We start from the raw sequence: 56131 nt of genomic DNA, 5'->3' as shown, positions 1-56131 counted from the left end.
CCGGGACCGAAGGAGGCGATGGCCTCGTAGCCCTCGTTGCGCGGCGCCCGCGTCGCGAGCTTCGGCAACGCGACCGGTTCGCCGCGTCCGGCAGGCAGGCCGGCCTCGTCGAGGCGGTAGCGGGTCAGCCAGTTGACGCGCTCGGAGGAGAGCCAGGCGACGCGGCCCTGGATCTCGAGGCCCTCGGTGTCGAAGCCCCTGCGGCCACGGAGCGGGCGACCGTCGCGCCCGGGCGTGTCCGCGACCACGACGTCGTCCAGACCGGTCGGCCGTGATCCGTCGTAGCGCAGCGTTCCGGTGAACCAGGACCCGCGATCGCTCACCGCGGTCAGTCGCCGGCCATCCGCCGAAAGCCTCAACCCGGAGAGGCCGCCGAACCGCCGCTCCGGGGATCTGAGATCGAGGCCTCCGAGGAAGACCAGCTGGCCATAGGCGGCGCCGACCGGAGTGCGGCTGTCGAAATGAAGGATCGGAGACGCCGTGACCTCGATCGCCTTCGGGCTCTCGACCGGCGACTGGGCGGGCTCGGCGGCGGCGGCTCCGATGAAGGTGAGCAGGGCGACCGCCGCCCAGGCGGTTTTCACGCGCGGCCGCCGCGGTGTCCGCTGGTCTCCTCGAACAGTTCGGCCAGCTTCTCGGTCATCGCGCCGCCAAGCTCCTCGGCGTCCACGATCGTGACCGCGCGACGGTAGTAGCGGGTCACGTCATGGCCGATGCCGATCGCGATCAGCTCCACGGTCGAGCGGGTCTCGATCTCGTGGATGACCTTGCGCAGGTGGCGCTCGAGATAGTTGCCCGGATTGACCGAGAGCGTGGAGTCGTCGACCGGCGCGCCGTCGGAGATCACCATCAGGATGCGGCGCTGCTCGGGACGGCGGAGCAGCCGCTCATGCGCCCAGACGAGCGCCTCGCCGTCGATGTTCTCCTTCAGAAGACCCTCGCGCATCATCAGGCCGAGATTCTTGCGCGTGCGCCGCCACGGCGCGTCGGCCGCCTTGTAGATGATGTGCCGCAGGTCGTTCAGCCGGCCGGGGCCCATCGGCTTGCCGGCGGCGAGCCACTGCTCGCGCGACTGGCCGCCCTTCCAGGCGCGGGTCGTGAAGCCGAGGATCTCGACCTTCACGCCGCAGCGCTCCAGCGTGCGGGCGAGGATGTCCGCGCAGGTCGCCGCGACCGTGATCGGCCGGCCCCGCATCGAGCCGGAGTTGTCGAGCAGCAGCGTGACCACGGTGTCGCGGAACTCGGTGTCCCGCTCGTGCATGAACGACAGCGCGCTCATCGGGTCGATCACGACCCTCGACAGCCGTGCGGGATCCAGCATGCCCTCTTCGAGGTCGAAGTCCCAGGCGCGGCTCTGCTGCGCCAGCAGCCGGCGCTGCAGCCGGTTGGCGAGCCGGCCGACCACGCCCTGGAGCGCGGAAAGCTGCTTGTCCAGATAGGTGCGCAGGCGGGCGAGCTCCTCGGGATCGCAGAGATCCTCGGCGAGCGCCTCCTCGTCGAACTTGGTGGTGAAGGCGACGTAGTCCGGCTTGTCGCGCTCGTTGCGACGGTCGTCCTTCGGCCGCCACGGCTCGGTCGCCTCCTCGGCCTCGCCGAGCTCGTCGTCGTCCGGCGCGTCGGTCGGCGGCGCGTCCGCGGCCTCGATCTGCTCGGCGTCGTCGTCGGCTTCAGCCGATGATTCGGCCTCGGCCTCGTCCGCGCCCTGGCTGTGATCCTGCGGCGCGTCGGCGGTCTCGCCCTGCTGCGGGGGCGGCTGCTCGCCGTCGGCTTCGCCTTCCTCCTCGTTCTGCTGGCGGTCGGACGCCAGCTCCTCGCCCATGTCGAGCGAGCTCAGCAGATCGCGGATCGTGCGGGCGTAGGCGTTCTGGTCCTCCAGCACGTGATCCAGCCGCGACAGGTCCGCCCCGGCCTTCTCCTCGATCCATGGCCGCCACAGCTCGACCAGCTTGCGGGCGGACTCCGGGGGCTTCCTGCCGGTGAGGCGCTCGCGCACCAGCAGCGCCACCGCGTCCTCGAGGGGAGCGTCGGCGCGGTCGGTGATGTCCGCATAGGCGCCGCGGTGGTAACGGTCCTCCAGCATCGCCGCGAGGTTCACCGCGGAGCCGGCCATCCGCCGGGCGCCGATCGCCTCGACGCGGGCCTGCTCCACCGCGTCGAACACGGCGCGCGCCTCCGAGCCCTGCGGGGCCAGCCGGGCGTGCGTGCCCTGGTCATGGCAGGCGAGCCGCAGCGCCATGGAGTCCGCATGGCCGCGCAGCACCGCGACGTCCTGGGGGCTCATCCGGCGCGGCGGCTCCGGCAGGCGCGCCTTCTCGCCCGAGAGCGCCGGGCGCTCGGGCGCGAAGGTGACTTCGACCTCCGCATCCCCCGCGATGGCGCGGAGGCAGCCCGCGACCGCCCGCTTCAGCGGCTCGGACGGCGGGGCGAGCTTTTCGCCGGGCTTGCGGTTGGAGATCACGGTCGGGCGGTCAGCTCATCACGACGTTGACGGCGCTCTCCGGCAGCTCCTTGCCGAAGCACCGCTGGTAGAACTCGGCGACCAGGGACCGCTCGAGCTCGTCGCACTTGTTGAGGAAGGTGAGCCGGAACGCGAAGCCCAGATCGCCGAAGATGTCGGCGTTCTCGGCCCAGGTGATGACGGTGCGGGGGCTCATCACGGTGGACAGGTCGCCGTTGATGAAGGCCTGGCGCGTGAGATCCGCGAGCCTGACCATCTTCGACACCGTGTCGCGGCCGTTCGGCGCGCCGCGATACTGCGGGGCCTTGGCCAGCACGATGTCGACCTCCTTGTCGTGCGCCAGGTAGTTCAGCGTGGTCACGATCGACCAGCGGTCCATCTGGCCCTGATTGATCTGCTGGGTGCCGTGATAGAGGCCGGACGTGTCGCCGAGCCCGACCGTGTTTGCGGTCGCGAACAGCCGGAACGCCGGGTGCGGCCGCAGCACGCGCCGCTGGTCCAGCAGCGTCAGCTTGCCGGACTGCTCGAGGACGCGCTGGATGACGAACATCACGTCGGGCCGGCCGGCGTCATACTCGTCGAACACCAGCGCGACGTTGTTCTGCAGCGCCCACGGCAGGATGCCGTCGCGGAACTCCGTGACCTGCTTGCCGTCCTTCAGGACGATCGCGTCCTTGCCGATCAGGTCGATGCGGCTGACATGGCTGTCGAGGTTGACGCGGACGCACGGCCAGTTCAGCCGCGCCGCGACCTGCTCGATATGGGTCGACTTGCCGGTGCCGTGGTAGCCGGTGACCATGACGCGCCGGTTGCGGGCGAAGCCCGCCAGGATCGCCAGCGTGGTGTCATGGTCGAACAGGTAGTCGGGGTCGAGGTCCGGCACCGCGCCGCGCGCCTCGGCGAAGGCCGGGATCTCCAGATCGCTGTCGATGCCGAAAACCTGGCGCGCCGACACCTTCATGTCGGGCAGGAGCGAGTCGGCGGACGGAGCGTCGATGAGAACGGTCATGGGGCCTCCTGGCCGGGCGAGAGCCCGCGCGGCAGGCCCGGCGGCGCGCGGGACGCGCGCTCAAAGTTCGGATCAGCAGAAGCCGGCGGATCGGAGATGATTATAGGCTTGGATGATCTCGCGCAATTTGTCCTCGGTGCTGCGGTCGCCGCCATTCGCGTCCGGATGCAGCCGCTTCACCAGTTCCTTGTAGCGCGCCTTGATCTCCTCGGGAGTGGCGCTTGCGCCGAGATTCAGTGACTCGAGCGACTTCCGCTCCAACCTCTTGAGCTCCCGCTCCGGCTCGGTCCGGCCGGAGGCCTGTTCGCCGAAGACGTTGAAGCCGTCCTCGAACACGAAGTCGCTGGCCCAGCCGCGCTGGCGCTGGCGGCCCTTCTGCTTGCGGGCGTCCGCGCTGGCGGGGCCGTTGCGTCCCATCTGCCAGGTGGGACGGTGGCCGACATGCGCGTCCTTCTCATAGGCCCGCAAATCCTCGTCCGACATGCCGGCGAAGAAGTTGTAGGAAGAGTTGTAGGCGCGCACATGTTCCAGGCAGAAGCGCCAGTAGTCGTTCTCGCGGTCACGGCCCTTCGGCGCCCGGTAGGTTCCGGGCTCGCGGCAGCCGGGATGCTGGCAACGCGCGACCTTCGGCTCCGGGCGCTCCTCGGGGCGGGAGCGGGAGACGCGGATCCGATCGAACCAGGGGCTGTCGAGCTTCATCACGTGGTCCATTATGGTCGCGCCGGCTGACCCGAACAAGGATGCGGCGGCGCAACGCCGTTCTTCGCGCGGGCGCCTTGACGAGCCCGGCCCTTGAGCGATTCAGCGGCGAAGACGGAGACTTAGCATGAGCGTGCGCGACCGCATCGAGAGCACCTTGAGAGAAGCGCTGAGCCCGCAGCGGCTGGAGGTCGTCGACGAGAGCCACCTGCACGCCGGACACGCCGGATCGCGGCCGGGCGGCGAGACACATTTTCGCGTGCGGGTCGTCTCGGACGCGTTTTCGGGCGTGAGCCGGATCAACCGGCACCGGCGGGTCAACGCGCTGCTGGCGGGCGAACTCGCCGGGCAGGTTCACGCGCTGGCGATCGACGCGCGCTCGCCGGACGAGCCCGGCCGCCCCTAAGGCGGCGTCTGCGCGGCCACGGGCGGAGCCGTCACGCGTTCGGGCCGCACGCCCACTCCGACGATGCGGGCGGGGATCCGCGTCAGCGCCGGAAAACGCCGCATGAGCCGCAGGGCGAGCGGCGGCCGGAGCCGCTCTCCGCCGGCGAGCGCCCGCGTGATGATCCGGTTCTGGACCTGGACCTGCAGCGCCTGCGTCACCCGCGTCGGCCATTCCCGCCGGGCCTGCACCCGGCGGACGTCCTCTGGCCGGAGCCGGCCCTCCCGCAACGGCGCGGCGAGCAGATTGGCGGTCGCCACGGCGTCCTGGATCGCGAGGTTGATGCCGACGCCGCCGATCGGCGACATCGCGTGGGCGGCGTCTCCGATGCACAGCACGCCGGGCCGGTCCCAACGCTTCAGCCGGTCGACGGCGACGGTCAGCAGGCTGACCTGATCCCACGACACGAGCTCCGCGGCGCGTTCGGCCGCGAACGGCGCGAGCCGGGCGACGGCCTGGCGGAACGCCTCCAGGCCGCGCTCCCGCACCGCGTCCGCGCCGCCTTTCGGGATCAGATAGGCGCACTGCCAGTAGTCGCCGCGATTGATCGTCACGAACACCGCGCCGGCGCTGAACCGGCCCGCGGTGGCGTCGCCGTCGGCGGGCTTCCGCGACAGCCGGAACCACATGACGTCCATCGGCGCGCCGAGCGCTCCGCTCTCGAGGCCGGCGCTCTGGCGGATCGCCGACCGTCGGCCGTCGCAGCCGACCACCAGATCGGCCGTGATCGTGAGCGGGCCCTCCTCGGTGCGGGCCTCGACGCCCATCACGCGGCCCTCGCGCCGGATGACGCCCGTGGCCTCCGCGCGCCGGATGAGGCGAAACCCCGGGTACCGCCCGGCCTCGCCGGCGATGAAGTCGAGAAAATCCCATTGCGGCATCAGGGCGATGAACCGGCAGCGGGTGGAGAGCCGGCGGAAGTCCGCGATGCCGAAGGCCTCGTCCTCCACGAAGCCCGTCAGCGTCTCGACCTCCTGGTGCGGCAGTTCGAGCAGCCGCCGCAGCAGCCCGAGATCGGCCATGACGTCGAGCGTCGAGGGATGGATCGTGTCGCCCCGGAAATCGCGCAGGAAGTCGGCGTGCTTCTCCAGCACCACGACATCGACGCCCGCGCGCGCCAGCAGCAGGCCGAGCATCAGTCCGGCGGGGCCGCCGCCCACGACGCAGCACCGCGCGGCAAGCTCACGTGGGGCGCCGGGTCCGGAGTTCGCCGACATGGCTGTTCATCCGCATCACCGCCCGAGCGGCGTCAGCGGGAGGTTAGCCCCGGGCGGCGCAGCGCGATAGCGGGCCGGCCTCCGCTCAGCGGCCGGCCGAAGGGCCCCGGGTGAAAGCGTCGTCGATCCGCCGGGCGAGGGCGGCGTAGTCCTCGTCGAAATGGTGCCCGCCGGGCAGCTCCAGGCGGGCCGAGGCCGGGAACACGTCGGTCGCGCAGGCGACGTCGTTGTCCTTCTCCTCGAGCTCCTCCTTGCCGTAGACGCACAACACGCGGTCCATCGGCAGGCCGGCGGCGGGCTTGAGCACGTCATGCTGGCCGGAGCCGACTCCGAGCCAGCCCGCGACGCTGACCTCGAAGTCGGCGGTCTTGGAGAGGCCGAGCAGGGCGATCAGGCCGACCTGATCGCGCACCTGGCGGGAGATGCGCTGCCAGGCGAAGGGGATGACGTCGGCGCCGAAGGAATAGCCCGCGAGCAGGATGCGCTTCGCCTTCCACTCCGGGCCGTAGCGGCCCACGATCGCCTCGAGGTCGTCGCCGAGTTCACGGGGCGTCTTCTCGTTCCAGAAGTAGCGCAGCGTGTCGACGCCGACGACGCCGTAGCCCTCCTGCTGGAAATAGCCGGCCACGCTCTTGTCGAGATCGCGCCAGCCGCCGTCGCCGGCGTAGATGACCGCAAGGCCCTTGGGGTCCGGGCGGTTCGGCGGATAGAGCACAAGCGGCAGCGCGTTCACGGCGTCGGGCTCGCCGCCGCCGATGTCGAAGGCGGCGTCGCGCGCCTCGGCGGCCATGTCTGCGCCCGCCTCCTGTTCGACGACCTCTGCGTTCGGCAGGTCTTTCACGAAGTTCTTGAGGTCGTCGGCTGCGGGAGCGGGCGTCAGGATGCGCCATTCGCCCTGCAGGCCGTCCGGCGGATCGCGGCCGATGACGAGATCCGGCCCGTCACGGGTGGTCGATTTCGGGCCGTCGCAGAGCGGCTTCGGCAGCGGCGCGCGGTCGCTGAAGCCGACCGAGACCGCGCCTGAGAACATGTTGGCGGGGGCCTGCGCCAGCATCGCATAGGCGATGTCCGCGCCCACGCCGACGCCGAGCAGGACCGGCAGCCGGTAGGTCTTCATGCCGAAGGTCTTGCCGGCGAGGCGGGCGTAATCCTCGATGTCGCCGGACAGGAAGATGCAGTCCTCAGAGGTCCTGGCGGCCCCGGCGAGATAGCGCGGCAGGTCGATCGCGATGACCGCGCCGCCTTCCCGGGCGATCGCCTCGGCCTCGGCGGCCCGCGCCGGCGTCCAGCCGTCCATGCCGGAGATCAGCGCGACGATCGTCGAGGGTTCGGCGGCCGGCGCGATGACCGCGACGTCCTTCAGCGTCTCGTTCCCGACGGACGCGCGGCGGAGCTCATCGGCCGCCACCGGGCCCGCAAGCCCGGCGAGTATGGCGAGGGCAGCGAGCGCCGACTGAGCCTTCACGCGGCGGAATCCTCGGTCAGCGTGGGCTCGGCGGAAGCCGCGGAGGGCGCGGCGCGCTTCGGCGAGCCGCCGATCAGCGCCGTGATGTCGAGCAGGATCTGGGGCAGCACCCAGCCGCCCGGGCACGCGAGGTAGCGCGGCTCCCAGACCGGGTCGAACTTCGACTTGTAGGTCCGCAAACCCTCGAAATTGTAGAAGTTGTCGCCGTAGCGGAACAGGAAGGCTCCGACCCTGTTCCAGGTCGGCCCGAGCGGGTGGTCGGCGAGGCCGGACAGCGGGGCCATGCCGAGATTGAACCAGCGATAGCCGTCCGCCTTCGCCCGGATCATCAGGCGGACGAACAGCGCGTCCATGACCCCCTTGGGCGCGTCGGGCGCGTAGCGCATCAGGTCGACGGTCGCCTCCTCGCGGTTCGCGCCATACCACATGTTGGCGAAGCCCACGATCCGGCCGTTGTGGCGCACGACGGCGATGTCGAAGTGGCGCAGATAGTCCTCCGACCAGAAGCCGAGGGAGAAGCCCTTCTCGCTGTTCTTCTTGGAGGACATCCAGGCGTCGGAGACGCGTTTCAGCTCCGGGTAGAGCGCGACGGCGTCGCGCGCCGGGACCACCGCGACCTCGAGCCCCTCCTTGCTGGCCTTGCGGTCGACATAGCGCCACTCGTAGCCGGCCTTGCCCTCCAGGGTGAACTTCGAGAGGTCGACCCGGGCCTCCTCGCCGAGCTTCAGCAGCGACAGGCCGAGGTCCAGATAGGTCGGCAGCCGCGCGACGCTCGCCTGGTAGAACACCGGCCAGCCGCCATGCTGGTCGGCGAGCTCGCGGAACGACCAGAGCAGCTCCGACGTGCGCTCGGCCGGGCCGACCGGATCGCCCATCGCGACCCAGCTGCGACCCTGGACCTGGTACATGATGAAGGCGTCGCCGGCTTCGGAGAACAGGAACCGCTTGTCGCCCAGGAAGGCGAGGTTCGAGTCCGCGCGCGGCGAGGTCGCCACGATCGCGGCGATCCGCTCCTCGGGTTCCGGCGCCGTGTCGCGCGGTCGGCCATGCCGATGCAGCAGCGCGTGCAGGCCGATCGCGAGCGCCGCGACGCAGGCCGCGAGGCTCGCTCGCAGGAAGCGCGGGGCGTCGCCCCGATAGGCGAACTCCCACCACATCTGGTTGGTGTAGTCGACGTCCTGATAGGCGAAGAAGCCCAGCCAGATGGAGCCCGCCAGCACGATCGCGACGGCTGCGAGCCAGGCCGGGGCGAGGTCCTGGTCCCACAGCGAGGCGCGCCGGTAGAAGGCGCGGCGGTTCACCGTCAGAAGCGACAGGACGACGCCGAGCACGATCGCTTCCTCGACGTCGAACCCCTTGGTCAGCGAGAAGATCAGTCCCGCCGTCAGCAGGACCTGGGCGACCCGGTAGGCGCTGTCGAGCCGCCGCAGCAGCCCGCGGGCGACCACCAGCAGGACCACGCCGACGACGCTCGCCAGCAGGTGGGACGCCTCCACAAAGGGCAGCGGCACGACCCGCCGCAGAACATGCAGCCGGTCCGTCTCGGCCGGCAGCGCGCCCGAGACGAGCAGGACGATGCCGCCGAGGAAGACCGCGGCGCCGAGAACGATCGGCGCGACCGGGCGCATGACGGCGGCCAGCATGACGCCGGCGCGATGCATGCGGCCACGGCGGCGCGCGAGTTCCGAGCCGCCCAGCAGCGCGAGCGCGAGCGTGAACGGGATCAGGTAGTAGACGACCCGCCACAGCAGCAGGCTCGCCAGCACCGCGTCGGTCGAAAGGTTGGGCAGGGCGAGCAGGACGGTCGCCTCGATCACGCCGGCGCCGCCGGGCGCGTGGCTCAGCATGCCGAGCGTCATCGCGACCACGAACAGCGCCGCGAAGGTCGGGAAGGCGATGGCCGCGTCGGGCGGAAGCAGGATCCAGAGCGCGAAGGCCGCGCCCATGAGGTCGACCACGCCGATGAGGATCTGCGCGCCCGTGGACTTCACGTTCGGCAGAGCGAGCCGGTAGCCGTCGATCGTCACGGCCCGCTCGCGCCGGCCGATCCAGATCAGATAGGCCCCGAGCGCGACCAGGATGGCGACGCCCAGCGAGGTGTTCACCGTCACCGAAAGACCGTCGAGCCGGGAGACGTCCGCGGCCTCGGTGACGAGGCCGAGCGCGAGCGTGAAGAAGATGCCGATCCAGAGCGTCAGCGCCGAAATCGCCGTGATGGCGGCGACTTCGGCCGCCCCCAGTCCGGCGCCGGCGTAGATCCGGTAGCGCACCGCCCCGGCGACCACGATCTGGAATCCGATCGTGTAGGAGAGCGCGTAGCCGGTGAACGAGGCGAGCGCCGCGACCGGGTACCCGACGTCCCGACGCTTGATGTGCAGGATGCCGAACCAGTCGTAGCCCGTGAGGGCCACGTAACTCGCGGCGGTGGCGGCGAGCGAGATTCCCAGCACCCGCCACGGCGTTGCGGCCGCGGCGGCCTTCACGTCGGCGATGTTCACTTCCTGCACCAGCCGGTGCAGGACGAACAGCACCATCCCGAACAGCAGCAAGGACCCGCAGGCCCCGATGGTCCGCCATGGCGCGCGCGCCGCCAGGGCCCGCAGCTTGGGGAACTGCGCCGTCGGGATCGGGTCGATTTCAGGCGCGGCCGGGGGCACGGGTTCGCTATCCGTCCGGCCGTCCGGCAGGTCGGTCACGCGCGGTTCAAGCCGCGGCTCGGTATCGGCGGCCGTGTCGGTCGATCGGGGCATGTCTGCCGTGAGGAGATGTCATCCAGCCTCCGGACACGCAACCCGGGACCAGCGGCGGACGCAGACAAACGCGTCATAGCGGCGGACATAGGGCGGTTCTTAACGCTATTGCCCTAGCAGGAGGCGAAACGCCGCAAAAATTCAGCGGCGACGCAAGATCTCTTTAGCGGGAGAGCTGCCGATGGCCCTGGAGCCACGCACGCCGCCCAGGGCTTCGGCCGACGCGGATCCGCGCCTGACGTCCGCGGCGCCGGCGTTGGTCGTCAGCGTCGAGGGAGGCCTCCTGCGCGGCGATCTCGCGGCGGAAGCCGCGCTCGCCTTTCTGCGCGAGAACCCGTGGCGGATATTCTTGCTGCTGCTCTGGCTGCTGCGCGGTCCTACGGCGCTTCGGCGACGGCTGGCGGACCGCAACGCCATCGACGCCGGCGCGCTTCCGGTGAACGACGCGCTGGTCGAGCTGGCGGAAACCGAGCATGCGCGTGGCCGCGAGGTCCATCTGGTCACCGAGGCGGATCCCCGGGTCGCCGCTCAGCTCGCGGACCGGCTCGGCTTCGTGGACGGCGTGGTCGCGGGCGACGGCGGGGAGGCGCGGGCCCCGGTGCTTCAGAAGCGTTTCCCCGGCGGGTTCGCCTATGCGGGCGGCCGCGCCGAGGATCTGCCGGTCTGGCGCGCGGCCCGGGAGGTCGTGGCGGTCGAGCCGGCCGGCGCGACGCTGCGCGCGGTCGAAACGCTTGAGAAGCCGCTCTCGGTCATCCCGCGCCGGCCGGTCGGCCTGCGCACGATCGCCAAAGCCGCGCGCGTCCATCAGTGGGCCAAGAACGCCTTGGTGGCGGTTCCGCTGGTGCTCGGCGGCAGAGCGTTCGATCCGCATGCGTGGGCCACGGTGCTGATCGGCTTCGTGCTGCTCGGGCTGCTCGCTTCGTCGACCTATGTCCTCAACGATCTGTGGGACATCGACGACGATCGTCGGCACTGGTCGAAGAAGGACAGGGCGTTCGCCAGCGGCCGCCTTCCGATCTGGGCCGGGCTGGCGGCGGCGCCGATCGGGATCCTGATCGCCCTCGTGGGGGCCGCGATGCTCGGCGGCGCGGTGCTGGCCTCATTCCTGGCCTATCTCGTCGTCACTCTGGCGTATTCCTTCCGCCTCAAGCGGATCGCGGTGCTTGACGTGTTCACGCTCGCGGCGCTTTTCACGCTCCGCCTGGTGATCGGCATCGCGCTCGCCGCCGTTCCGGGATCGCCATGGCTGCTGGTGTTCTCCATGTTCATCTTCTCGTCCCTGTCCTTCGCCAAGCGCCACACCGAGATGGTGCGGGTGGCGCTTTCGGGGGCCGAGAAGGCGAGCGGGCGCGGCTACCTCGCTGCGGACGCGCCGTTCCTGATCGGCATGGGGGTGTCGACCGGCATGTCGGCCGTGCTGGTCATGGTGCTCTATCTGATCGAGGAGGCCTTCCGGGCGGGCTTCTACACGACGCCCGCCGCGCTCTGGGCGTTCCCCTGCGTGCTGTTCCTCTGGCTCGGGCGGGTCTGGGTGCTGTCCGGCCGGGACCAGCTGAACGACGACCCGGTGGCCTTCGCGGTGCGCGACAGACCGAGCCTCGCGCTCGGCGCGGTGATGGCGCTGGCCTTCCTGGCGGCGGTGCTCCCGCGGTCTCTCGTGTTCTGGTGAGGCGTTCGATGTACGAGCTCGCGCAGGCGCTGATGCCGCCCGCGATGCGGTCACGCATCTCTCCCCAAGAGCTCCGCCGCATCGGACGGTTCCTGCTTGCCGGCGGCTTCGCGGCGCTGGTGAACTGGGCCGCGCGCTTCCCGCTCAACGAGGTGATGCCGTTCGGCGCCGCCGTGATCGTGGCCTATGCGATCGGCATGGCGGTGGGCTTCTTCCTGTACCGCTTCTTCGTGTTCGAGGCGCAGCAGGGCGACGCCCGCTCGCAGCTCTGGAAGTTCGTCCTCGTCAATCTCGTCGGCGCCGTCGAGGTCTGGGCGCTCGCGGTCGGGTCCGTGCGCTGGCTCGCGCCGGCGATCGGCTGGACCCTCTGGGTCGAGCCGATCTCGCACGCGGCGGCCATCGGAATCGGCGCCGCGACGAGCTATGTCGGCCACCGGCTGCTGACGTTTCGGCAGAACTGACACGGCGCGGCCCGACGTCGCGGCATCTTGCGATCCCTGAGCCGCGGCTCACATCGGACCGGCGGCTCCCCGCCGCCCTCTCGGCGCCGCTCTCCGTCGGCGCAGCGTAAGCCTCCCGGGACGTTCCGTTTGACCTACAGACCTGAGATCGACGGACTGCGCGCGGTCGCTGTTCTGGCCGTGCTGCTGTTCCACGCGACCGGGCTGCTCCCGGGCGGCTTTGCGGGCGTGGACGTCTTCTTCGTGATCTCCGGCTACGTCATCACCTCGATGCTTGCGGCGGAGCTCGACGCCGGCCGCTTCAGCCTTGTCCGCTTCTACGAGCGCCGGGTCAGGCGACTGTTCCCCGCGCTCGCCGTCACGATCCTCGTGACGGCGGCGGCCTCGGCCATGATCCTGCTGCCGCTCGACCTGAAGGCGATGGGCAAGAGCGCGGTCGCGGCCGCCCTGATGGTCTCGAACGTGCTGTTCTGGGACGAGGCCGGCTATTTCGACGCGGCCGCGCAGACCAAACCGCTTCTGCACACCTGGTCGCTCGCCATCGAGGAGCAGTTCTACCTCGTCTATCCGCTGCTGCTCGCCGCGCTCTGGAAGCTCGGGCGGCGGCTGCTGCTGTGGACCCTGGCGCTGCTCTTCGGCCTGTCGCTCGCAGCCGCCGCATGGACGGCGCCGGATCAGCCGCTGACCGCCTTCTACCTCGCGCCGTTCAGGCTGTGGGAGCTCATGCTCGGCGGCCTGATCGCGCTGCGGCCGGTCAGGCGGCTCGAAGGCGACGTCTTCGCCGGCCTCGGCGTGGCGATGATCGCGACGTCCTTCTTCATCTTCAACGCCGAGAGCGATTTCCCCGGCTGGCCCGCCCTGCTGCCGACGGTCGGAACGGCGCTCGTCCTCAACGGCGCGCGCGCCGGCACGGTGGTCGCCAGCGCCCTCGCCGTGCGCCCGGCCGTGTTCGTGGGCAAGATCTCGTACTCGCTCTACCTCGTGCACTGGCCGCTCATCGTGCTGCTCGAGTACCGGCACGACGCCCGCCTTGGCCTCATGGGCGGCCTCGCCGTGATCGGCGTCTCGCTGGTGCTCGCGTGGCTGTCCTGGCGCTTTGTGGAGCAGCCGTTCCGTCAGCACGCTCCCGGCCGGCCGCTGCGGGTCTTCAGCCGCGCCGCCGCGGCGACGGCCCTGTGCTGCGCCGCCGGCGCGAGCTTCAGCGCCACCGGCGGGTTGCCCCAGCGGCTGCCGGAGGACGTGCGCGCGATCTACGCCCGCATGGGCGACGACTGGCCGGAGAGCCCGGCGTGCTTCATCGACACCAAGGGCCGCACCGGCCCCAGCCTCGACGACATCCGCGCCGGTCGGGTCTGCTCGCGTGGGCGCGCGCCCGCGGGGCGTCCGGACTTCATCGTCTGGGGAGACAGCCACGCCGCCTCCATGTCGCCGCCGATCTTCGCGGCGGGGGACCGGCTCGGGCCGCGGGGCGTGATCGTGGGGGCCGGCGCCTGTCCGCCGCTGCTCGATTTCGAGACGATCACCGCGCGCGAGGAGACGCGGCGGCGCTGCCAGGAGGTGAACGAGGCGACCCTCGACCTGATCGCCACGCAGAAGATTCCCGTGGCCTTCCTGGTGGCGCGCTGGCCGCGCGCGGCGCTCGGCAACGGCTATGGCGACGAAGGCCTGTTCTTCGACCCCAAGGACATCGCGCCCCCGGTGCCCGGGGAGGACGCCAAGTTCGCCGCAGCGCTCGACAGGACGCTCGGCCGGCTGGTCGAGCTCGGCGTCCGTCCCGTCATCGTGATGTCGGTGCCTGAGCCCGGCTACAACGTGCCCTACGAGCTCGCCCGCCTGATGCTCTCCGGGCGCAAGGCGGACATCGCGCCGCCTCGCGAAGCGGTCGAGGAGCGCGAAGCCCGCGCGCGCGAGATCATCGCCGCGGCTGCGGCCAAGCACGGCGCCGACATCGTCGATCCGATCCCTGCGCTCTGCGACGACAAGAAATGCCCGGTCGTCAGGAACGGCGCCCCGATCTACCGGGACACCGACCACATCGCGCGCGCCGCGGCGCTGCGGCTCACGCCGCTGTTCGAGAGCGCGTTCCGCCGCGCGGCGACGGCCGGAGCGGTCGCCCTGACGGACCGGCCCTGAGGGCTCCGCTCAGGTGGCGCCCTTGGTCGCCGCCACCAGCGCGAACGCCGCCACGTTGAGCGCGATCGCGTAGGTCGCGAGCAGCCGGAACATCTTGAGGCGTTCGGCGGCCTTCTCCGCATCGCCCGCCAGCGCCGGCAGCAGCAGGACGTAAAGGACCGGCAGCCAGTCGAGCGCGTAGCGCTGCACGTTGTGCTGCGAGAACCCGTTCGAATGGTAGAACAGCGTGATCCCGGCGACGATCGAGATCACCAGGACGCCGATCAGCAGCTTCGCGTCCGCGCGGGCATAGAAGGCATAGAGCAGGAAGGGGCTCGCGGCGACCAGGGAGGAGCCCATCGGGTCCATCCGGACGAGCTCCGTCATGTGCTTGCCGCCGAACTCGACATGGAAGCCCTGCAGGAACAGGTGCGCCAGGTTGAAGACGACGTAGTCCTTCGAGAACAGGCCGAGATCGAGGATTCGCCAGGTGATGAAGTTGCGGTCGTCTTCCGCCGGATAGGCCGCGATGTGGGCGTAGCCGGTGTCGAGCGGCGCGCCGAAGCGGGCCCAGTTGTAGAGGCAGTAGACGCCGATTGCGGCCAGGATCGGCGCGCCAAGCCGGAGCGCGTCCATGATCGTGGCGCGGTCAAACGCGATCAGACGCGCGTCCTTGGGTCGGGACAGGGCGAACAGGAAGGGCGCGACGAACAGCGCCATCTGGCGCGACAGGAAGGCGAGGCCGATCAGGGCGCCGGCGAGCACCAGGCGGCGGTCGAGCGTCGCGAGGATCGCCAGGCTGACCAGCGTCAGGGCCACGACCTGCGCGAAGAACCACACGCCGTCGCCACGCAGCGTCACATAGGCGGCCGGCGCCCCGAAGATGAAGGCGAGGGCGGCCCAGAAGCGCGCGGGGCGACTGAGGCCGAGGCGTCCGGCGATGGCCCACCAGGCCCAGCCGCTGACCGCCGTGAGCGCCATGGAAAGCGGAATGAAGCCGCGCGTGTCGACGCCGAACAGCGCCACCAGCGGCGTCGCGATCACCGCCGGAACAGGCGGGAAGATCACGTAGATCCGGTCCTGGAAGCGCGCGCAGTCGCTGTCGAAGCAGGTCGGGCTGTCGAAGCGGCCGTGCAGGAACGCATCCGCGAGCAGGGCGTAGCTGTTGACGCCCCCGTGCTCCCCGAAGGCGCGATAGCAGGCCGCCGCCACCAGCGCGACCGCAAGGGCGACCGCGACGGCGGTCACCGCCGTCCAGCGATCGAACTGCGCTTTCCGCGGGCGGCTGCCGGCGGCGTCAAGGGCGGTCATGGCGTCTGCTCCACGTCTCGCGAGGAAGGCGTGCGCGAGCATGGCGCCAAAGCTTTGGTGAAAGGATAACGTCCGCCGAGGTTGCGGGGCCGGCCCGGCGCGGCGCAAGATCGGCGGGATGACTGGCCAGCCCCGATCCCGCGCGCGTCCAGGAGCGTGTCGGTCGACAGGCGTCCATCTGGGGCGGCTCGGCCTGGCTGCGCTCGTGTGCCTGGCCGCGGCGCAGGGCGCTGACGCCCAGGCCGTGGCTCCCCCTGAGCCGGCGGTCACGCCGCCCCCGGCCGCCGCTTCCGCGGAGGCTCCGCCGGCGCCGCCCGACGCCGCGACCCTGCGCAAGATGGTCCGGGAGCAGGCCGTGGCGAACGCGCTGCCCCCCGAGGTCGCCGAAGCGGTCGCCGAGGTCGAGAGCGGCTTCGACCCCAACGCCGTCGGCTCCGTGGGCGAGGTCGGGCTGATGCAGGTGTTGCCCTCGACCGCCCGGATGCTCGGGTTTCAGGGGCCCTTGCCGACCTTGTTCGATCCGGCGGTGAACGTGCGGTACGGCGTCCGTTATCTCAGCCAGGCCTGGCGAAAGACCGGCCAGGACATCTGCGCCACCGTCATGAAGTACCGGGCGGGCCACGGCGAGACCCGCTACTCGCAACGCTCGGTCGACTATTGCGTCCGGGTGCGGGCGCTGCTCGCCGAGCGCGGCTTCAAGGTCACCGGGACCGTCCCGGTCGCGACCTTCGGGTTCGCGGCCGGGCCGCGTAGGATCGCGGGCGTGAAGCGGCTGCCGGGCGGGCGGGTGCGGATGACGTTCAACTGGCGTCAGGTCGATCTGCGCCGCCGCGCGCTCGACAAGCAGGCCGCCTCGAGTCTCCGCATCGCCGACTGACTTTCGTGCGCCGCCAGCTGGCGTGGATTTAGGGCTGGACGGGGCCCCCGTTAGGCGGCATGTGACTACCGGCGAAACAACAAGGCGGCCGCGTTGATAGCCGGAGTGTCAGAAATCCTGGAAATGCGCCGCACCGCGGTTGGGACGGCGCGATGACGCGCTCGCTTGGGCGGGACTCCGCCGTCCGCAACGAAATCCTGATGCTCATCCTCGGCTTCGCCGCGCTGGTCGCGGTCGGCGGGGCGACGGTGTGGCTCGTCAGCAAATCCGACGACTTCAACCGTCAGGTCGCGACCACGCTCGAGACCAAGAACGAGATCGTCCGGACGCTCAGTCTCGCGCAGGACGCCGAGACGGGACAGCGCGGCTACCTGCTGACGGGCGAAGAGCGTTACCTGAGGCCGTACCGCAGCTCCCTGGAGAAGATCGACGACCACTTCCGTCGCCTTGGGGAGCTGATCGGACCGGACGGGCCGCAGCGTCAGGATTTCGAGACGGTGCGGGCGACGGTCAGGGACAAGTTCGCCGAACTCGCGGAGACCGTCGGGCTCAGCACAAGCGGGCGTCGCGCGGAGGCGCAGGCCATCGTGCTGTCCGACCGCGGCCGCGAGGCCATGGTGCAGATACGGCAGCTGGTCAGCCGGATGACCGCGCGTGAGGACGCGACCCTCGCCGAACGCACGGAGGACGCCGCGCGCCTCTCGAACGGGCTGCTCGCTGTCGTCGTGCTCGGACTGGTCATCGCGGCCGCGCTCGCCTTCGTGGCGCAGCTGCTGGTCCGGCGGCAGACGCGCGTGCTGGCGGCCGCGCAACAGGAGCTGGCGCAGGCCAATCACGGCCTCGAGGCGGCGGTGGCGGAGCGCACGTCCGAGCTGCTCGCGGCGAATGGCGAAATCCAGCGCTTCGCCTATATCGTCAGCCACGATCTGCGGGCGCCGCTGGTCAACGTGATGGGTTTCACCAGCGAACTGGACGCCGCGCGGGGCGTGCTGAAGGAGCAGCTGGATGAGCTGACGGAAAGCGTGCCGGACAAGATCAGGCCGGAGGCCCGCGAGGCCGTCGAGGTCGACCTGCCCGAGGCGATCAGCTTCATACGCACCTCGACGGCCAAGATGGACCGGCTGATCAACGCCATCCTGCGGCTGTCGCGCGAGGGTCGTCGCGTGGTGACGCCGGAGAGCGTCTCGGTCACCGACATGGCGAACGCGATCGCGGCGACGCTGCATCAGCAGACGGCCGGGGTGGGGGCCGAGATCGTGGTCGACCCGTCCATGCCCGCGCTCGTCACCGACCGGCTCTCGATAGAGCAGATTTTCCAAAACCTGATAGAGAACGCGGTGAAGTATCTCGACCCGGCGCGACCGGGCCGGATCGAGATCCGGGGACGGCGGGTCGGCCCGCAGGTCGAGTACACGATCGAGGACAATGGGCGCGGCATCGACGCCAAGGACCATGAACGCGTGTTCGAGCTCTTCCGCCGCGCCGGCGCGCAGGACAAGCCCGGGGAAGGCCTGGGCCTCGCCTTCGTGCGCGCCAGCGTGCGCAGGCTGGGCGGCACGATCAGCCTGACTTCCGAGCCCGGCAAGGGCTCCACCTTCCACCTGACCTTCCCGGCCGTTCTGCGGCCGCAAACCGAGACGCAGGCCGCAGCATGAACACCAGCAACCAACGTCCGGTCGTGATCGTCATGATCGAGGACGATCAGGGACACGCACGCCTGATCGAGAAGAACGTCCGCCGCGCGGGCGTCAACAATGAGATCCGCCACTTCGCCGACGGCACGTCCGCGCTGCAGTTCCTGCAGTCGTCCGAGACGACCGCGAACGGCCCGCTGCTGATCCTGCTCGACCTGAACCTGCCGGACATGACCGGGATCGACATCCTGACGATCCTCAAGCACCACGACCGGCTGAAGCGCGCGCCGGTGATCGTGCTGACCACCACCGACGACAAGGTCGAGATCCAGCGCTGCTACGATCTCGGCTGCAACGTCTACATCACCAAGCCGGTGGACTACGACACCTTCGCCACCGCGATCCGCCAGCTCGGCCTGTTCCTGTCGGTGATGCAGGTTCCCGACGCATGAGCGAAGGCCCGGCAGAGGTCGCGCGCAAGATCCTCTACATCGAGGACGACGAGGCGCTGCGCCGTCTCGTCTCGCGGGATCTGGCGCGGGCCGGCTACGCGGTGACGGCGGTCGCGACCTGCGGCGAGGGGTTGCGGCTGCTGGGCGAGGAGCGCTTCGACGTGGTCGCGCTCGACCATTTCCTGGCCGGCGAGACCGGCCTCGATCTGCTCCCGGCGATCAAGGCGCTGCCCGAGCCACCGCCCGTGATCTACGTCACCGGCACGGACGACGGCCGCGTCGCGGTCGCGGCCCTCAAGGCCGGCGCTTCCGACTACGTCATCAAGGATGTGGCGGGCGAATTCCTGGCCCTGCTCCGCGCCGCGATCACGCAGGCCATCGAGCAGGTCGAGGTGCGGCGGCAGAAGGAAGCCGCCGAGCGCGCCATGGTCGAGGCGCGCGACCGCGCCGAGACGCTGCTGCGCGAGGTCAACCACCGCGTCGGCAACAGCCTGCAGCTCGTCTCGGCCTTCGTGCATCTGCAGTCCTCTTCGCTGCCGGACGGGCCGGCGCGCGACATGATGCGCGAGACGGAGGCGCGGATTCTCGCGATCGCGCAGATCCATCGCCGGCTCTACACGTCGCACGACGTCCGTTCGGTCGACATGGACGAGTATCTGACCGGGCTCGCCGAGGAGCTCGAGAGCTCGCTGCGCACCAGCGACCGTCCGCACCGCATCGCGCTCATGGTGGAGCCGATGAAGATGGCCACGGACCGCGCGGTCTCCCTCGGCGTGATCGTGACGGAGCTCGTCACGAATGCGTTCAAATACGCCTATCCGAAGGGCGTCGAGGGCGAGGTGCGCGTGAAGCTCGCGCGCGCGGGCGCGACCCTGGCGCTCAGCGTCGAGGACGACGGCGTCGGCATGGCGGAGGACGCCGCGCCGAAGGGCACCGGGCTCGGCCAGAAGATCGTCCGCACGATGGCCGCGACGATCCAGTCCCGCATGGAGCGGGACTCCGCGCACCGCGGCACCCGGATCGTGCTCGCCTTCCCGGCCTGAGCTTTTCAGCCGAAGAGACCCAACGCCGGGACGTTCGTCCTGACCCGGGCCGCGGCGACCATCCGGCGGATCTCCGGAAGGCAGGAGCCGCAGTTCGTTCCGGCGCTCGTCATGCTCCCCACGGTGGCGGCGTCGTTCGCGCCGGCGCGCAGCGCGTCCTCGATCGCGCCTCGGGAGACGCCGTGGCAGGCGCAGACCAAGGGGCCGCAATCCGCGCCGCCGCGGGCGCGACCGGCCAGGAGCAGGCCCCGGATCTCCCCCTCGGTCAGCCTGGCGCCGAGCTTCCCCCGAAGGAAGCTCCACGCGCCGGCCTGCGATCCAGGTCCCACGAACAAGGCCGCCTGCAGCAGCCCGTCGCGGAACGCCCCGGCCCGGTAGGTCCCGCGGGCGGGGTCGACGAAGTCGACGATCTCGTCGCTGCCCCGGAGATCCGGGAACACCTCTTCGAGCGTGACGGCGCCATTGGTGGCGAAGAGCAGGCTGACGCCGTGAGGCGCCACGGCGCGAGCCCACCAGGCCCCTTCATCCAGAACGCCGAGCGCGCCGCGGGTCAGCGCGAAGCCCTGTCGGCCGAAGACGACCGGCGCAGCGGCCACGGCGGTCGCCTTGGCGTCGGGCTGGCCGGAGACCGGGTCGGTCACGGCGTGCACGAGGGCGGCGACGCGCGCGCCGGATGAGGTCTCCTCCGTCCAGTGAATCGGGGCGAAGACGGCGCCGTCGCGCGCGGTCGGGTCGAACCGCACGCGGAGCACCGCTTCGCCGTGGGCGCTCGACACGCGCGCAAAGCCGCCGTCGGTCAGTCCGGCCCGAAGCCCGTCACGCGGCGAGATCTCGAGGAAAGGCTCGGGCAGATGGCTGGCGAGACGCGGGCTTCTGCCCGTGCGGGTCATCGTGTGCCACTGGTCGCGGATCCGCCCGGTGTTGAGGCGCAGCGTCCGGCCGGCGTCCGGGGGACGGCTCGCGGGCGGCTCGACGGCCACAAAGCGCGCGCGCCGGTCGCCGGTGAAGAAGCCGCCCTCGGCGAAGAACCGCGTCTCCCCGCCGGCGTCGCGGCGCTTGGCGGGCCACTGGGTCGGCTCCAGGGCGTCATAGGCGTCGTCGTCGAGCTCGGCGAGCGCGCCGATGTCGAAGTCGCGCGCGCCGCCATTCTCGAAGGCCGAAAGCGCGGCGTGCTCGCGGAACGCCTCGCCGGCCGTACGCCAGGCGAAGGCCGCGCCGAAGCCGAGCCGCTCCGCGACGCGGGCGATGATCCACCAGTCCGGCCGCGCCTCGCCGGGCAGGGGCAGGAAAGGCCGCTGACGCGATATGCGCCGTTCCGAGTTCGTGACTGTGCCGTCCTTCTCGCCCCACGCCGAAGCCGGAAGACGGATCTTCGCTCCGGCCGTGAGGGTGTCGTTCGAGGCGACGTTCTCCGACACGACGAAATGATCGAGCTTCGCCAAGGCCTTGCGCACAGCGTCGGCGCGCGGCAGCGAGGCGGCCGGATTGGTGCCCATCACCCAAAGGGCTCTGATCTCCCCGCGGTCGATGGCCTCGAACATGTCGACCGCCATGCGGCCCTCCGCGCGCGCCATGCGGGGCGCGTCCCAGAAGCGGCGGACCCTGTCGATCGAGGCGGCGTCGAAGCCCATATGGGCCGCGAGCTGGTTGGCGAGGCCCCCGACCTCGCGGCCGCCCATCGCGTTGGGCTGCCCGGTGAGCGAAAAGGGCCCCATGCCTTCGCGGCCGATGCGGCCTGTCGCGAGATGCACGTTGATGATCGCGTTGACCTTGTCGGTCCCCTGCGCCGACTGGTTCACGCCCTGGCTGTAGAGCGTCACCACGCGTTCGGCGCCGGCGAACAGGTCGAAGAACGCGGCGATCTCCGCCTCGGCGAGGCCGCACGCGGCCGCGACGGCGGCGAGGTCGGGCGCGATCTCGCGCGCGCGGGCGAGAGCCGCCTGGAAGCCTGACGTGTGGGCGTCGACGTAAGCCTGATCGACGAAGCCGCCGTCGGCCAGCGCGACGAGCAGCCCGGAGAACAGCGCGACGTCCGAGCCGCCCCTGAGCTGCAGATGCAGGTCGGCTTCGTCCGCCGTCGCGGTGCGGCGGGGGTCCAGCACGACGATCCTGGTCCCGCGCGCGGCCCGCGCGGCCAGCATCCGCTGGTGCAGCACCGGGTGGCACCAAGCGGCGTTGGAGCCGACGAGCACGAGGAGGTCGGCGGTCTCGAGATCGCGGTAGACGCCCGGGACGGTGTCGGCGCCGAAGGCGCGCTTGTGGCCCGCGACGGAGGACGACATGCAGAGCCGGGAATTGGTGTCGACGTTCGCGGAGCCGAGGAAGCCTTTGAACAGCTTGTTGGCGGCGTAATAGTCCTCCGTCAGCAACTGCCCCGACAGATAGAGGGCGATCGCCTCCGGCCCGTGCCGATCGAGCGTTTCGCGGAAGCCCCGCGCGGCGGCGTCCAGCGCCTCGTCCCACGACGCCCGGCGGCCTTCGATCTCGGGGTGCAGCAGGCGGCCGTCGAGCGAGAGCGTCTCGCCCAGCGCCGCGCCCTTGGAGCAGAGCCGGCCGAAATTCGACGGGTGCGCCGGATCGCCGGCGATGCTTGCGCCGCCGGCGCCGTCAGGCGTCGCCAGCACGCCGCAGCCGACGCCGCAATACGGGCAGGCGGTGCGGACCGGCGTCGGCTCACGCTCATGGGGGTTCACGAGCGCCCCGCCATGTGCGTTGACCCGGCCGGGGCGGGCTTCAATAGACGTCCGCCTGATAGCGGCCGGCCTTGCGCAGTTCGGCGACGAACGCCTTGCCGTCGCGCGCGCCGTGTTCGGAGACGATGTCGACCAGCGCCTTCTCGACGTCGACGGCCATGCGCTTGGCGTCGCCGCAGACGTAGAAATGCGCGCCGCGCTCCAGCCAGTTCCAGAGCTCCGCGCCAGCCTCCCGCATGCGGTCCTGGACGTAGACCTTCTCCGCGCCGTCGCGTGACCAGGCGAGGGACAGCGTCGTCAGCGCGCCCGCTTGCTGAAGCTCCGCCAGCTCTTCGCGGTAGAGAAAGTCGGTCGCCTCGCGCTGGTGCCCGAAGAACAGCCAGGCGCCGCCGGTCGCGCCGGTCGCGCGCCGCTCGCGCAGGAAAGACCGGAACGGCGCGATCCCGGTGCCGGGGCCGACCATGACGATCGGCGTGGCCCCGTCCTTCGGCAGGGCGAAGCCGTGCGCCTTCTGGACATAGACCTTGAGACGGTCGCCGGGCCCGACCCGGTCCGCGAGGTAGGTGGAGGCGAGGCCGAGCCGCATGCGGTCGCCGACGCGGTAGCGGACGGCGTCGACCGTGAGGCTGACCTTGCCGGGATCGGCGGACAGCGCGGAGGAGATCGAGTAGAGCCGCGGCTGCAGCGGCTCCAGGGTCGCGAGAAACTCGGCGAGCGGCGGCTTCGCGTCGGGAAACTTCTCCAGCGCGGCGAGCACGTCCAGCGTCTCGAGGTCGCCGTCCGGATCCTCGCCCTCCGCGAGCCGCGCGAGCCTCGCCTTGTCGGCGGCGTCCTCCGCATAGGTCCCGAGCAGTTCGAACAGCGCGTCAGGGGCCGCGCCGAGGGACACCTTGTCTGCGAGCCACGTGGCGAGCGGAAGAGTCTCGCCCGCATGGGTCACGAGATCGTTCATCGCGCAGCCGAGCCGCGCTGCGACGAGCGCGCAAAGCTCCCGGGCGTTGGAGGCGAACAGGCCGAAGCTGTCGCCCGGCTCGTAGCTCAGCCCGCTTTCCGAGAGGTCGATCTCGACGTGGTGCGTCTCCTTGTCGGACCCTTCCGCGTTGAGGCGCCGCCGCGACAGAAAGGCTGCCTCGACCGGGTTCTCGCGCGAGCGGCCCGGCGCGTCCGCGACCGGCGCGGCTGCGGGCGCAGCCTCGGCCGTCGGCGTCCCGCCGCCGTCGAGCTCCAGCGCGAGCTTCTTCAGCATGCGCTGGGTTTCCTTGCCGCCCGGCGCGCAGAGGTTGAGCTTCTTTTCTTCGCCTTTGGCGAGAGAGTCCGCATAGCTCTCGCAGAGATAGCCGCACTGCCCGCAATCCTGCTGCGCCATCGCGGCCATCATGCGCCGGTGCAGCGGCCTGCCGTCCGCGAGCCGCATGCGCTCCTCGATAGGCATGGAGGCGTCATGCCAGGGCGCGCCGTCATCCTCCTCGACAGGCTGCGCCTGGCCCGGCAGCGGCGAGCCCAGCAGCGCCTTGGCGGCGTCCGGGGACAGCGGCTGCACGCCGCCATCGAGCGAAAGCAGCCCGGCGAAGAAGCCGTTGAGCCAGGCCCGCTGCTCGGGGCTGAACGGCGCGTTCTCGGGCAGGATCGGCGGCAGGACCGGGGTCTGCGCGGTCATGCTCAGGCTCCCTCGAGTTCGAAGATGGCTTTCAGCTCGTCGATCGCGTGGCGGCGCGAGAAGGCCGCGAAGGTCTCTTCCGGTCCCGAGCGGCGGGCCAGATAGCCGCGCAGCATCTTCTCGACGACGGCCGCGCAGTCCTCGCCCTTCACGTCGCGAACGAGCTCGCGCGCGATGCTGGCGTCGCCGCCGAAGCCGCCGCCGACAAGCAGGTGGAAGCCCTCGACGGTGTCGTCCTCGCCGACCGGGACCCGCGCCCCGATCAGGCCGATGTCGCCGATGTAGTGCTGCGCGCACGAGTTGTGGCAGCCCGTCGCGTGGATGTTGATGGGCGTGTCGACGACCAGTCCGGCGGCGTCGATATGGGTCGCGATCTGGTCCGCGTAGCCCTTGGTGTCGGCGGCGGAGAACTTGCAGCCGCGGCTGCCGGTGCAGGCCACGAGGCCCGCGCGGACGTTGGAGGCCGAGGTCGCCAGTCCAATCTCCGCGACGCGGCGCTCGACCTCCGCCACACAGGCGTCGCGCACGCCCGAGATCAGCAGATTCTGCCAGACCGTAAGGCGTATGTCGCCGTCGCCGAGCTCCTCTGAGATGGCCGCGAGCGCGCGCATCTGCTCGCAGGTCAGGCGCCCGAGCGGCAGCGCGACGCCCACCCAGTTGTGGCCGGCCTGCCGCTGCGGGTGGACGCCGATATGCGCCATCCGGTCGCTTTCCGGTCGCGGGGCCACGGCGCCGGCGGGAGCGCGGGTGAGTTCGGCGCCGAGCTCGGCTTCGACGGCTTCGAGGAATTTCTCGAAGCCCCATGCGTCGAGCAGATACTTCAGGCGCGATCTGGTTCGCTCGGTGCGGTCGCCGGCGCGGATGAAGACCCGCACGATCGCGTCGGCGACCCTCACGGCCTGATCGAGCGGGACGATCACGCCGGTGTCGCGCGCGAAATCCTTGTGTCCGGTGATGCCGCCGAGCGCCAGCCGCCACCACGCCCCCGGCGCGACGCCGAAGCCGTCGCGCAGCTCGACGGCCTGGAAGCCGATGTCGTTGGTGTCTTCGAGCGCCGCGATCCGGCCGGCCCCGTCGAACGCGACGTTGAACTTGCGCGGCAGGCCATAGAGCGAGCGGTCGTTGAGGATGTGGTGATGCCACTCCTTCGCGTAGGGCCGGGTGTCGACCAGCTCCTGCGGGTCGATTCCCGCCGTCGGCGTGCCGGTGACGTTGCGGATGTTGTCCGCGCCGGCGCCCTTCGAGGTCAGGCCGAGGTCGACGAGGCCTTCGACGAAGGAGATGCCGTCGGCCGCGCCGATCTCCCGGACCTGCAGATTGGCGCGTGTCGTGACGTGGCTGTAGCCGCCGCCATACTGCCGCGCGAGATCGGCGACCCCGCGGAACTGCCAGGCGCGGAGGATGCCGTTGTGGATCCTTAGCCGGCACATATACGCGTCCTGCGTCGGACCCACATAGAACAGGCCGTGAAAGCGGATGCGGAAGTCGTCGAGCTGTTTCGCGAACCTGTTCTCCTTCGCCATGGTCTTGAACCGGGCGTAGGCGTCGAACGGGTGCTCCTCGCGCTTGGCGATCTCCTGCGGGCTGAGCTTCCGGCCCTCGCGCTCGAAGCGCGCCATCGCCTCGAGATGCGCGGCGTCCGGGCCGGACGGCGCAGCCGGCGCATTGGTCGCGGGCTGCGTCTGGAAGGCGGGCGCTCCGCCGAAGCCGGGCAGTCCGCGCGAACCCCGCACCGCCTGCACGCCCGAGACGAAGCCCTCGAGATAGCGCTTCTGGTCGGGTGAGAAGTCCTGGCTCATCGTCTCCCTCACGCCGCCATCGCGAAGCCGCGGCCGAAGGCGAGGTCTTCGCGCAGCGGGCCGAGCGGCGTCGCGGTCGTGATCAGGTCGAGGTACCAGAGGGCGTCCGAGGTCTCGCCGACCAGGATCGCTCCCTTGAGCCGGTCATCGCGGACGATCAGCTTGCGATAGTGCCCGTGCCCGGGATCGGCGAGCACCATGGTCTCGTCGCCGTCTTCCGGCTCGATCGCGCCGGCGGAGAACACGCCGACGCCCGAGACCTTGAGATTGGTGGAGAGCACGCTGCCGGCGTAGGTCGCGCTGTCGTCGCCCGCGAGGCGGCGGGCGAGCGTTCTCGCCTGCTCGTAGGCCGGAGCCACGAGGCCGTAGACGTCGCCGCGGTGCTCCGCGCATTCGCCGAGCGCGAAGATGTCCGGATCGGAGGTCGCGAGGCGATCATCCACCGTGATCCCGCGATTGACGCGCAGTCCGGCCGCCTTCGCGAGGCCGGCGTTCGCCCGGACTCCGCACGCCATCACCACCAGATCGGCCGGAAGCCTCTCGCCAGTCGCGAGTTCGAGACCCGTCACCTGCGCGTCGCCCGTTATGGCGACGCTCGACGCGGACAGGGCGAAGCCGACGCCCTTGGCCTCCAGCGTCCGCCTGAGCGTCGCCGCGCCGCGCTCGTCGAGCTGGCGCTCCATCAGCCGGTCGGCGAGATGGACCACCGTGACGGAGCAGCCGCGCCGGACGAGCCCATAGGCGGCCTCGAGACCGAGCAGGCCGCCCCCGATCACCAGGGCCCGCCGTCCCGGAGCCGCGAGGGCGCGCAGCCGCGTCGCGTCGTAGAGGTCGCGGAACGTCAGCGTCTGGGGCAGATCCGCGCCAGGCAAAGGCAGGCGGATCGCTTCGGATCCGGTCGCCAGGACAAGCTTGTCGAAGGCGAGCGCCCGGCCGCCGCGCAGGATCAGCCGCTTCCCTGCACGGTCGATCGCCTGCGCGGGAGCGCCGGTCAGCAGGCGAAACCCATGCGCGGCGTACCAGTCACGGCCCCGGAGGCGCAGGTCCTCGTCGCTCGCTTCGCCGGCGAGCAGGGAGGACAGCAGAACCCGGTTGTAGGCCGGCGTCGGCTCCGCCCCCACGACGGTGACGTCGTAGCGGCGGGGAGCGGCGGCGGCGAGCTCCTCGAGGAGTTTGAGGCTCGCCATGCCGGCGCCGACGATGACGAGGCGTTCGGGCTGCATCTCGCTCACGCCGCCTCGACGAAGCGGTGGCGTTCGTAGAGGAACTTGAGCACGGCGGCCCGCGCCGCGATGTAGCCCCGGTCCGACACCAGTTCGAGCCGGTTGCGCGGGCGGTCGAGCGGCACCTCCAGAACGTCGCCGATGCGGGCCGAGGGTCCGTTCGTCATCATCACGATGCGGTCCGACAGCAGCACCGCCTCGTCGACATCGTGCGTGATCATCAGCACGGTGTTCCTGAGCTCCGCCTGGATCTGCATGACCTGGTCCTGCAGATGGGTGCGGGTGAGCGCGTCGAGCGCGCCGAACGGCTCGTCCAGCAGGAGGACCTTCGGCTGCATCGCGAGCGCGCGGGCGATCCCGATGCGCTGCTTCATGCCGCCCGAGATTTCGGACGGCCGCCGGTCCTTGGCGTGCTCCATGTGGACGAGCTTGAGCTTGTGCATCGTCCAGTCGTGGCGCTCGGCCTTGGACTTCGTCTTGCCGAAAACCTTGTCGACCGCGAGCGCAACGTTCTCGTAGCAGGTCAGCCACGGCAGAAGACTGTGGTTCTGGAATACGACCGCGCGATCCGGGCCGGGCTCGTCGACCACCTGGCCTTCGAGGAAGACGACGCCGGTCGTGGCCTGGGTCAGGCCGGCGACGATGTTGAGCAGCGTCGACTTTCCGCACCCCGAATGACCGATGATCGAGATGAACTCGCTTTCGTTCACCTCGAGCGAGATGTTCTTCAGCACCTCGTTGGTGACGGCCCCGCGGGTGAAGCTCTTGTCGACGTGTTCGATGGTCAGGAATGACTTGGCCATGGGCTCGTCCTCACGCGTTGGCCGTGCCGCGGGTGACCGCGACGGCGATCAGGGCGACGATGCGATCGAGGATGAAGCCGACCGCGCCGACGTAGACGAGCGCGAGGATGATGTCGCTGATCCGCGACGAGTTCCACGCGTCCCAGATGAAGAAGCCGATGCCCACGCCGCCGATCAGCATTTCTGCCGCGACGATCGCGAGCCACGACAGGCCGATGCCGATCCTGAGCCCGGTGAAGATGTACGGAGCGGCCGCCGGCAGCATGATCTTGATGAAGTATTCGAGAGGGTTCAGCCGCAGGACCTGCGCGACGTTCTTGTAGTCCTGCGGAATGTTCCGGATGCCGACCGCCGTGTTGATGATGATCGGCCAGATCGCGGTGATGAAGATCACGAAGATCGCGGACGGCTCGCCGTCCCGGAACGCGGCGAGCGAGAGCGGCAGCCAGGCGAGCGGCGGGATCGTCCGCAGCACCTGGAAGACCGGATCGAGGCCGCGCATCGCCCAGACCGAGCCGCCCACAAGCGCGCCGAGCGCAACCCCGGCGACCGCCGCCAGCGCATAGCCGAGCGCGACGCGCTTCAGGCTGACGTAGAGCTGCCAGCCGAGGCCTTTGTCGTTGCCGCCATTGTCGTAGAACGGGTGGGCGATCAGCTCCCAGGTGTCGCTGACGACGCGCGACGGCGCGGGCAGCGACGATGTCGGCGAGGAGCACAGCAGCTCCCAGAGCAGCAGCAGCGCGGCGATCGTCAGAAGCGGAGGAATGATCGCCCGAGCGAGCTCCGTCAGCCGTGTCCGGGCGCGCGGGCCGAACACCGGCCGCGCGGCCGGCGCCGGCAGGCTCACGACCGTCCCTGCCGCGGAGGTCGGCGTCTTGAGCGGCGTCACGTTCGACGTCGCGGCGGCAATCTGTGTCATCGCATGTCTCCGGGGAGGGCGCGGCGAAGCGGGCGGCCGCCTCAGACCATGCGCTTGATGTCGAGGCTCGCGAGGTATTCGCCCGGGTTCTCGGGATCGAAGACCTTGCCGTCGAAGAACTTCTCGACGCCGCGCGAGGTCGAGGCCGGGAGGTCGGTCACGCCGAGCTCCTTGGCGGCCTCGCGCCAGAGGTCTTCGCGGTTGACCTTGTCGATCAGCGCCTTGGCGTCGGTGTTTTCGGGCAGGTAGCCCCAGCGCATGTCCTCGGTGATGAACCAGAGGTCATGGCTCTTGTAAGGATAGCCGGCGTTGTCCGCCCAGTAGTGCATCATGAACGGGCTGTTCTCGAGCACCGGCTTGCCGGCGCCGTAGTCGAACGTGCCCTTCATGCGCGCCACGGTGTCGGAGATCGGAGCGCCGATCCAGTTGCGCTTGGCGCAGATGGCGGCGAGCTCCTCCTTGTTCTCCATCTTCTCGCACCATTGCTGGGCCTCCATGACGGCCATCAGCAGAGCCTTGGCGGCCTTCGGGTTCTTCTCGACATAGTCGGCGCGCAGCGCGAACGCCTTCTCGGGATGCTTGTCCCAGAGCTCGCCGGTGGTGAGCGCCGTGTAGCCGATCTTCTGGTTCTTGAGCTGCTCGTTCCACGGCTCGCAGACGCAGAAGCAGTCCATCGTCCCGACCTTCATGTTCGCCACCATCTGGGCGGGCGGGACGACGATGGTCTGGATGTCCTTGTTGGGATCGACGCCGCCGGCCGCGAGCCAGTAGCGGATCCAGAGATCATGGGTGCCGCCCGGGAAGGTCATCGCGGCTTTGACGTCCTTGCCGGAGGCCTTCTTCTTCTCGAGCGCAGTCTTGAACGGCCTGGTGTCGAGGCCGAGCTTCAAATCCGCATATTCCTGGCCGACCGAGATGCACTGGCCGGCGACGTTCAGCCGGCCGAGGATCATCATCTCCGTCGGCCGGTTGTTCTGGGTCATCGCCCCGGTGGTGATGAGGTACGGCATCGGGGTCAGGATGTGCGCGCCGTCGATGCCGCCGCCGGCCGAGCCGAGCACGATGTTGTCGCGCGTGGTGCCCCAGGAGGACTGCTTGGCGACCTCCACCTCGGTCATGCCGTACTTGTCGAACAGCCCCTTTTCCTTGGCGACGAACAGCGGTCCCGCGTCCGTCAGCGCGATGAAGCCGAGCTTCGCCTTGGGCGTCTCCGGTCCCGCGGTCTGGGCGTAGGCGCCGGAGGGCAGCAGGGCGCGGGCGGCCAGCAGCGTGGCGGCCGCGCCAGCCCCGGCGCGCAGCACGGAGCGGCGGCTCGCGCCGCTCGTCAGGAGGGTCTTCACGTGGTCGGTCATCGTGGTCGGCTCCGTGAAGGCGCGCGCGCGCCGGCTCTGGCGGATCGCCCCGAGGGGCGGAGAACAAAAAAAAGCCGCTGACGAGGTGCGCGTTGGCGCAGTCGTTCAGCGGCGTCGCTGGCGGCCCATCGTTGGGCGGAGAGGTCCAAGGCGTCAGCGGCGACGCGAACCTGCGCGACTATTCATTCAAGCCGCGTGCCAACCGCTCGGACCGGCGTGGGAACGAGGATCAGAGGCGTTTTGCGCGCAAAGGAAATCAGCGGTCGCCGCGCTGACGCCTGTCGGCGCGGCAGGCCTGCGCGTTCGCTGCGCGAAAATTGTGCGATGCCCCGGAGGGCGCCGAGCTCAGCCGGTGAACAGGCCCAGCGGATCGGAAACGTCAGGGGCGGCGGCGCCCATGGCTGCGTCATAGAGGTCGGGGCGGTAGACGGCTTCCGCGTCGCCCGCCTGCCCCTCGGGCGCCTGGCTCCAGCGGGTCATCTCGCCGTAGAGCCAACCGGCGTGGCGGAGGTCGGGCCGCATGGCGCCGCCGCGCGCGAAGATGAGGTAATCCGGCTCCTCGCGCTCCGCCCCGGCCGGGCCCGTCGGAAGGCGACCATCGAGCGCGCGGCGGATCAGCGGCTCCGGCACGTCGAGCATGTGGGGCGCGGCGAGCAGCCGGGCGGCCTCGGCATGGTTGCCCGGCTCGTCCAGCCATTCGCCGGCGCGGACGCAGGCGCGGACCAGCCGCGCCGTCCGCTCCGCGTCCTCGTCGAGCCAGGCCGACCTGACGGCCAGCACCTTCTCGGGGCAGCGCCGCACGAGATCGACCCCGAGATGCAGGATGCGGCCGATGCCGAGATCGACCGCGACCGAGTTCCACGGGGCGCCCACGCAAAACCCCTCGACATGGCCGCTCCTGAGCGCGTCGACCATGTAGGGCGGCGGGACCACCGCGAGCCGGACGTCGTCCTCCGGATCGAGGCCGGCCGCGGCGAGCCAGAGGCGGAGCTGGTAGTTGTGGGTCGAGAACGGAAAGGTCATGCCGAGCGTCGGCCGCTCGTCGCCGCGCCGGCGGCGCGCCCGCACGACGGCCGCGAAGGCGGCGCCGGTGGCCGCCGGGTCGCGCGGGTTCGCGCGCGGCGCGAGATTGGCGAGCAGCTCCTCATGGAGGTGCGGCGTCAGGGTGATGGCGTTGCCGTTCAGGCCGAGCGCCACCGGGGCGGCCAGCGACGCCCGGATGCCGCCCAGCCCGAGCGAGGTCGAGATGGCGAGCGGCGCCAGAAGATGCGCGGCGTCGAAATGACCGAAGGTCAGCCGGTCTCGGATGTTCGCCCAGGAGACCTCGCGGACGAGCTCGATCTCCAGGCCCTCATCGGCGGCGAATCCGCATGTCGCGGCGACGATCGGCGCGGCGGCGTCGACCAGCGGGATGAAGCCGATCTTCAGGCGGTCCGCGCTCATCCCAGAAGCTCCGCTGCGGTGACCACAGATTGCGCGATCTCGGAGATCTTCTTCTTCTCGTTCATCGCGACCTTGCGCAGCAGGGCGTAGGCCTGCTCTTCGTCGATGCCCTTCGAGCGCATCAGGATGCCCTTGGCGCGGTCGATGATCTTGCGCTCCTCGAGCTGCCCCTTGGCCTGCTCGAGCTCCGTCCGCAGCCGCGAGAAGGCGTTGAACCGGCTGATGGTCGTGTCGAGGATGGGCTTTATGCGCTCCTTCTTCAGCCCGTCCACGACATAGGCGGACACGCCGGCGTCGATGGCGCGATCGATCGAGACCGCGTCGGTCTGGTCGACGAACATGCCGACCGGCCTGCGCACCGCGCGGCTGACCTGGAACATCTGCTCCAGCACGTCCCGGCTCGGGTTCTCGAGATCGATCAGGATCACGTCCGGGTCGATGGCGTAGATCCGCTCCAGCAGGTTCACGTGATCGGAGATCAGCATGATGGCGTCGTGCCCCGCGGCGCGCAGGCCCTCCTCGAGAATCGCGGCCCGGACCGGGCTCTCGTCGATGAGCACGATCTTCACGGGCCGGTCCGAAACGGGCGGGCGTTCGGGCATCGATGTTCCTGCGCGCGGGACGAGGTCAGTCGTCGAGCGTGAAGTCGACGCGACGTCGCGCCCGGCTCAGGCGGCGTGGCGACCCGCGTCGGCTCCGTAATACGCGACGTAGCGTGGATTGATACACTGGCGCGGCAGAACGATCAGCACGTCGGTCGTGCCGAACGCATGGTCCACCACTGCGCCGTCCCCGATGAAGGCCCCGAGCCTGAGATAGCCCTTGATGAGGGGCGGCAGGGCCCGCAGGGCCGCGCGCGGATCGATGGCCTCGCGGGCCAGCAGGCGCATCTCGGCGCGCCGCGCCGCGACCGCCGGCGCCCGCCATTCCGGCGGAGCGGCGTGGAAGTGATGCAGATAGGAGAGCGGCAGCGCGAGCCGCTCCGGATCCGTTCCCTCGAGCGAGGCGCAGCCGATCATCACGTCGACGCCGTGCGCCAGCACATAGGCCCAGATGCCGTGCCACAGCAGCTCGACAGTGCGCTTGTCCCGGTAGGGCTCCAGAACACAGGATCGGCCGAGCTCCAGGAATGACAGCTCGGGGTGGCGGGCCACCAGACCGTCCACTTCGAACTCGCTGGCGCTGTAGAAGCCGAACGTCCGGTCGGCGACTTCGCCGCGCAGCAGACGGTATGTCCCGACGACCTTCGGCTTCGCGGCCCCGAAGGGAGACGCCGGATCGATCGCGCCGACCTCGAAGCCCTTGAGCCCCGCCGGAAGCCCGCCGGGCTTCGGCGCCCGCGATTGATGGTCCATGACCAGCAGGTGGTCGCACACCGCGTCGAACGGGTCGGAGTCGCGGCGGGCGAGCCGCGCCGTCATGCTGGGCGCGGCCTGCATCTCCTCGAAGAAGACGCGGTATCGAAGCCGCTGCGCGCGGCGGATTTCCTTCGCGGTCTCCGCGAGCCTGATCTCAAGCGAGCCGATCCGCCCGAGCGGCTGCGCGAGGCGCGGCCCCGGGGAGGGCTTTGGTCGGAAACCGAAGCCGACGGCCGGAGCTTCGAGGCCGGCGGCGGCGGGCGGGAAATCAATCGGATCTGTCGACATGAGGCGCCTCCCCAAGGGGACGTCTCATGTCCCCGATGTCCGGAGGCGGCGGGAACCATCGCCTTCCGGGGGCCGAATTGGTCCCGCGCAAGGAGGAGCATATTCGCCGCACAGGCGTGTGACAACGCAGGCCAGCGGCGTCGCCGCCGCGTCAGGCGACCCGCGAGCCGTTGCCCTTCAGGGGCGCGAGCGCCTCCGCCAGCGCCTTGCGCTCGAGCGGTTTGGCCAGGACGTCGTTGATCCCGGCCGCAAGCGCCGCGGCGCGATCGTCGGGGCCGGCGTTGGCGGTGACGGCGAGAAGCAGAGCCGGCCGTCGACCCTCGGCGGCCTCGATCGCGCGGATGCGGCGCGCGGCGCCGCAGCCGTCGAGCTCCGGCATGCGGAGGTCAAGCAACGCCGCGTCGTAAGAGCCTCCTTCGAACGCCGAAACCGCCGAGAGGCCGTCGGCGACGTGGTGGGCCGTGTGCCCGAGCCTGTTGAGGTGGGCGATCGCGATGAGCGAACTCACGGGGTCGTCCTCGGCCAGCAACACCCTGAGCCCGCCCGCGCCGGGCGCCGGGGCTGGCTCGGCCGGCGTCGGCGCCGCGGGACGGTTCGAGGGCTGCGCGATCAGCCGGTTGTCGAGCGACGCGGCCCGGACGGGCTTCACCAGATAGCCGTCGAAGCCCGCCGAAAGCAGACCGGCGAGTTCCCCCCGTTCGGCCGGGGTCACCAGAACGATGACGCGCCCCACGCCGGCGGCCTTGGCCGCGGTCGCGCGCGCAGGCGCCAGGCTGTCGATGAGAACGGCGTCGTAACCCGGCTTGATCTCGTCTCGCATGGCCGCGAGCTCGGCCTCCGCGCCCGCGTCCCGCAGCCTTTCGGTGAGCCAGGGGCCGGTGAACGGCGCATCGGAGACCACCAGGACGCGGCGTCCTGCCAGGGGAGCGCGCACGTCGAAGGACGGCGCATCCCCTGCGCGCCGCAGCGGCAGGCGGAGCATGAAGGTGGCGCCGGCCCCGGGCCGACCTTCGGCGGCGATCGAGCCGCCCATCGCAACGGCGAGCTGGCGGCTGATCGCGAGACCGAGGCCCACGCCGCCCGTGGCCGGGTCCGGGGCGTCGCGGGTGAACTCCTGGAACAGCCGCTCGGCGTCCGCCGGCTCGAAGCCCGGTCCGGTGTCGACGACCGAGAACCTCACCTCATCATCGAGGATGTCGAGCCGCAGGCCGACGCCGCCCTGAGCGGTGAACTTGATGGCGTTGCCGGCGAGGTTGAGCAGGATCTGGCGCAGACGTCCCGGGTCGCCGCGGAGCCTGGTCGCTCCTGGACCCGCCACGCAGGCGAGATCGAGACCCTTCGCCTGCGCGCGCGGGGCGAGCAGTTCGGCGACGTCCTCGAGGAGGTCGACGGGATCGAACGGTTCGTCCTGCAGCGTGAGCCCGCCCGCCTCGATGCGGGAGTGGTCGAGAATCTCGTCCACCAGATCGAGCATGGCGGCGGCCGACCGCCTGACGGCGTTGGCGTAGGTTCGCTGATCCGGCGCCAGCGGGGTCTCGAGCAGCAGATCCGTGGTGCCGATCACGCCGGACAGCGGCGTGCGCATTTCGTGCGTGACGTTCGCCAGGAACCGGGCCTTGGCCCGGTCGCCGGCTTCCGCCGCCTCGAGCGCAGCCTCGCGCGCGGCGCGGGCGTGCTGCTCGGCTTCGGTCGCGCGCCACAGCGCGTCCTGCAGGCTCTCGAGCTCCGCCGCCGCCGCGGCGCGGGAGCGCCGAAGCGCGCGCCGTCCCAGCGCCGCCGCCGCAAGCGCACCGACCGTCAGCCCTCCCGCGAAGGCGGCCGCCATACCGAATGCCACGCCACCCTCCACGTCCGGGCGCTCCGTTCCCGCCCGAAGGGGCCTGAGCCTAAACGCCACGCGTTTAGGAAGCGTTGAAGGGGGCAGCTTCGCTTCGCCGGCTTATCGCTTCACCGACCGCGCGCGAACGCGGCGGCGGGCTCAGTCATCGCCGTCGGGGATCTTCAGCTGATGGCCGCAGGCCTTGCAGTGCACTGCGTCCGGCTCGTGGCGCATCAGGGCGCATTGCGGGCAGGAGAAGGTGACCTTCCGCGGCCGGAAGATCGCCTGCGCGAGGCGCACGAACAGCGAGATGCCGACGATCATCGCCACGACCGAGGTGAGCCGGCCCCAGGGCCCCGGCAGCGTCACGTCGCCGAAGCCCGTGGTGGTGACGGTCGCGACCGTGAAGTAGAGCGCGTCGACATAGCCCTCGATGCCGTCGGCGCGGTTGGCGAAGAAGGTGTAGACGAAGCCGGTGGTGACGAAGAGGAAGGTGGTGAGGTTGACCACCGCCCGCGTGGCGTCCTCCCAGTGCGCGTAGCCCGCCCGCCGCATCGGCCGCCACACGACCGGGCTGCGCGACAGGGTCCACAGTCGCAGCACCCTGAGGAAGCCGAGATTGACGATCCAGAGCGGCGCAAGCAGCGTGACGAAGATGAAGCCGTCCACCCAGACGTCCGGGCGCTTCAGCCAGCGCCTGAGATCGTCCGCCGCGAGCGCCCGCGCCGCGAGGTCGAGCCCGACCAGCAGGGCGATCGAATAGTCGAGCCAGAGGAAGACCGGGCCATCGCCGAGCAGCGGGGTGGCGAGGAAGAAGCCGATGATCGCGAGGTCGACCGCCACCACCGCGCACTGGAAGCGCAGCGCGGCGGGCGTCTCGCCATGATAGAGCCGGTTCAGCCGCCGCCGCAGGGGCGAGCGCGGCGCGGGGAGAGCAGGGACGCTTTCGAGATGGGACGCCATCGGCTCTGAGCTACAGCCGCCCGCGGCCGTCGCCACGCGCTATTGCCGCGCGCCCGATCACTCCCCCGTGAACGGGCCGATCGCCGGGCCGCGAAACGAAAACGGGAAGCGGTCTCCCGCTTCCCCGTTTTTCCTGTGAGCCCCGGAAGGCTTACTGGCGCCAGCCGAGCTGCGACGGCTCGCCGTTGCGCGCCGTGCGGGCGTTCCGCTCGTCGCGGGCCGCGTCGCGGCGCTCCGACACGGTCCCGGTGTAGCCGCGATCCTGCGTCTGGGCGATGGCCGCATGGCCCGGATAGGTTTCCTGGACGCGCGCCCAGTTGATGCCCGGATCCGCGAGCGCGGCAGTTGACGCCAGGGCGAGCGCGCCGGCGGCGATGACAAGGGTCTTCATGACCTTCTCCTGTTGTGCGGCGGCGTGGGCCCCACGCCGCGTGTTCCGCATAGTTAGTCGGGCTGCATGACGCCGGAATAGGCGCGGCCGCCTAACCTCTTTGCATTTTTGCTTGAGGCGAGACTATCGCGTTGCTCGGGCATAGCAACGGCTGACAGGCGGAAAGCATCGCCTGCGAATAATTTGAGCGCACGCAGAATCTAAGCAGTCGGAGAACCGTCTAAGCTTTGGGCGTGACGCTTTTCACGCCGCCGCGAGAGCAATCAGTCGATCACCCGGAGCGGCCGGGTCCCGAGCGGAGCGCCGGTCGCGGCGTCGATCGCCAGCGGATGGACCTCGGCGCCGGTCTCGGCGTCGACCAGCCTGGTCATCGGCGCCCCGCCCGCATGGTGCTTCCGCGCCCATGCGCCGAGCAGCTGCAGCACGGGCAGGAAGTCGCGGCCCGCCGCCGTGAGCACATACTCGTCGCGCGGCGGCCGCTCGCTGTAGCGGCGTTTCTCAAGAAGCCCGTCATCGGTGAGCGCCTTCAGTCGACGCGACAGGATGTTGGGCGCGACGCCCAGGCTGGCGCGGAACTGGTCGAAGCGCGTCGCGCCGAGCGCGGCGTCGCGCAGGATCAGCATGCTCCAGGCGTCGCCCACCCGGGCGAGGCCGCGGCCGATCGGGCAAGGCCCGCAGGAAAGTTTTTCAGCGTCCATTGCAAAAAGATATCGACTCGTTACCATAATGCAAGTGACGTATCGGCGTCGCCCACAGGAGACTCTTCCATGAATGCGGCAGTCCAAGGAACGGCGCTCATCACCGGCGCCTCCAGCGGCATAGGCGCGACCTATGCGGAGAAGCTTTCGGCCAGAGGCTATGACGTGATCCTGGTGGCGCGCGACGAGGCGCGTCTGCGCGCGCTCGCCGACCGGATCACCGCCGCCACCGGGCGAAGCGCCGAGACGCTGCGGGCGGACCTCATCGACCGGGCGGAACTTGCCGCCGTCGAGCGCCGGCTCGCCGAAGATGCGGCGATCACGCTGCTGGTGAACAACGCCGGCATGGCGCTTGAGGGCGGTCTGTTAGGCAGTCAGCCTGGGGCGATCGAGCGGCTGATCGCGCTCAACGTCACCGCGCCGACGCTGCTGGCTTCAGCCGCCGGCAAGGCCTTCGTGGCGCGCGGCCGGGGCGGGATCATCAACATCGCCTCGGTGCTGGCGCTGGCCCCGGAGGCGTTCGACGGCGTGTATAGCGGGTCCAAGGCCCACCTGCTGAACCTGTCGCTTTCCCTCGCCGCGCAGGTCGAGGACAGGGGCGTCCGGGTCCAGGCCGTACTGCCGGGCGCGACGCGCACAGAGATCTGGGAGCGCGCCGGAAAGGACGTGAACGCCTTCCCGCCCGAGATGGTGATGGAGGTCAGCGACCTCGTCGAGGCGAGCCTGGTGGGATTCGAACGCGGCGAGACCGTCACGATCCCGCCGCTCGCCGACGAAGCCCAGTGGACAGCGATGAACCAGGCGCGACTCGCAATGGGGCCGGGCCTGTCGCGACGCGAGGTGGCGGCCCGCTATCTGGGCCCAGCCCAGGCGAGCGCCGCCTGAGGACGCGGTCAATCGGTGGAGGTGAGCCGCTTGCGCTCGGCCCGGGAGAGACCGGAGTTCAGTCGGGTCAGCACGTAGACCACCAACGCGACGCCGAACCCGGCCATCAGGAACAGTTCGAGCATTCCCATCATAAGCTACTCCCCTGTCAGGAGGGCGACCCCGACCGGCCGCCCACACCTGTCTTTGAGCTTGGGCCGCCCACCCTGATGACAAGCGCGCGGCCCCTTATGCCCTTGCGGGAGCGTTAATTTTCTCCGCGAGGCTCGCTCGCGCGTCCCGAACAGAGACGCGCGAGCGCCCAGGAGGTATCCCAGCGCCTGCTCGCTACTCCGCGGCCTGATCCATCTCCTTCTGGGCGATCCGCCCGGAGAGCACCTCGTCGGCCGTGGCGCGGTGGTTCTTCACCGAACTCGTCCACTGCCCCCAGACCGAGCCGTCGATCTTGTCGCCGTTCCGGCCGAGGTTCTGCAGCCGGCGCTGGTCCTCTTCGGTCAGCACCTGCTTGGGAAGGGGCTGAAGGTGCGCGACGTCAGCCGCCGACATTCCCAGCCCCTCAGCGACGCGGCCGCCATACTGGTCGTGCACCAGGAAGAAGTGCCACAGCATCCGCTCCTGCACGTCCCGTTCGCACTGGCCGAGCTGGTCGATCATGTTGTGCACGAGGTCGTCGCGCTCCCAGTCCATCATCGTGCAGAAGCGCGCGCGGGCCTGGACGTAGTCATTGCGGCGCTCGATCACGCTGCGCGTCAGCCGGCCGTGGATCTCCGGCGGGTTGTTCGGCGCGTCCTCGGCGCTCTCGCTCAGACCATTGTGGATCGACGGCTCGAAATTGACGTGCGGGTTCTGTCCGGGGGCCACATCCCGGCGGAACGACATCTGGCCGCCGGTGAGATTGGTCGCGACATTCGCGTGCTTCGGCTGGTTGACCGGCAGCTGGAGATAGTTGGTGCCGACGCGGTACCGCTGGGTGTCCGAATAGGAGAAGGTGCGGCCGACCAGCATCTTGTCATCCGAGAAGTCGAGGCCGTCGACGAGCACGCCGGTGCCCATCGCGATCTGCTCGTTTTCGTTGTGATGATCCTGGACGTTGCGGTTGAGCGTCATGACGCCGACGTGGCGGAGCGGGAAATCCTTCTCGGGCCAGATCTTGGTGTCGTCGAGCGGGTCCCATTCGAGCTCCGGATGATCATGGTCCTCCATGATCTGGACATACATGTCCCACTGCGGATGGTCGCCGCGCTCGATGGCCTGGTACAGATCCTTCGAGGCCGAGCCCAGGTCCTTGCCCTGCACCTTCTCGGCCTCCGCGGCGGTGAGGCTCGCCACGCCGCAGCGCGGATGGAAGTGGTACTTCACCAGGACGGTGTCGCCCTGCGCGTTGACCATCTTGTAGGTGTTGACCCCGAACCCTTCCATGTGGCGGTAGCTGGCCGGGATGCCGCGCGGGCTGAACAGATGCGTCAGCATGTGCATCGATTCAGGCGTCTGGCTCATGAAGTCGAAGATGCGGTTCGGCTCCTGCCGAAACGTGATCGGGTCCGGCTTCAGCGAGTGGATCACGTCCGGGAACTTGATCGCGTCACGGATGAAGAAGATCGCGAGGTTGTTGCCGACGAGGTCCCAATTGCCGTCCTCGGTGTAGAACTTCACCGCGAAGCCGCGCGGATCTCGCGCCACCTCGGAGGAGTCGCGGCCGCCGATCACGGTCGAGAAGCGGATCGCGAGGGGCGTTTTCTTGCCGGCCTCGCTGAACAGCTTGGCGCGGGTGTATTTGGACGCCGGCTCGTCGCCGATCTTGCCGGTGACCTCCAGCTCGCCGTAGCAGACGAAGCCGCGCGCGTGGACCACGCGCTCCGGAATCCGCTCGCGGTCAAAATGGGTGATCTTCTCGAGGAACTGATAGTTCTCGAGCGTGGCCGGGCCGCGCGCGCCCACCGTTCTCTGCGACTGGTTGTTGTGGATCGGGTGGCCTTGGCGGTTCGTCAGGGTCTTGCCCTGAGACGCATCACCCGTGCGGTTGCGGTCATCGCCCATCTCGTTCCTCCGGTTTCGCGAGCTGCGCCGTCCGCTCCCTTCCGCCTCGAGGCGATCGTGGGGCGCGGATCCCGCCGACCCGATCCATAGGAAACGCGGGCGGGCGAGCTTTGTTTCCGCCTGCCTGAATCGTGATCTGGCCACCCGAGCGCCCACCGGCTAAAGCCCGGGCGGAGCAGGAAGACACCGATGGACGCCGGCGTGCCAGACCTTCAGACCGTGGTGCGGGAGATCGCGCAGGAGATGCGCGAGCGCACGGATCGCGGCGAGGTCGCGAGCTACATTCCGGAGCTCGCCCGGGTCGACCCCTCAGCGTTCGGGATTGCGGTGATCGACGCTGACGGGGAGGTCGCGGCCGGCGGCGACAGCGACACGCCGTTCTCGATCCAGAGCATCTCGAAGGTGTTCACGCTGACGCTCGCGCTCGGCAAGGCCGGCGACCGGCTCTGGCGGCGCGTTGGGAGGGAGCCCTCGGGCAGTCCGTTCAACTCCATCGTCCAGCTCGAGAACGAGCGAGGCGTCCCGCGCAACCCGTTCATCAACGCCGGCGCCATCGCCGTCACCGATCTGATCCTGTCCGGTCATCAGCCGCGCGAGGCGCTCGGCGAGATCCTGCGCTTCATGCAGTTCCTCGCGGACGATTCGACCATCACGATCGACAAGGCGGTCGCGGCATCGGAGCAGCGCACCGGCTTTCGCAACGCGGCGCTGGCGAACTACATGAAATCCTTCGGGATCCTCGACAATCCCGTCGCCTATACGCTCGGCGTCTATTTCCACCACTGCGCGATCGCGATGTCGTGCCGCCAGCTCGCAATGGCGGGGCGCTTCCTGGCCTATTCGGGCCGCAATCCGTCGACGGGCCTCACCGTGGTGCCCCCCGAACGCGCGCGACGGATCAACGCGATCATGCTGACCTGTGGCCATTACGACGGCTCGGGCGAGTTCGCCTACCGGGTCGGACTGCCGGGCAAGAGCGGCGTGGGCGGCGGCATCCTGGCGGTCGCGCCCGGCAAGGCCTCCATCGCCGTGTGGGCCCCGGGGCTCGACGCCTCGGGCAACTCCCATCTCGGCCGGATCGCGCTCGAAATGCTGGCCAAGCGCATGGGCTGGTCGATCTTCGGCTCGTGATCGTTCGAGGCGCCTGCGCTCCACGACTCGCGGGGCGTGGCCGCTCATCTTTGCAACCTTCCTCGCCGCCCTATGCTGGACGCAGCGGCGCACAGACCGTCCAGCAAGAAGGACAAGTGAGGACATGCTCAAGCGATTGTTTTCCGCCGCGGCGCTGGCGGCGCTCGCCGCCTCGCCGGCGCTCGCGGCCGAGGTCACCGAGGCGACGCCCGTCAACGCCACGCCCGACAAGGTCTGGGCCACGATCGGCGGGTTCTGCGGGATCGCGAACTGGCACCCGCTGGTCGAAGCCTGCCAGCTCTCGACGCAGGGCGGCAAGAACATCCGCACGCTCAGCCTGAAGGGCGGCGGCGCCATCGTGGAGGAGGAGGTCGGCCGCGACGACGCCCGCATGGCGTACAGCTACCGCATCCTCGAAAGCCCGCTGCCGGTGGAGAGCTACGTCTCGACCATCCAGGTCGAGCCGTCGGGTTCGGCGGGCTCCACGGTCACCTGGACCGGCTCGTTCCAGCCGAAGGGCGCGAGCGAGGCCGACGCCAAGACCGTCATCGACGGCATCTACGTGAAGGGCCTCGCCGGCATCGTCGACAAGAGCACCTGAGTCTGATCGGCCGGAGCGCCCCGCGCTCCGGCCGCCGGGCCCGTCAGCCTCCCCGGAAGATCTCGCGCTTGCCGGCGTGGTTCGCGGCGCCGACGATGCCTTCCTGCTCCATGCGCTCCATGAGGGAGGCGGCGCGGTTGTAGCCGATCTGGAGACGGCGCTGGATGTAGGAGGTCGAGGCCTTCCGGTCCCGCAACACGACCGCGACGGCCTGCTCGTAGAGGTCGCCGGACTCCTCGCTGAACTCGCCGGCGTCGAACACCGCGGCGTCCGGCTCCTCCCCCTCGCCGGCGGCCTCCTCGTCATCGGCGGTGACCGCCTCGAGATATTCGGGCCGGCCCTGCAGCTTGAGATGGTCGACCACCTTCTCGACCTCCGCATCGGCCACGAACGGCCCATGCACGCGGGTGATCCGGCCGCCGCCCTGCATGTGCAGCATGTCGCCCTGGCCCAGGAGCTGCTCGGCGCCCATCTCGCCGAGGATGGTGCGGCTGTCGATCTTGCTGGTGACCTGGAAGGAGATCCGGGTCGGGAAGTTCGCCTTGATGGTGCCCGTGATGACGTCGACCGAGGGCCGCTGCGTCGCCATGATCAGATGGATCCCGGCCGCGCGGGCCATCTGGGCGAGCCGCTGGATCGCGCCTTCGATGTCCTTGCCGGCCACCATCATCAGGTCGGCCATCTCGTCGACGATGATGACGATGTACGGCAGCGGAGACAGGTCCATGACCTCGTCTTCGTAGATCGGCTGACCGGTCTCGCGGTCGAAGCCGGTCTGGACCTGGCGCGTGACGGTCTCGCCGCGCGCGGTCGCCTCTGCGGCGCGGGCGTTGAAGCCGTCGATGTTGCGCACGCCGAGCTTCGACATCTTCTTGTAGCGGTCCTCCATCTCGCGGACCGCCCATTTGAGCGCGACCACCGCCTTCCGGGGGTCGGTCACGACCGGCGTCAGCAGATGGGGAATGCCCTCATAGACCGAGAGCTCCAGCATCTTGGGGTCGACCATGATCAGCCGGCATTTCTCGGGCCGGTGCATGTAGAGCAGCGACAGGATCATGGTGTTGATGGCGACCGACTTGCCCGAGCCGGTGGTGCCAGCCACCAGCAGGTGCGGCATCTTGGCGAGGTCGGCGATCACCGGCTCGCCGCCGATCGTCTTGCCGAGGCACAGGGCGAGCTTGTGTTGGGTCGCGCCGAAGGCGGGGCTCTCGAGGAGCTCGCGCAGAAACACCGTGTCGCGGCGGGCGTTCGGCAGCTCGATTCCGATGACGTTGCGGCCCTCCACCACGGCGACGCGGGCCGAGATCGCCGCCATCGAGCGGGCGATGTCGGAGGCGAGCGCGATCACACGGCTCGACTTCACGCCAGGCGCGGGCTCGAGTTCATAAAGGGTGACGACCGGACCGGGATTGGCGTCGATGATCTCCCCGCGCACGCCGAAGTCCTGCAGGGTCTGCTGCAGCTTCACCGAGTTCCGCTCGAGCGCCTCCTCCGAGTGCTCCTCGTTGGGCTCGTTCTCGGCGGGAAGCGCCAGCAGATCGAGCGGCGGGAGCTCGTAGACGTCCGAGCTCTTCGCGGCCGCGCGGGGCGCCGGCTGCGTCGACGGGGCAGGCGCTGCCGCGGGCGCCGGCCGGCTTGCGGCCTCCCTGGCCTCGACGGCGGCGACCGGACGGCGCGCCGGGGCCGGCGTGGCCGGCGAGACGGGGGCGACCGGCGCGGGCTTGGCCTCCAGAGGCGCCGGGGGAGGGGCCGCCGGACGCGGCGCCTCCGTTCCGCCGAAGGAGGCCCGGTAGGTGACCGGCGCAAAGCTCGCGAAGGGCTGGCCCAGCGAACCGGTCAGGAAGGAGCCCACCGTCGCGCTCGGCGCCTCGGCGCGATCCTCTTCGGGGGTCGCGTCGGGCCGGTTGTCCTGGATTTCGGTCCGCAGCGGCGCCGGCGGCTCGCCGACGCGGATCGCATGCTTGAGGCGACGGATCGTCTGGGGCGCCGTGCGGCGCGGTCCGGCCTCGCCCTCGAACGCCATGCCGGACATGGCTTCGGCGGCGGCCTCCGGCTCGATCGGGTGGGCGGCTTCGGGAATCGAGGGCAGGCGGTGGCGACCGCGCAGGATGCTGTCCGGGGTCCGCGTGAAACGGGTGTTCGGGCCGCTCGCGAACGGACGCAGCCAGCTCGGGATCGGAACGCCGGTCGGGCTGCTTTCGGGCGCGGGCGGAACCGGCTCCTCGACGGGCTCCGCGGACCGGCGTTGCCGCAGCATGGCGTCCGGCGTGCGGCCGACGCGAACCTCTCCGGTGGCCCGCTTGGCCGCCGGTTTGACGTCTTCGGAAGCTGGCGGCCGCCCGGTGAAACGCATGACTCGCAACCCTTCTCGAAGCGGCCTCGACGCCGCTCTTTCCCGTCGCTCCATAAGGAATGGTCAGCGTTAACGAAGGATGGACCGGGCCCCGCGGCGCCCTGCTGTCCACAAGCCGAGGCGTCGGATCGCCGTCGACGAGCACATTGGAAGAATTCAAACAACGCGCGATATTTCCACCGCGCGGATGTCCGCGTGACAGACGTCCGGCCGCCAAGAAGACCGGGCGCAGGGAGGAGCTACGGGATGATACGAACACTCGCGTGGGCGACGGTCGCGCTGGCGATGTCGGCCGGAGGGGCGGTCGCGCAGGACGCCGCCGCCGGACAGAAGGTCTTCGCGCGCTGCAAGGCGTGCCACGAGGTCGGCCCGGACGCAAAGTCCAAGGTCGGCCCGGCCCTGCAGGGCGTTGTCGGGCGTCCGGCGGGAAGCGTCGAGGGCTTCGCCTATAGCGACGCCATGAAAGCCAAGGCGCCGGAAATCGGCGCATGGGACGAAGCCAAACTGTCGGCCTTCCTCGCGGATCCGAGCGGCTATCTCGGCGGCCCGAGCAAGATGACCCTCAAGGTCCCGAACGAGAAGGACCGGCAGAACGTCATCGCCTATCTGGCTACGCAGAAGTAGGCGGCGGCGTCCGTCACGGCCGGGGCTCCGGCCGTGACCCGCTAGGCCATACGGTCGAGGGTGCGGCCCGTTTCCGGGGCCGTCTGGGCTTTGCCTGTCTGAGCCGCCTCGGCGACGAGGTCGGCCATCGCCTGCTGCTGCTGATTCGCGATCTTCAGGGCCGCCACCGCGAAGCCGTCGCGGGTCTGCCGGGCGACGCTTGCGATCGCCGAAGCCGCGAGAGAGCTCATGTCCATCAGGGTCGCTCCGCGAGTGACCCCGGACGTTGGGCCGCGCGGGTTAAAGAACGGTTGAACCGTCGCGCGCGTCCGCCCGGAAGCTCAGCGCGTGGGAACCGGGTGTTCGCCCCGATAGTCGTAGAAGCCCCGCTGCGTCTTCCGGCCGAGCCAGCCGGCTTCGACATATTTCACCAGCAGCGGGCAGGGCCGGTACTTCGAATCCGCGAGTCCGTCGTGGAGGACCTGCATGATCGACAGGCAGGTGTCGAGGCCGATGAAGTCGGCGAGTTGCAGGGGGCCCATCGGGTGGTTCGCGCCGAGCCGCATCGCCGTGTCGATGGCGTCGACCGAGCCTACGCCCTCGTAGAGCGTGTAGATCGCCTCGTTGATCATCGGCAGAAGAATGCGGTTGACCATGAAGGCCGGGAAATCCTCGGACACCGCGACCGTCTTGCCCAGCTTGTCGATCAGCTGCTTCGCGGCTTCGAAGGTCTCGTCTTCGGTCGCGATGCCTCGGATCAGCTCGACGAGCTGCATCAGCGGCACCGGATTCATGAAGTGGATGCCGATGAAGCGCTCCGGCCGGTCGGTCGAGGCCGCCAGCCGGGTGATCGAGATCGACGAGGTGTTGGTGGCCACCATCGCGTCGGGCTTCAGCGACGGGCAAAGGTCCGAGTAGATCTTGCGCTTGATCTGCTCGTCTTCGGTCGCCGCCTCGATGACGATGTCGCAGTCGCCCAGCGCCTCGTAGTCGCTGGCGAGAGTGATGCGCTTGAGCGCCGCCTGGCGGTCGTCGTCGCTGATCGCGCCCTTGCCAGCCTGGCGCTGCATGTTGGCGTCGATCACCGACAGGCCCGCCTTGGCCCGGTCCGGCGAGATGTCGTTGAGCGTTATGTCGAGCCCGGCCAGAGAGCAGACATGCGCGATGCCGCTGCCCATCTGCCCTGCGCCGATGACGCCGATCTTACGAATTTCCATCGGCATGATGCCCGTCTGACCGTCCATACTGACCCGCGCCGGGACGATCGCCCGGCGCGGCGCGATCTTACGTGCCGCGCCGCACAATGCCAGCGTCGCGACCGTCGCCCCTACGAAAGTCTGGCGCCTGGTGCGCCAGATACGTCACTTCCGCGCTTTGGCCAGCTCCTCGCGGAGCTCCGGGACAGCCTGGAACAGATCCGCCACGAGGCCGTAGTCGGCCACCTGGAAGATCGGCGCCTCCTCGTCCTTGTTGATGGCGACGATCACCTTCGAATCCTTCATGCCGGCCAGATGCTGGATCGCGCCCGAGATGCCGAGCGCGATGTAGAGCTCCGGCGCCACCACCTTGCCGGTCTGCCCGACCTGCTGGTCGTTCGGAGCGTAGCCGGCGTCGACCGCAGCGCGGCTCGCGCCGATCGCGGCGCCGAGCTGGTCGGCCAGAGGCTCGACGACCTCCTTGAACTTGTCCGCCGATCCGAGCGCGCGGCCGCCCGACACGATGATCCTGGCGGAGCCGAGCTCCGGCCGGTCGGACTGGGTGAGCTCCTCGCCGACGAAGGTCGAGAGCCCGGGGTCGGCCGCCGCCGCGATCTCCTCGATCGCCGCGGAGCCGCCGTGACCGGTCGCCTGGAAGGTCGAGGTGCGCACCGTGACGACCTTCTTCGGGTCGCTCGACTTCACCGTCTGGATCGCGTTGCCGGCGTAGACCGGCCGCTCGAACGTGTCCGGCGCCTCGACCTTCGAGATGTCGGAGATCTGCATCACGTCGAGCTTGGCGGCGACCCGCGGCAGGATGTTCTTGCCGGTGGTGGAGGACGACGCGACGAGCGCGTCATAGCCGTCCATCAGGCCGAGGATCAGCTCCGCGATCGGCTCCGCGAGGCCATGCGCGTAGCTCTCGTGGGAGGCGACCAGAACCTTCTCGACGCCCTCGAGCTGCGCGGCCTGCTCGGCGGCGGCGCGCGGCGCCTTGCCGGCGACCAGGATGTGGACCGGCTCGCCGATCTGGCGCGCGGCCGTCAGCGCCTTGGCGGTCGCGTCGCCCAGCGCGTCCTCGTGGTGGTCTGCGAACAGCAGGGTCGCCATGTCAGATCGCTCCCGCTTCGTTCTTCAGCTTCTCGACGAGCTCGGCCACCGAGCCCACCTTGGCGCCCGCCTGACGCTTTGGCGGCTCCACGGTCTTGAGGACCTGCAGGCGCGGCGCGATGTCGACCCCGAGATCGGCCGCGGACTTCTCGTCCAGCGGCTTCTTCTTGGCCTTCATGATGTTGGGCAGCGAGGCGTAGCGCGGCTCGTTGAGGCGCAGATCGGTGGTGACGACGGCCGGCAGCTTCAGCGAGACCGTCTGCAGCCCGCCGTCGACCTCCCGCGTCACCTGGACGGTGTCGGCCTCCGGCGAGACCTTGGAGGCGAAGGTGCCCTGCGGCCAGCCGAGCAGCGCGGCGAGCATCTGGCCGGTCTGGTTGCAGTCGTCGTCGATCGCCTGCTTGCCCATCACCACGAGGCCGGGCTGCTCCTCCTCGACGATCTTGACCAGAAGCTTGGCGACGCCGAGCGGCTCGGTCGGGCCATCGGTCTTCACCAGGACGCCGCGGTCGGCGCCCATGGCGAGGCCGGTGCGGATCGTCTCCGCGGCCTGCGCCGGGCCCACCGAGACGATGACCACCTCGGTCGCCTTGCCGGACTCCCTGAGCCGGAGCGCCTCCTCGACGGCGATCTCGTCGAAGGGATTCATCGACATCTTCACATTGGCGAGCTCGACGCCCGAGCCGTCGGGCTTCACCCGGATCTTGACGTTGTAGTCGACCACTCGCTTGACCGGCACAAGTACCTTCATCGGGCCTCTTCACCTCAGGAGGATCATCGCGCAACGACGCGGAACGCATCGGCCAAAGCCGCACGGGCGCGCGGCCGCTTTCGGACGCCGGGCGGGCGAAAGCGCGGCGGACAGTAGGAGGCGGCCGGAGCCCAAGTCAACGCTGCGGCGCGACCTCAGAAAGTCGCAGAAAGCCTATGCGGGGCCCTCGACGGTCTCGTCGCCGCGCCGCTCGATGCGCGCCGCGAGATCCCGGTCGAACAGCTTCACCTCGGGCCGTTTCAGCGCGACCACCAGCACCGCGCCGGTGAGGAAACCGCCCACATGGGCCCACCAGGCGACCTGCTCGTGGCCCGCGAGCAGAGCGTTGCCGGCCTGGAAGACGACCCAGGCGCCGATGATCCAGAAGGCGCGCAGGCGGACCGGGAACCGGTAGAACACCAGCACCCAGACCTTCACCTGCGGATGCAGCATCACATAGGCCGCGATGACGCCCGCCACGACGCCGGACGCGCCGACCAGCGGCGCGTCCGCGTTGGCGGCGCCCAGCGCGTGGGCGAGCCCCGCCCCCACGCCGCACAGCAGCAGGAACGCGATGTAGCGCAGATGGCCCAGATCATCCTCGACATTGTCGCCGAAGGCCCTGAGGAACAGCATGTTGCCGACGAGGTGCAGCAGCCCGCCATGCAGGAATTGCGAGGTGATGAGCGTGGCCCAGGCGGGCACGACCGCATAGCCCTCAGGCAGCACCGCCTCGGAGAAAAGAACGCTCGGGATCAGGCCGAACGACACCACCGCGCCCGGATGAGCGGGGAGGATCCATCCTGATTGAACGAAGACGTAGACGAGGATGCACGCGGCCATGAAGGCGTAGTTCACCCAGGGCTGCCGGATACGGCGTACCGGGGCGTCGTCCAGGAGAGGGACGAACATGGCGGCGTCTCGTCTCGCCAGGCGCGATCGCCTGCGTCTCCGGGAATATGAAGACGCCCGCCTCAGGCTCCAAGGGGCCGACGCGGCCCGGAGACCGATCCTGGCGCTAGCGTGTCTTTCCGGGCGCCCAAAGCACGTCGCCGGCGCCGAGATTGGCGACGCGCGCGGCCACGAACAGGTAGTCCGAGAGACGGTTGACGTAACGCAGCGCCGCCGACGAGACGGCTTCGCGCGCCGCGAGCGCCGTCATCAGCCGTTCAGCCCGCCGCGCCACCGTGCGCGCCATGTGGAGATGCGCCGCGAGCGGCGTCCCGGCCGGGAGCACGAAGGATCTCAGCGGCTCGAGCCGGGCGTTCAGCGCGTCGATTTCCTGCTCGAGCCGGACCACCTGGCTGTCCACGATGCGCAGCGGCTCGTAGCCAAGATCCTTGCCGTCGTCAGGCGTGGCGAGGTCCGCGCCGAGGTCGAACAGCTCGTTCTGGATGCGGGCGAGCGCAGCCTCGATCTCGGGCTCGGCGGCCGCGTGAAGCCGCGCCAGGCCGAGCGTCGCGTTGGTCTCGTCGATCGCGCCGAAGCTCTCCACCCTCAGGTCGTGCTTCGGCCGGCGCGGCCCGGCGGCGAGGCCGGTGGTGCCGTCGTCGCCGGTGCGGGTGTAGATCTTGTTGAGCTTGACCATGGCGTCAGCGGCCCATGGCCCAGACGGTGATCATGATCACCACGATCGCCACGAACTGCAGGATGACGCGCCAGCGCATCAGCTTCTGCGACAGGTTCGGGCTGCCGCCGCGCGTCATGTTGAACAGACCGATGAGTAGGACGACCGCGACGGCGCCGACGGCGATCGGCACGGCGAAATTGGCGAGGAAGGTGGACATCGCGGCACTCTCGCGAGACGGACGGGACGGCGAAGGGTGAAGGTCTCAGCCGTTGAGGTGGAGGATCGACCCGTTGAGAACGGCCGCGAAGCTCACCCAGGCGAGGTAGGGATAGAGCAGCGCCGCCGCAGGCCCGTCTATCCGACGGAAGCGCACGATCGTCCAGACGATCGCCGGCAGCAGGAGGAGGATGTCCAGAAGCCCGAGCAAGGGGCTGCGGCCTGCGAAGAACGCGAAGGACCATGCGACGTTGAGCGCGAGCTGGACCGCGAAGGCCGTCACCGCGCCCCGCAGGGCCTCGCCTGACCCGCGCACGCAGACCCGCCAGAGCGCGATCGCCATCATGGCGAAGAGCAGCGTCCATACGATCGGAAACGCGACGTTCGGCGGGTTGAAGGGCGGCTTGCGCAACCCCTCGTACCAGGGCGCGATGTTCGGCGTCGTGGCGGCCGAACCGAGCCAGGCCGCGACGCCGCAGACGATCGCCGCCGCCGCAAGGATCAGCAGGGACCGCGACGACGTCCAGGAGGGGCGGACGATCTGGCCGGACGTCATGACATCACTCCAGGGTTGGCGATCGGGAGAGCTCCTATCATGTCCGCGCGCCGTCGGCCGTGACCTCGACCTCCGGCTCCTCCTGGTCGATCGACGGAAGCGGCTCGCCGTAGATGATCGCCTCGAACGCCCGCAGACGCTTGTAGACCGAGAGGAGCTCGACGATCGTCGTCCACGAGTTGATCAGGTACTGGAACGAGCTCCGCACCTGCTCGAAGGCGCTGAGGATCTGCTGCAACGGGCCAAGCGTGATCTTGCCCGCCACGATCGTCGGCGCCAGCACGATGTAGGGGAAGATGTTGTCGACCTGGAGATAGGAGATCCGGGCGACGTTGAAGTAGGCATAGTGGAAGTACAGGCGGAAATAGTTATGCCGGACCCAGGAGAACAACTCCTTCACGGTCTGCGGCTGCGCCCTCGTGGGATCGTCTTCGCCGTAGACCAGCTCCTTGCGGTAGGCGGCTTCCACGCGCTGGTTCCGGAACTGCAGGCCCGGCAGCTTGATGCCGATGAGGGCGAGAAAGCCGGTGCCGAGGATCGACCAGAGCAGCGCCATCACCACCAGCGGATGAGGGACGGAGCCGATGATCGGAACCTCGGTGACCGCCTCGGACAGCCGGACCAGGACCGGCAGGAACGCGATCAGCGTCATGATCGAATCGACGAAGCTGACGCCGAGCCCCTCGACGATCGTCGAGAACCGCATCGTGTCTTCCTGCACGCGCTGCGACGCGCCCTCGATATGCCGCAGCCGCGGCCAGTGCTCCATGTAGAAGTCGTTCATCGCGGTGCGCCACCGGAAGATGTAGTGGCTGACGAAGAACCGGGTGAGCACGCCGACCAGAACGGCGATCATCGCGATGCCCAGGAAGGCCGCGAGCTCGCCGTAGAACTCGCCGATGGTCACCGGCCGCGCCTTCGAGAGCGCAGCCTGCACGAGGTCGTAGAACGGCCCGTACCACGCGTTGATTGCGACCGAGACCTGCACCTGGAAGTAGGTGGTGAACAGAATGAACGCGGAGCCGAGGATCGACCACGGCGCCCAGGGATGGGGCGACAGCATCATCCAGGCCGCGGCGAACATCCCGACCGCCGCGGCGTAGTAGATGTAGAACCAGATGAACGGGCCGGTTAGGAACACGGCCGGCCCGATGACGGGCGGAGCGCCTGCCGCCGGATAGGAGAGGCCGATGACCTTCCCGAGCTCAGAGCCTCCCGCGAACCAGATCGCCGTGGCGATCGCCGTCCAGATCACGACGGACAGGAAGAACGGGCGAGGGTTGGGGAAGAAGGATACGAACACGTCGGCGCCGAGCCTCCGGTGAAAGCAGCGCATCGCGATAGACCCGCCGACCGGCGAGGGCAAATCACGCGGGGCCGACCAAGCCCGCGATGAGGACCGTCGGACCTGAAGAACTGCGCGGCGTGATCGGCCGCGGCCGCATGGCGACGGTCTACGAGCTCGCGGACGGGCGCGCGCTCAAGGCCTACCCGGCCCGGGTCAAGTCCGCCTTCGTGGAGCGCGAATACGCCATCACCCGGGCCGTCCGGGCGGCCGGCGGCCCTGCCTGGCGCGTGGACGAGATCGTCTCCTGTTTCGGGGGGCTCGGGATCGTCGGCGAACGCGTGGTGGGGGAGACCCTCAGCGCGCGTGCGCGCCGGTCGCTCACGGAAGCCGGCAGGGTCGCGGCGGCGCTTGCGGAGGCGAACGTCCTCGTCGCCCGCACCCGCCTGCCCGATCCCACCATCGTGGAACGACGCTGGCGCCCTGCGACCTACCTGAAGATGGGGACCTACAGACGTGACGTGATGGTCGACGTAGGCCTCTGCCACGGCGACCTCAACCTGAGCAACGTGATCCTCCGGCCCGACGGCGAACTGGTCGTGCTCGACTGGGCGCTCGCCTTCCACGGTCCCGTGGTGGCCGACATGTGCCGCTCCAATCGGAGCCTCAGGAAGACCCTGCTGCGCGGCGAGACGGGCCGCCTCTCCCGCCTCGCGAAACGCGCCGTCGCGCTGTGGCACCAGGTCCTGGTCTGCCGGGGCATGCGCTGGCCGATGCTCAAGCTCTGACCGTCTGGCGCGATCGCCGCGCCCGCGTCAGCCCTCGAGCAGCCGACGCGCGATGACCTGCGCCTGGATCTCGGCGGCGCCCTCGAAAATGTTGAGGATGCGGCTGTCGCAGAGCACGCGGCTGATCTGATACTCGAGCGCGAACCCGTTGCCGCCGTGGATCTGCAGCGCGTTGTCGGCCGCCGCCCAGGCGACCCGCGCGGCGAGCAGCTTGGCCATGCCGGCCTCCAGGTCGCAGCGGATGTCGCTGTCCTTCTCGCGCGCTGCGAAATAGGTGATCTGCCTCGCGATCTGGACCTCGGCGGCCATCATGGCGAGCTTGTCCGCGACGCGCGGAAAGTCGGCGAGCGGCTTCTTGAACTGGATGCGCTCCTCGGCGTAGCGCAGGCCGAGGTCGAGCGCCGACTGGGCCACGCCGACGGCGCGCGCCGCCGTCTGGATGCGGGCGCTCTCGAAGGTCTTCATGAGCTGCTTGAAGCCCTGGCCCTCGACGCCGCCCAGCAGGTTCTCCGCCGGGACCTCGAAGCCGTCGAAGGAGATCTCGTACTCCTTCATGCCGCGGTAGCCCAGGACCTCGATCTCGCCGCCTGACATGCCGCGCGCCGGGAACGGGTCTTCATCCGTGCCGCGCGGCTTCTCCGCGAGCAGCATGGAGAGGCCGCGATGGCCGGGCTCGTTCGGATCGGTGCGGACCAGAAGCGTCATCAGGTCCGCGCGCACAGGATGGGTGATCCAGGTCTTGGCGCCGTTGACCCGATAGACGTCGCCCTCGCGCGCCGCGCGCGTCTTGAGGCTCGCGAGATCGGAGCCGGTGTTCGGCTCGGTGAACACGGCCGTCGGCAGGATCGAGCCGTCCGCCAGCCTCGGCAGATATTTCTGCTTCTGCTCCTCGGTGCCGCCTCCCATGATCAGCTCGGCGGCGATCTCCGACCGGGTGCCGAGCGAGCCGACGCCGATATAGCCGCGGCTCAGCTCTTCAGAGACGACGCACATCGCCTCCTTGCCCAGGCCGAGCCCGCCATATTCCTCGGGAATCGTCAGGCCGAACACGCCGAGGTCGGCCAGCTTCTGGATCGTCTCGAGCGGAATGTAGGCGTTTGCGAGGTGCCAGGCGTGGGCGTAGGGCGCCACCTCGGCCTCCGCGAAGCGCCGCATCTCGTCGCGGAACTGGCCGTGGGTCTCGTCGAGCCCGGAATCGCCGAAGCCGGAACGCCCGTCGGCCTGCCGCATAAGCGCGGCCAGCTCCGCCCGCGCCTCCGCGGAGCCGCCGTCCGCGATCAGTTCCGCCCCCGCCTCGCCGAGCAGCTCCGCAGGCCGCGCGGGCGCCAGCCCGAGATCCTGCGCGCGCACGATCTCGCCCTGGTTCATCGGAATGCCCCCGATCACCTGCGCGAGATACTCCGCGGCGCCGACCCGAAGGATGGCCTCCTCGATGGCGCCGTAGCGGCCTTCCTTGGCCAGCCGCTCGCTCCACCGCAGCAGCTCGCGCAGCGCCATCCGGTAGGTCGCCAGCCAGGCGAGGCCGTGCCCGGCGCGCTGCTCGCGCTCGAGCGCGTCGCTGTCGATCCTGCCGTCACGGACCACCTTCGCCCGCACCGCCTCGGTCGCTTCCGCCAGAAGGCTGTCGAGCGCGGGCAATACGGCTTGAAGGCGGGCCGCCGGCGTCTCGGTCGAGGCGGCGGCGGCGGGCTGTGCGGCGGTCATGAATGTCGCTCCGGAAGGGTGCGCAGCCGGCCGCGAGGGGGGTCAGGCGGGCCGGCGCAACGTTTCGGCTGCATCCTCGTCATCGCGGGCCGCTGCGGCAATGCACCCTTCGGCGGACGCCGGAGCGCCTTTCGCGTTGGCCAGCACGACGCCTGCGGCCGCAAGTCCCATGCCAAGAAGCTGCACGGCCGACAGCGTTTCGCCGAACAGCAGGAACGCCTCGAGCACAGCCACCGGGGGCACGAGGAAGATCAGGGTCGCGACCCGCGAGACCTCGCCGCGCTTGATCATCGCGAGCATCAGCATGATCGCGCCGATCGACAGGACCAGCACCGACCAGGCCAGCGCGAAGGCGGCCGCCGGCGTCCAGTTCACGTGGAAGTCCTCCGCGAGCAGGGCCACCGGCGCGGTCAGCATGATCGCCCCTGCATATTGCAGGGTCGCGAGCGCCTTGAGGTCCATCCCTCCGAGCGACCGCTTCTGGTGCAGGGTCGCGGCCGCGACGGCCACCATGGCGAGCACGTTGACGCCGAGCGGGACGAGGGCGCCCGACAGATCGTTCGCCGCGGCGAGCTTCGGCGCGACCACGGCCGCGACGCCGATGAAGCCCAGGCCGACGCCGAGCCATCGCTTCGGGGTCAGCCGCTCGCCGAGCAGGGGACCCGCCGCCAGCACCGTGAACAGAGGTTGCAGCGCGGCGATCAGGGCCGAGACTCCCGCCGGAACGCCGTGGGCGATCGCCCACCAGACGCCGCCCAGATAGAGCCCGTGCAGCATCATGCCGTTGACGAGCGCCCCGCCCCACTCCGAGGGCCTGCGAGGCCAGCGCGTCCCGACCAGGAACGCGACGGGAGCGAGCAGGGCGAGCGCGCCGAGATAGCGCAGCGTCAGGAAGGTCAGCGGGCCCGCATGGGGGGCCGCGAACTTCGCGACGACCCAGCCGGTGGACCACATCAGGACGAACAGTGCGGGCGCGATCAGGGAGGGCATCTGGCGGTCCGGAGCAGCCGCGCTTTTCGCCCGCCGCGGCACTCCGCGCAACCGCGTAATGCTGATGGCCACATCACCGCCCCTGATGTGACGCCGGCGGCCGTCCGGCGCTCCCGGCCAGACTCCCCGCTTGCCCTCGTCGCGCTACATTCACGCCATGATCGCCAAGCCTCGCAACGCGGCCTTGCGGGTCGTGGACATCGTCTGGGAGGCGCTGAAGCGCTTCGATCGCGATGACGGCTGGGCGATTTCCGCGCACATCGCGCTGAACGGGCTGCTCGCGATCTTTCCGTTCCTGATCTTCGTCACCGCGCTTGCGGCTTTTCTGGGCGCCGGGCAGATGTCCGGACAGATCGTCCACATCATCTTCGACACCTGGCCCTCGGCGGTCGCCGCGCCCCTGGCCGGCGAAGTCGACAAGGTGCTCAACGAGCCGCGCGGCGGCGTGCTCACGATCGGCGTGCTGCTGACGCTATGGGTCTCGTCATCGGCGGTCGAGGCGCTGCGCATCGCGCTCGGGCGCGCCTATCACTGCCCCACGTCGAAGCCGATCTGGCTGTCGCGGCTGCAGAGCGTGTGGTTCGTGGCGCTGGGGGCGCTCGGGCTCGTGGTCGTCGCGGTGCTCATCGTCCTTTGGCCGCTCCTCTGGAACTTTGCGATCAACCACCGCTATCTCGGCTGGCTCGTCGCCTTCGAGCTGGCGAGCAACGTCCTGCGATACGCCGTCACCATCGTCGTGCTGGCGATCGCCCTGATCGCCGCGCATCTCTGGCTGCCGGGCGGCCGGCGGAAGCTGGTGGACGTGCTGCCCGGCGTGGTCATCACGATCTTCCTGTTCATCGCCGGCGCGACCATCTTCTCGATCTATATCGCGCGGTTCGCGAACTACGCCTCGACCTATGCGGGGCTCGCCGGAGCGATGACGGCCGTGGTCTTTCTCAATGTCAGCGCGGCGCTGTTCATCCTGGGCGCAGAGTTCAACGCCGTGCTGATGGAGCGCCGGAAGGGCAGGGCCGCCGGATGTACGAACCCCAAGAGCCGCGCAGCCGCCGAGCGGATCGGCGGGCGCGGGCGTCCCAACACGGGCGCGGCGTCGGCTTGAGGCGCACTGCCGCTGCTCTGGCCGGCCCGGCGCGCTAGCGCCGCGCGAGACGCAGCTTGCGGGTCTTGAGGATTTTCGCCTCCAGCGCCCGGATGCGCGCTTCATGCGCGGCCCAGAACCGGGCGTTGTCGGCTGCGGTGTGCCGGCCGGGCCGCCATCCGAGATAGGGCCCGGAGCGCCGGGACGCCGCCGGCCGCTGCGCCGGCTCCGGCGGGATCGCGATCTCCGCCACCGGTCCGGCGCCG

General features: G+C 70.0%; 51 protein-coding genes (2 of these 51 only partly in view). 14 read left to right on the top strand and 37 right to left on the bottom strand.

Annotated features, from left to right (window positions below):
• From GGR24_RS07715 to GGR24_RS07700, 4 genes are all read right to left on the bottom strand, one after another.
• Positions 1 to 584, bottom strand: the 5' portion of a protein-coding gene (locus GGR24_RS07715) for an esterase-like activity of phytase family protein (RefSeq protein ID WP_183394767.1). 409 nt of this gene lie to the left of the window's left edge; only the first 584 of its 993 coding nucleotides appear in the window; the start codon lies at positions 582 to 584; its stop codon lies beyond the left edge, outside the window.
• Positions 581 to 2458 (bottom strand): cobaltochelatase subunit CobT, encoded by a 1878-nt coding sequence (gene cobT / locus GGR24_RS07710; protein ID WP_183394766.1) that lies wholly within the window; start codon positions 2456 to 2458, stop codon positions 581 to 583. The genes GGR24_RS07715 and cobT overlap by 4 nt, the downstream gene beginning before the upstream one ends.
• A 10-nt stretch (positions 2459 to 2468) precedes the next feature.
• On the bottom strand, positions 2469 to 3467 hold the full coding sequence (cobS, locus tag GGR24_RS07705) for a cobaltochelatase subunit CobS (protein WP_183394765.1): 999 nt from the start codon (positions 3465 to 3467) through the stop codon (positions 2469 to 2471).
• A 72-nt stretch (positions 3468 to 3539) separates the two neighbouring features.
• Complete coding sequence (locus GGR24_RS07700; protein WP_183395199.1) at positions 3540 to 4166, bottom strand: J domain-containing protein; 627 nt, start codon at positions 4164 to 4166, stop codon at positions 3540 to 3542.
• A 127-nt stretch (positions 4167 to 4293) separates the two neighbouring features.
• On the opposite strand from GGR24_RS07700, the gene GGR24_RS07695 reads away from it, so the two are divergent.
• Entirely contained in the window at positions 4294 to 4572 is a 279-nt protein-coding gene (locus GGR24_RS07695; protein ID WP_183394764.1) for a BolA family protein, read from the top strand.
• On the opposite strand, the gene GGR24_RS07690 is transcribed toward GGR24_RS07695, so the two are convergent.
• From GGR24_RS07690 to mprF, 3 genes are all read right to left on the bottom strand, one after another.
• Positions 4569 to 5828 (bottom strand): FAD-dependent oxidoreductase, encoded by a 1260-nt coding sequence (locus tag GGR24_RS07690; RefSeq protein ID WP_183394763.1) that lies wholly within the window; start codon positions 5826 to 5828, stop codon positions 4569 to 4571. The genes GGR24_RS07695 and GGR24_RS07690 overlap by 4 nt on opposite strands.
• A gap of 85 nt (positions 5829 to 5913) precedes the next feature.
• On the bottom strand, positions 5914 to 7293 hold the full coding sequence (locus GGR24_RS17845; protein WP_183394762.1) for a virulence factor family protein: 1380 nt from the start codon (positions 7291 to 7293) through the stop codon (positions 5914 to 5916).
• Complete coding sequence (mprF, locus tag GGR24_RS07680) at positions 7290 to 9989, bottom strand: bifunctional lysylphosphatidylglycerol flippase/synthetase MprF (RefSeq protein ID WP_343066221.1); 2700 nt, start codon at positions 9987 to 9989, stop codon at positions 7290 to 7292. The genes GGR24_RS17845 and mprF overlap by 4 nt, the downstream gene beginning before the upstream one ends.
• Positions 9990 to 10224: 235 nt before the next feature.
• On the opposite strand from mprF, the gene GGR24_RS07675 reads away from it, so the two are divergent.
• The 3 genes from GGR24_RS07675 (at position 10225) to GGR24_RS07665 (ending at position 14306) form a co-directional block, all read left to right on the top strand.
• Entirely contained in the window at positions 10225 to 11712 is a 1488-nt protein-coding gene (locus GGR24_RS07675; RefSeq protein ID WP_183394760.1) for a UbiA family prenyltransferase, read from the top strand.
• Between the two features lie 8 nt (positions 11713 to 11720).
• Positions 11721 to 12173 (top strand): GtrA family protein, encoded by a 453-nt coding sequence (locus GGR24_RS07670; RefSeq protein ID WP_183394759.1) that lies wholly within the window; start codon positions 11721 to 11723, stop codon positions 12171 to 12173.
• A 129-nt stretch (positions 12174 to 12302) separates the two neighbouring features.
• Positions 12303 to 14306, top strand: a complete 2004-nt coding sequence (locus GGR24_RS07665; protein ID WP_183394758.1) for an acyltransferase family protein — start codon at positions 12303 to 12305, stop codon at positions 14304 to 14306.
• A gap of 9 nt (positions 14307 to 14315) precedes the next feature.
• Here GGR24_RS07665 and GGR24_RS07660 read toward each other — a convergent pair whose 3' ends face one another.
• Positions 14316 to 15596 (bottom strand): glycosyltransferase family 39 protein, encoded by a 1281-nt coding sequence (locus GGR24_RS07660; RefSeq protein WP_183394757.1) that lies wholly within the window; start codon positions 15594 to 15596, stop codon positions 14316 to 14318.
• Positions 15597 to 15801: 205 nt separating this feature from the next.
• Between GGR24_RS07660 and GGR24_RS07655 the strand changes: the two genes are divergently transcribed.
• The 4 genes from GGR24_RS07655 to GGR24_RS07640 all read left to right on the top strand — a co-directional run bounded on the left by GGR24_RS07655 (position 15802) and on the right by GGR24_RS07640 (position 19602).
• The gene (locus tag GGR24_RS07655) at positions 15802 to 16473 is read left to right on the top strand and encodes a lytic transglycosylase domain-containing protein (RefSeq protein WP_343066220.1); all 672 of its coding nucleotides are present in this window, start codon (positions 15802 to 15804) and stop codon (positions 16471 to 16473) included.
• Positions 16474 to 16625: 152 nt separating this feature from the next.
• Positions 16626 to 18128, top strand: coding sequence for a sensor histidine kinase (locus GGR24_RS07650; protein ID WP_183394755.1), 1503 nt, complete (start codon positions 16626 to 16628; stop codon positions 18126 to 18128).
• Positions 18125 to 18559, top strand: a complete 435-nt coding sequence (locus GGR24_RS07645; RefSeq protein WP_183394754.1) for a response regulator — start codon at positions 18125 to 18127, stop codon at positions 18557 to 18559. Before GGR24_RS07650 ends, GGR24_RS07645 begins: the two co-directional genes overlap by 4 nt.
• A complete protein-coding gene (locus tag GGR24_RS07640; RefSeq protein WP_183394753.1) occupies positions 18556 to 19602 on the top strand; it encodes a sensor histidine kinase in 1047 nt (348 codons plus the stop codon). Before GGR24_RS07645 ends, GGR24_RS07640 begins: the two co-directional genes overlap by 4 nt.
• Before the next feature lie 5 nt (positions 19603 to 19607).
• On the opposite strand, the gene GGR24_RS07635 is transcribed toward GGR24_RS07640, so the two are convergent.
• From GGR24_RS07635 to GGR24_RS07570, 14 genes are all read right to left on the bottom strand, one after another.
• Positions 19608 to 22295 (bottom strand): molybdopterin-dependent oxidoreductase, encoded by a 2688-nt coding sequence (locus GGR24_RS07635; protein ID WP_183394752.1) that lies wholly within the window; start codon positions 22293 to 22295, stop codon positions 19608 to 19610.
• 40 nt (positions 22296 to 22335) lie between these two features.
• Positions 22336 to 23952 (bottom strand): sulfite reductase subunit alpha, encoded by a 1617-nt coding sequence (locus tag GGR24_RS07630; protein ID WP_183394751.1) that lies wholly within the window; start codon positions 23950 to 23952, stop codon positions 22336 to 22338.
• 2 nt (positions 23953 to 23954) lie between these two features.
• Positions 23955 to 25751: a NirA family protein gene (locus tag GGR24_RS07625; protein WP_183394750.1), complete on the bottom strand. Its 1797-nt coding sequence runs from the start codon at positions 25749 to 25751 to the stop codon at positions 23955 to 23957.
• 8 nt (positions 25752 to 25759) lie between these two features.
• On the bottom strand, positions 25760 to 26974 hold the full coding sequence (locus GGR24_RS07620) for an NAD(P)/FAD-dependent oxidoreductase (RefSeq protein ID WP_183395198.1): 1215 nt from the start codon (positions 26972 to 26974) through the stop codon (positions 25760 to 25762).
• Between the two features lie 5 nt (positions 26975 to 26979).
• Positions 26980 to 27777, bottom strand: a complete 798-nt coding sequence (locus GGR24_RS07615) for an ABC transporter ATP-binding protein (protein WP_183394749.1) — start codon at positions 27775 to 27777, stop codon at positions 26980 to 26982.
• A gap of 10 nt (positions 27778 to 27787) precedes the next feature.
• Positions 27788 to 28696: a nitrate ABC transporter permease gene (ntrB, locus tag GGR24_RS07610; protein WP_183394748.1), complete on the bottom strand. Its 909-nt coding sequence runs from the start codon at positions 28694 to 28696 to the stop codon at positions 27788 to 27790.
• Between the two features lie 41 nt (positions 28697 to 28737).
• Entirely contained in the window at positions 28738 to 30048 is a 1311-nt protein-coding gene (locus GGR24_RS07605; RefSeq protein WP_183394747.1) for a CmpA/NrtA family ABC transporter substrate-binding protein, read from the bottom strand.
• 345 nt (positions 30049 to 30393) lie between these two features.
• The gene (locus GGR24_RS07600) at positions 30394 to 31491 is read right to left on the bottom strand and encodes a CmpA/NrtA family ABC transporter substrate-binding protein (RefSeq protein ID WP_183394746.1); all 1098 of its coding nucleotides are present in this window, start codon (positions 31489 to 31491) and stop codon (positions 30394 to 30396) included.
• A complete protein-coding gene (locus tag GGR24_RS07595) occupies positions 31488 to 32093 on the bottom strand; it encodes an ANTAR domain-containing response regulator (protein WP_183394745.1) in 606 nt (201 codons plus the stop codon). Before GGR24_RS07595 ends, GGR24_RS07600 begins: the two co-directional genes overlap by 4 nt.
• A 66-nt stretch (positions 32094 to 32159) precedes the next feature.
• Entirely contained in the window at positions 32160 to 33137 is a 978-nt protein-coding gene (locus GGR24_RS07590) for a GNAT family N-acetyltransferase (RefSeq protein ID WP_183394744.1), read from the bottom strand.
• Positions 33138 to 33288: 151 nt separating this feature from the next.
• Positions 33289 to 34974: an ATP-binding protein gene (locus GGR24_RS07585; protein WP_183394743.1), complete on the bottom strand. Its 1686-nt coding sequence runs from the start codon at positions 34972 to 34974 to the stop codon at positions 33289 to 33291.
• 141 nt (positions 34975 to 35115) lie between these two features.
• Positions 35116 to 35919 carry a potassium channel family protein gene (locus tag GGR24_RS07580; RefSeq protein WP_183394742.1) on the bottom strand — a complete coding sequence of 268 codons (804 nt, stop codon included), beginning with the start codon at positions 35917 to 35919 and terminating at the stop codon, positions 35116 to 35118.
• A gap of 151 nt (positions 35920 to 36070) precedes the next feature.
• Positions 36071 to 36310, bottom strand: a complete 240-nt coding sequence (locus tag GGR24_RS07575; RefSeq protein ID WP_183394741.1) for a hypothetical protein — start codon at positions 36308 to 36310, stop codon at positions 36071 to 36073.
• A 263-nt stretch (positions 36311 to 36573) separates the two neighbouring features.
• The gene (locus GGR24_RS07570) at positions 36574 to 37008 is read right to left on the bottom strand and encodes a winged helix-turn-helix transcriptional regulator (protein WP_183394740.1); all 435 of its coding nucleotides are present in this window, start codon (positions 37006 to 37008) and stop codon (positions 36574 to 36576) included.
• 69 nt (positions 37009 to 37077) lie between these two features.
• Here GGR24_RS07570 and GGR24_RS07565 point away from each other — a divergent pair, with 69 nt between their 5' ends.
• Positions 37078 to 37893, top strand: coding sequence for an SDR family NAD(P)-dependent oxidoreductase (locus GGR24_RS07565; RefSeq protein ID WP_183394739.1), 816 nt, complete (start codon positions 37078 to 37080; stop codon positions 37891 to 37893).
• Positions 37894 to 37901: 8 nt separating this feature from the next.
• Here the strand turns inward: GGR24_RS07565 and GGR24_RS17765 are convergent, their stop codons facing one another.
• Entirely contained in the window at positions 37902 to 38027 is a 126-nt protein-coding gene (locus GGR24_RS17765) for a hypothetical protein (RefSeq protein ID WP_281375321.1), read from the bottom strand.
• A 193-nt stretch (positions 38028 to 38220) separates the two neighbouring features.
• Positions 38221 to 39930 (bottom strand): catalase, encoded by a 1710-nt coding sequence (locus tag GGR24_RS07560; protein WP_183394738.1) that lies wholly within the window; start codon positions 39928 to 39930, stop codon positions 38221 to 38223.
• A gap of 189 nt (positions 39931 to 40119) precedes the next feature.
• On the opposite strand from GGR24_RS07560, the gene GGR24_RS07555 reads away from it, so the two are divergent.
• The gene (locus GGR24_RS07555; protein WP_183394737.1) at positions 40120 to 41061 is read left to right on the top strand and encodes a glutaminase; all 942 of its coding nucleotides are present in this window, start codon (positions 40120 to 40122) and stop codon (positions 41059 to 41061) included.
• Positions 41062 to 41185: 124 nt separating this feature from the next.
• Entirely contained in the window at positions 41186 to 41662 is a 477-nt protein-coding gene (locus GGR24_RS07550; protein WP_183394736.1) for an SRPBCC family protein, read from the top strand.
• 43 nt (positions 41663 to 41705) lie between these two features.
• Here GGR24_RS07550 and GGR24_RS07545 read toward each other — a convergent pair whose 3' ends face one another.
• Complete coding sequence (locus tag GGR24_RS07545; protein WP_183394735.1) at positions 41706 to 44015, bottom strand: DNA translocase FtsK; 2310 nt, start codon at positions 44013 to 44015, stop codon at positions 41706 to 41708.
• A gap of 246 nt (positions 44016 to 44261) precedes the next feature.
• Here GGR24_RS07545 and GGR24_RS07540 point away from each other — a divergent pair, with 246 nt between their 5' ends.
• Positions 44262 to 44639: a c-type cytochrome gene (locus GGR24_RS07540; RefSeq protein ID WP_183394734.1), complete on the top strand. Its 378-nt coding sequence runs from the start codon at positions 44262 to 44264 to the stop codon at positions 44637 to 44639.
• Between the two features lie 41 nt (positions 44640 to 44680).
• Here GGR24_RS07540 and GGR24_RS07535 read toward each other — a convergent pair whose 3' ends face one another.
• The 9 genes from GGR24_RS07535 to sbmA form a co-directional block, all read right to left on the bottom strand.
• The gene (locus GGR24_RS07535) at positions 44681 to 44875 is read right to left on the bottom strand and encodes a hypothetical protein (RefSeq protein ID WP_183394733.1); all 195 of its coding nucleotides are present in this window, start codon (positions 44873 to 44875) and stop codon (positions 44681 to 44683) included.
• A gap of 84 nt (positions 44876 to 44959) precedes the next feature.
• The gene (locus GGR24_RS07530) at positions 44960 to 45841 is read right to left on the bottom strand and encodes a 3-hydroxybutyryl-CoA dehydrogenase (RefSeq protein ID WP_183394732.1); all 882 of its coding nucleotides are present in this window, start codon (positions 45839 to 45841) and stop codon (positions 44960 to 44962) included.
• A gap of 138 nt (positions 45842 to 45979) precedes the next feature.
• Positions 45980 to 46924 carry an electron transfer flavoprotein subunit alpha/FixB family protein gene (locus GGR24_RS07525; RefSeq protein WP_183394731.1) on the bottom strand — a complete coding sequence of 315 codons (945 nt, stop codon included), beginning with the start codon at positions 46922 to 46924 and terminating at the stop codon, positions 45980 to 45982.
• 1 nt (position 46925) lies between these two features.
• A complete protein-coding gene (locus tag GGR24_RS07520; RefSeq protein WP_183394730.1) occupies positions 46926 to 47675 on the bottom strand; it encodes an electron transfer flavoprotein subunit beta/FixA family protein in 750 nt (249 codons plus the stop codon).
• 174 nt (positions 47676 to 47849) lie between these two features.
• Complete coding sequence (locus GGR24_RS07515; protein WP_183394729.1) at positions 47850 to 48587, bottom strand: rhomboid family intramembrane serine protease; 738 nt, start codon at positions 48585 to 48587, stop codon at positions 47850 to 47852.
• A gap of 106 nt (positions 48588 to 48693) precedes the next feature.
• On the bottom strand, positions 48694 to 49263 hold the full coding sequence (locus tag GGR24_RS07510) for a cob(I)yrinic acid a,c-diamide adenosyltransferase (protein WP_183394728.1): 570 nt from the start codon (positions 49261 to 49263) through the stop codon (positions 48694 to 48696).
• A gap of 4 nt (positions 49264 to 49267) precedes the next feature.
• The gene (locus tag GGR24_RS07505) at positions 49268 to 49462 is read right to left on the bottom strand and encodes a twin transmembrane helix small protein (RefSeq protein WP_183394727.1); all 195 of its coding nucleotides are present in this window, start codon (positions 49460 to 49462) and stop codon (positions 49268 to 49270) included.
• Positions 49463 to 49507: 45 nt separating this feature from the next.
• Positions 49508 to 50017 (bottom strand): TspO/MBR family protein, encoded by a 510-nt coding sequence (locus GGR24_RS07500; protein ID WP_183394726.1) that lies wholly within the window; start codon positions 50015 to 50017, stop codon positions 49508 to 49510.
• A gap of 37 nt (positions 50018 to 50054) precedes the next feature.
• Positions 50055 to 51320, bottom strand: a complete 1266-nt coding sequence (sbmA, locus tag GGR24_RS07495) for a peptide antibiotic transporter SbmA (RefSeq protein WP_183394725.1) — start codon at positions 51318 to 51320, stop codon at positions 50055 to 50057.
• A gap of 89 nt (positions 51321 to 51409) precedes the next feature.
• Between sbmA and GGR24_RS07490 the strand changes: the two genes are divergently transcribed.
• A complete protein-coding gene (locus GGR24_RS07490; RefSeq protein ID WP_183394724.1) occupies positions 51410 to 52090 on the top strand; it encodes a phosphotransferase in 681 nt (226 codons plus the stop codon).
• A gap of 27 nt (positions 52091 to 52117) precedes the next feature.
• Here GGR24_RS07490 and GGR24_RS07485 read toward each other — a convergent pair whose 3' ends face one another.
• Together GGR24_RS07485 and GGR24_RS07480 are read right to left on the bottom strand one after the other, a co-directional pair.
• Positions 52118 to 53794, bottom strand: coding sequence for an acyl-CoA dehydrogenase family protein (locus tag GGR24_RS07485; protein WP_183394723.1), 1677 nt, complete (start codon positions 53792 to 53794; stop codon positions 52118 to 52120).
• A 42-nt stretch (positions 53795 to 53836) separates the two neighbouring features.
• Positions 53837 to 54784, bottom strand: a complete 948-nt coding sequence (locus tag GGR24_RS07480) for a DMT family transporter (protein WP_183394722.1) — start codon at positions 54782 to 54784, stop codon at positions 53837 to 53839.
• 130 nt (positions 54785 to 54914) lie between these two features.
• Between GGR24_RS07480 and GGR24_RS07475 the strand changes: the two genes are divergently transcribed.
• Positions 54915 to 55886: a YihY/virulence factor BrkB family protein gene (locus GGR24_RS07475; RefSeq protein ID WP_246398158.1), complete on the top strand. Its 972-nt coding sequence runs from the start codon at positions 54915 to 54917 to the stop codon at positions 55884 to 55886.
• Positions 55887 to 55920: 34 nt separating this feature from the next.
• Here GGR24_RS07475 and GGR24_RS07470 read toward each other — a convergent pair whose 3' ends face one another.
• Positions 55921 to 56131: the 3' end of a lytic transglycosylase domain-containing protein gene (locus tag GGR24_RS07470; RefSeq protein WP_183394721.1), read on the bottom strand. Its footprint extends 497 nt past the window's final position; 211 of the gene's 708 nt are visible here — the last part of the coding sequence; the start codon falls outside the window, past its right edge; its stop codon occupies positions 55921 to 55923.

Source organism: Hansschlegelia beijingensis, assembly GCF_014196425.1.
In the GTDB taxonomy this organism is placed as follows: Bacteria; Pseudomonadota; Alphaproteobacteria; order Rhizobiales; family Methylopilaceae; genus Methylopila; species Methylopila beijingensis.
Note: the sequence above shows the minus strand (reverse complement) of the source record. Positions and strands in the feature narration are given on the sequence as shown.

What these genes read in the sequence shown, in the direction of transcription:
- GGR24_RS07510 (WP_183394728.1), bottom strand. Translation starts at nt 49,263, where the DNA reads ATGGTCAAGCTCAACAAGATCTACACCCGCACCGGCGACGACGGCACC.
- GGR24_RS07650 (WP_183394755.1), top strand. Translation starts at nt 16,626, where the DNA reads ATGACGCGCTCGCTTGGGCGGGACTCCGCCGTCCGCAACGAAATCCTG.
- GGR24_RS07535 (WP_183394733.1), bottom strand. Translation starts at nt 44,875, where the DNA reads ATGGACATGAGCTCTCTCGCGGCTTCGGCGATCGCAAGCGTCGCCCGG.
- GGR24_RS07645 (WP_183394754.1), top strand. Translation starts at nt 18,125, where the DNA reads ATGAACACCAGCAACCAACGTCCGGTCGTGATCGTCATGATCGAGGAC.
- GGR24_RS07530 (WP_183394732.1), bottom strand. Translation starts at nt 45,841, where the DNA reads ATGCCGATGGAAATTCGTAAGATCGGCGTCATCGGCGCAGGGCAGATG.
- GGR24_RS07670 (WP_183394759.1), top strand. Translation starts at nt 11,721, where the DNA reads ATGTACGAGCTCGCGCAGGCGCTGATGCCGCCCGCGATGCGGTCACGC.
- GGR24_RS07485 (WP_183394723.1), bottom strand. Translation starts at nt 53,794, where the DNA reads ATGACCGCCGCACAGCCCGCCGCCGCCGCCTCGACCGAGACGCCGGCG.
- GGR24_RS07555 (WP_183394737.1), top strand. Translation starts at nt 40,120, where the DNA reads ATGGACGCCGGCGTGCCAGACCTTCAGACCGTGGTGCGGGAGATCGCG.
- GGR24_RS07520 (WP_183394730.1), bottom strand. Translation starts at nt 47,675, where the DNA reads ATGAAGGTACTTGTGCCGGTCAAGCGAGTGGTCGACTACAACGTCAAG.
- GGR24_RS07700 (WP_183395199.1), bottom strand. Translation starts at nt 4,166, where the DNA reads ATGAAGCTCGACAGCCCCTGGTTCGATCGGATCCGCGTCTCCCGCTCC.
- GGR24_RS07490 (WP_183394724.1), top strand. Translation starts at nt 51,410, where the DNA reads ATGAGGACCGTCGGACCTGAAGAACTGCGCGGCGTGATCGGCCGCGGC.
- GGR24_RS07505 (WP_183394727.1), bottom strand. Translation starts at nt 49,462, where the DNA reads ATGTCCACCTTCCTCGCCAATTTCGCCGTGCCGATCGCCGTCGGCGCC.
- GGR24_RS07690 (WP_183394763.1), bottom strand. Translation starts at nt 5,828, where the DNA reads ATGTCGGCGAACTCCGGACCCGGCGCCCCACGTGAGCTTGCCGCGCGG.
- GGR24_RS07575 (WP_183394741.1), bottom strand. Translation starts at nt 36,310, where the DNA reads ATGAAGACCCTTGTCATCGCCGCCGGCGCGCTCGCCCTGGCGTCAACT.
- GGR24_RS07480 (WP_183394722.1), bottom strand. Translation starts at nt 54,784, where the DNA reads ATGCCCTCCCTGATCGCGCCCGCACTGTTCGTCCTGATGTGGTCCACC.
- GGR24_RS07540 (WP_183394734.1), top strand. Translation starts at nt 44,262, where the DNA reads ATGATACGAACACTCGCGTGGGCGACGGTCGCGCTGGCGATGTCGGCC.
- GGR24_RS07625 (WP_183394750.1), bottom strand. Translation starts at nt 25,751, where the DNA reads ATGAGCCAGGACTTCTCACCCGACCAGAAGCGCTATCTCGAGGGCTTC.
- GGR24_RS07605 (WP_183394747.1), bottom strand. Translation starts at nt 30,048, where the DNA reads ATGACCGACCACGTGAAGACCCTCCTGACGAGCGGCGCGAGCCGCCGC.
- GGR24_RS07550 (WP_183394736.1), top strand. Translation starts at nt 41,186, where the DNA reads ATGCTCAAGCGATTGTTTTCCGCCGCGGCGCTGGCGGCGCTCGCCGCC.
- GGR24_RS07600 (WP_183394746.1), bottom strand. Translation starts at nt 31,491, where the DNA reads ATGAGCGCGGACCGCCTGAAGATCGGCTTCATCCCGCTGGTCGACGCC.
- GGR24_RS07595 (WP_183394745.1), bottom strand. Translation starts at nt 32,093, where the DNA reads ATGCCCGAACGCCCGCCCGTTTCGGACCGGCCCGTGAAGATCGTGCTC.
- GGR24_RS07620 (WP_183395198.1), bottom strand. Translation starts at nt 26,974, where the DNA reads ATGCAGCCCGAACGCCTCGTCATCGTCGGCGCCGGCATGGCGAGCCTC.
- GGR24_RS07640 (WP_183394753.1), top strand. Translation starts at nt 18,556, where the DNA reads ATGAGCGAAGGCCCGGCAGAGGTCGCGCGCAAGATCCTCTACATCGAG.
- GGR24_RS07560 (WP_183394738.1), bottom strand. Translation starts at nt 39,930, where the DNA reads ATGGGCGATGACCGCAACCGCACGGGTGATGCGTCTCAGGGCAAGACC.
- GGR24_RS07660 (WP_183394757.1), bottom strand. Translation starts at nt 15,596, where the DNA reads ATGACCGCCCTTGACGCCGCCGGCAGCCGCCCGCGGAAAGCGCAGTTC.
- ntrB (WP_183394748.1), bottom strand. Translation starts at nt 28,696, where the DNA reads ATGACACAGATTGCCGCCGCGACGTCGAACGTGACGCCGCTCAAGACG.
- GGR24_RS07515 (WP_183394729.1), bottom strand. Translation starts at nt 48,587, where the DNA reads ATGTTCGTCCCTCTCCTGGACGACGCCCCGGTACGCCGTATCCGGCAG.
- GGR24_RS07630 (WP_183394751.1), bottom strand. Translation starts at nt 23,952, where the DNA reads ATGACCGCGCAGACCCCGGTCCTGCCGCCGATCCTGCCCGAGAACGCG.
- GGR24_RS07545 (WP_183394735.1), bottom strand. Translation starts at nt 44,015, where the DNA reads ATGCGTTTCACCGGGCGGCCGCCAGCTTCCGAAGACGTCAAACCGGCG.
- GGR24_RS07525 (WP_183394731.1), bottom strand. Translation starts at nt 46,924, where the DNA reads ATGGCGACCCTGCTGTTCGCAGACCACCACGAGGACGCGCTGGGCGAC.
- GGR24_RS07580 (WP_183394742.1), bottom strand. Translation starts at nt 35,919, where the DNA reads ATGGCGTCCCATCTCGAAAGCGTCCCTGCTCTCCCCGCGCCGCGCTCG.
- GGR24_RS07570 (WP_183394740.1), bottom strand. Translation starts at nt 37,008, where the DNA reads ATGGACGCTGAAAAACTTTCCTGCGGGCCTTGCCCGATCGGCCGCGGC.
- GGR24_RS07615 (WP_183394749.1), bottom strand. Translation starts at nt 27,777, where the DNA reads ATGGCCAAGTCATTCCTGACCATCGAACACGTCGACAAGAGCTTCACC.
- GGR24_RS07695 (WP_183394764.1), top strand. Translation starts at nt 4,294, where the DNA reads ATGAGCGTGCGCGACCGCATCGAGAGCACCTTGAGAGAAGCGCTGAGC.
- GGR24_RS07500 (WP_183394726.1), bottom strand. Translation starts at nt 50,017, where the DNA reads ATGACGTCCGGCCAGATCGTCCGCCCCTCCTGGACGTCGTCGCGGTCC.
- GGR24_RS07565 (WP_183394739.1), top strand. Translation starts at nt 37,078, where the DNA reads ATGAATGCGGCAGTCCAAGGAACGGCGCTCATCACCGGCGCCTCCAGC.
- GGR24_RS07590 (WP_183394744.1), bottom strand. Translation starts at nt 33,137, where the DNA reads ATGTCGACAGATCCGATTGATTTCCCGCCCGCCGCCGCCGGCCTCGAA.
- GGR24_RS07675 (WP_183394760.1), top strand. Translation starts at nt 10,225, where the DNA reads ATGGCCCTGGAGCCACGCACGCCGCCCAGGGCTTCGGCCGACGCGGAT.
- GGR24_RS17765 (WP_281375321.1), bottom strand. Translation starts at nt 38,027, where the DNA reads ATGATGGGAATGCTCGAACTGTTCCTGATGGCCGGGTTCGGCGTCGCG.
- cobS (WP_183394765.1), bottom strand. Translation starts at nt 3,467, where the DNA reads ATGACCGTTCTCATCGACGCTCCGTCCGCCGACTCGCTCCTGCCCGAC.